Origin of the sequence: Metallosphaera sp. D4-4, assembly GCF_046245145.1 — an archaeon.
Taxonomy (GTDB): Archaea; Thermoproteota; Thermoprotei_A; order Sulfolobales; family Sulfolobaceae; genus Metallosphaera; species Metallosphaera sedula.
The window spans coordinates 832,710-888,478 of the sequence record NZ_CP176412.1; the positions used below are offsets into that span (position 1 = coordinate 832,710).

The following is a 55,769-nucleotide window of genomic DNA, read 5'->3' on the forward strand; positions in this document are numbered from 1 at the left end:
TCCCTGATTAACTTCTCGTCGAAGCCTTTCTTCTACCCTCTCTACACGGTGGAGGGAACTATTCCACCTCCAGAGAGAAAACTTCCATGGCTCTCAGGTTTCAGGGGATCTAGACCGGTTAGGGTAGGAAACGGGGCGTCAACTCAGGTTCAGCTCGACGTCGAGGGATTTTTCATGGCAACGCTCTACAAGTACTTTGAGAAGACGGGAGATAGGGTATACATTTACGATGCGCTCGAGAGGATTTCCTATCTAGCTGACTGGGAGGCAGAGAACTGGAGAATGAAGGACTCAGGGATATGGGAAGATAGGGGAGAGCCTCAGCACTACATTCACTCCAAGGTGATGATGTGGGTTGCCATGGACAGGGCAGGGAAGATCATGAATGTCCTAGGCATGCAGGATCGATGGAAGGACACTAGGGAAGAGCTGAGGTCCTGGATTCTCGAACAGTCAGGAGAGTACTTTCCTAGATATCCAGGAAGTGACCAGGTTGACGCCTCGATCCTCTCGGCACCCCTCTACGATTTCGTTGACGTTAATGATAAGGTATTTCTAAATACCCTTCGCAGGGTAGAGAGGGATCTTGTTAAGGATGGATTCGTCAAGAGATATGTTTCGGACTTCATGGGAGAGGCGAAACATCCCTTCCTCCTCACCACGCTTTGGCTGGCAAGGGTTTACATAAGGTTAGGCGAAACAGGGAAGGCCAGGGATATCCTGGAGAGGTTAGACAGGGTCTCCGGTAGCCTTCACCTCCTAGGAGAGCATCTGGACACCTCCACCCTAGAGTTCACCGGTAACTTCCCCCAGGTTTTCGTTCATGCACAGGTTGTTTCGGCACTCAAGGAACTGGAACGATTTCAGTGAACTTTTCAGTTTCAGTTAAAAGAACATTATACTAAACTTTAAAAACTTTAAACTCTATTAACTTGCATGGTCGTCAGAACAGGGGAACAATACCTTCAATCCATAAGTAACAGGTCGAAGGTAGAGATTTACGTAATGGGTAGGGAAGTTAAGGACGTGACTAAGCATCCCTTCCTTAAGCCTTCTGTAATGTCCTTTAAGGCTACGTTTGACGCAGCTTGGGAAGAGGACACAAAGGAGTTGGGCAGGGCATGGAGCCCCTACCTTGAGGAGGAGATAAATAGGTTTAATCACATTCATAGATCACCTGATGATCTTGCTGCGAAGGTTAAGTTGCTGAGAAAGTTGAGCCATAAAACAGGTGCATGTTTCCAGAGATGCGTTGGTTGGGATTCCCTGAACACGCTTCACATTGTGACCACAATGATGGCCAAGAAGGGCAAAACCGAGGTGAGGGATAGATTTGTGGAATATCTCAAGTACGTTCAGAAGAATGACCTTGCCCTTGCTGGGGCCATGACCGACGCGAAGGGTGTCAGGAACCTGAAACCAAGTCAGCAACCCAACAAGAACGCTTACCTCAGGATAACCGAGGTCACAAAGGATGGAATTTACGTGTCAGGTGCCAAGGCTAACATTACGGGAGTAGCGGCCACAGAAGAGATGGTCGTGCTACCCACTAGGGCAATGGGCCCGGAGGACAAGGATTACGCAGTTGCGTTCGCAATCCCGACAGATACCGAAGGGGTCAAGATAGTCGTGGGTAGGCAGCTGAATGATGCGAGGAGAATGGAGGAGGGTGAGATAGACGGACTTCCCTACTTCTACAATCACGAGGGTCTAGTAATATTCGATAACGTGTTCGTCCCCATGAACAGGGTTTTCTTGGCAGGTGAGTGGGAGTACACGGGAACCCTGGTTGAGATATTCTCTGCCTATCACAGGCAGGGTTACGGTGGATGTAAGGCCGGACTCGGAGACGTGATCATAGGGGCAAGTGCAGATCTAGCAAAGCAGATTGGAGTTGATAGGGCGTCCCACGTTCAGGATAAGCTCACTGAGATGATCTTCCTTACCGAGACCATGTACTCAGCTGGAATCGCTGCCAGCCTTAATGCCGTGAAAATGTGTGATAACTGCTGGTGGGTTAACCCCATGCACGCTAATGTCACGAAACACCTGGTTGCTAGGTTCCCATCCCAGATTGCACAGCTTTCCATAGACCTAGCAGGAGGAATTGTGGGAACAGCCCCCAGTGAATGGGACCTAAAGAACCCCAAACTCAAGGAGTACATATCCAGGTACCTCCAGGGAGCTGAGGACTTCACGGCCGAGGATAGGTTGAGGATGGTCAGGCTCGTGGAGAACGTGAGCATGGGTGTGGCTTTCCAGATAGAGTCCGTTCACGGAGCAGGAAGTCCCGCAGCGCAGAGAATAATGTTCTCCAGGTTGTATGATCTGAACTTTGCCCAGGAAGTAGCGAAGAAGCTGGCAGGGAGAAAGAGCGAAGTGAAGTTCACGAGTAAGGCCGAGCCCTGGAGAGAGAGTCAGTCTGAGGCAGAGGCTAAGGAGGCCGGTCTCAAGAGTTAAGATATCCTCTCTGGATGAGAGTATACGTTAAAGCTTTTTCCCCTCACGAAACCTATCAGTGTTGCACCCGCATTATCTGCTATCCTTACTGCGTAGCTAGTGGGGGCAGATATTCCGCTTATTACAGGTATCCCGGCCATAATTGCCTTGCTCACGATCTCATATCCAAGTCTTCCACTAACCTGGAGAACACTGGAGTTAGCCGGTAATTTTCTCTCCATGAGTAGTTTCCCCACAACCTTGTCCACAGCGTTATGCCTTCCCACGTCCTCATAGAGGTACTGTAGTTCCCCCTCCCTAGTAAAGAGCCCAGCAGCGTGGAGACCACCTGTCACGTTAAAGGCACTCTGTCTCTCCCTCAATTTCTCGGGTAACGAAAGGATCACATCCCTGCTCACAGTAGCGTTAGTGGATAGGATGTCCAAGGTGTAGAGGAGAGCTCTCCCGCATATCCCACAGCTCGAGTTAACCACTATCTGGCGGGACTCAAGTTTCTTCACGTCCCTTAGGTACACCTCTACCCTGTTTAGTTCCTGCTTTACCTTCACTACATCTTCTATGGAATCAATAACTCCCTCGGAGTAGAGAAATCCCAGACTAAGCTCTTGGTCATTCCCAGGTGTTCTCATAACTATTGCGAAGGTTTTACATCCACCATTACAGACAACTATCTCCAGGGGTTCCTCAACTGCCACGAAGTCCTCGTCTATCTCCGTATGTCCGTCTTTCACCTTAACTAGGTTAACCTTGCTTACTTGCACTTCCTATCGCCTTAAGTATCTTCAGCACTAGCAATAGCCCTCTCTTAACGTCTGGGTCGTTAAACTCCTTCAATATCTGGGTGAGAGACACGTCCTGCACCTCCTCATCGCCGTTAAGCGCAGCGTATATCACGTTCAGTGTCTTGATTAGCCCAGTGTTCTGTTCCGTCAGTGTGGAGAGCGTGACGTCTAGGTTTTCCGCCAGTCCGGTCAGGAAGGGGAGGATCCCAGACCTGTTGAGAGCGTTCACTAGCCTCAGGAACTGCTCTAAGGCCTCTCCGCTCTCCACGAGCTGAGCCATTACTCTGTCAAGAGTTTGAACTCCTCTCTCATCCATTTCTTGGTCACCTCAATCCCGATCTGTCTCTTCCTCTCCTGTACGTGAAACCTCCAGTTATCCCTTGGTAACGGAGTTCCCTCACCGCTGGATATCTTCTCGATCACGACGGGCGTATCCTTATAGCCTGGAGTTCCGGAAGCCTTATCAAACTCTTGGCCTGTCAAGTTGTTCACACCCTTTGAGGGTTCTGAGGCAAAGAGGGGAATAAACACTTCCTCTCCTGACACCCTCTCGCTGACTAGTGCCCTTGCCTTGATCTCCCCTCCAAACTTTGACTTAACGAGTACTAGATCTCCGTTTTTGATGGAGTACCTCTCAGCCAGTTCCTTGGATATTTCCACGAATGTTTCTGGGAACTTTCTCCTGAGACCTTCAACCCTTCCAGTCATTGTACCACCGTGAAAATGCTCAAGTACCCTCCCAGTGTTTACCACTATGGAGTGTACCTCATCCTTCAGCGGTCTTGGTTTCCACTCCAGCGGGTAGAGGATTGCCTTTCCATCAGGAGTGGCGAAGGAATTCACGTAAAGCAAGGGGGTATCAGTTCCATCTTCGTTCACTGGCCAGACCAGGCTGTTGAAACCCTCGAGCCTCGAGTAGGAAACGCCAGCAAATATTGGGGTCAGCCTAGCGATCTCGTCCATGATCTCCGAGGGATGATGGTAGTTCCAATTGGCTCCCATGGCGTTAGCTATCATTTGGATTATTTCCCAGTCTGGCTTTGATTCACCTAATGGATCCATGGCCTTGTAGATCCGCTGTATCCTCCTCTCTGTGTTGACGAAAGTCCCGTCCTTTTCAAGACTCGCCGCAGCTGGAAGTATGACGTCAGCTAACTTCGCTGTCTCTGTCATGAACATGTCCTGAACCACAAGAAAGTCCACGTTCTCCAACGCCTTTCTAGTAAGAGGAGTTCCACAGTCAACCATCACGGTATCCTCTCCCACGACGTAAAGGGCGTGGATCTTTCCCTCTAGGACCCCTTCTATCATCTGGGGTATCTGCAGGCCAGGTTTTCTGTTAAGGGTCGTTCTCCACGAGTCCTCGAACTTGGACATAACGCTTTCCTCCATCTTTTGGTATCCTACCATGTAGTTGGGCAGACAACCGAAATCGCTGACTCCTTGAACGTTGTTGTGCCCCCTCATGGGGAAAGCTCCAGTTCCTGGGCGTCCGTAATTTCCGGTTAATAGGAGGAGGTCGGATATGATGGTGGAAGTGTCAGCCCCACCTAAGTGCTGAGTTACACCCATCCCCCACAACACTGCTACGCCCTTTGCTTGATGTATCATTTCAGCTAGTTTGATTATCTGTTCCCTGGGCACTCCAGACACGCTCTCAACGTAGTCCAGTGTGAAGCCTTTGATGGTCTCCTTGAACTCCTCAAAACCATTAACTCTCTTGAGGAACTCGTGATCCACCCAATCCTGGTCTATGATGTACTTCGCTACCCCTGCCAAGACCGCTGCATCTGTACCGGGCTTGGGCCTGATGAAGAGGTTAGCTCTCTCTGCCATCTCATGTTTCCTGACGTCAATAACGGCAATCTTGGCTCCCCTGATCTTTTGAGCCCTCTTAACCTTACTTCCCACAACGGGGTGACTTTCCGTGGTGTTGTGCCCCACTATGAGGATTAGATCAGCGTTCTCAATGTCCCTTATGGTCCCTGAATCACCACCTATTCCAACGGTCCTCCAAAGACCCACTGTAGCCGGAGATTGGCAATACCTAGAGGAGTTATCTACGTTGTTTGTGCCCACAACTGCCCTAGCTAGCTTCTGAAGGAGGTAAGCCTCCTCATTGGTCATTTTATCTGAGGCAATGAAGCCCAGGGAATCTGGGCCATACCTCTCCTTGATTTCCTTAAACTTCCTCGCAATAAGCTGCATTGCCTCATCCCAGCTGGCCTCCCTGAAGTGATCTCCCTCCCTAATTAGTGGTTTAGTTATCCTATCTGGGCTATTGACGAAATCCCACCCAAACTTACCCTTGACGCAAGTCAGGATCCCGTTCGCTGGCGACTCAGGTTTGGGCTCCACCTTCAGGATCTTCCTTCCCTTAGTCCAGACCTCGAAGGAGCAACCAACTCCGCAGTAAGTGCACACAGTCTTGGTCTTCTTAATCTGTGATTGTCTCGCCTTGGATTCCAGTTCGCTCACTGTCATGAGCAAGCTAAAGTTATCCTCAACTTTCCCAACCGCCTCTATTGTCTTCTTCTTGAGCTCTGGGTTTATCCATGTAAAGAGTCCAGCCTCCCCCAACATTCCCTTCTCCATGAGGGCATTAACGGGACAGACTGTGACGCAGGTTCCACAGTTAACGCAGGAGGAATTTCCGATGGGATTACCCTGATCCCACACTACCCTTGGCGGATTCAGATTCCAGTCGATCCATATTACCTCATTTACAGCAAAGTCTTGGCACGCTTCGACGCATCTTCCGCAAAGGATACACTGTGCAGGGTCATAAACGTAAAAGGGCCCACTATCATCCAGGGAGTAGGGTTTTTCGACGTACTTTTGATGGAAGACCTTCTCCTTGATCACGGCCTCGTGAAGGACACAATCTCCGTTATTGTTCTCGCAAACTGTGCAGTATAGCTTGTGATATCGCAGTATCCTGGATATGGCCTCCTTTCTAGCCCTTTTGGACTTATCGTCGTTAGTCGTTATTGTCATTCCGTCCTCAACCCTGGTGGAACAGGCCCTCATTAACTTACCATTTACCCTGACCAGACAAGTGTCACAGCTCTCTATGGGCACTAGACCCTCGTTGAGGCAGACGTGGGGTACGTAAATGTTGTTCCTTTTCAGAACGTCAATGATAGTCTCCCCAGGGTTAGCGGAATATACTTTATCATTTATCCTCACCGTGAGAGACATGACCTCCTTTTCTTGGGTACATTTAAAAGCATATCTCTATATTGTTGTTTAACTTTATATACATTTTAAATACTTTAGATAAATGCGATGTAGTATGTATCATCTGAATTTCTCTTGATAGATTATATATTTGTTTCACAAAATTTCGTCTAAGGGAGTGACGCGAAACACATCACGCCACACAGATCGCGTGGACCTCTCTAAGGGAGTCGGCCTTACTTCTCATGTAATGATAGAGCCAGACCTGGAGGGCAACCATACCCTGGAGGACGTCCCTCGCCCTTATCCCGTCTGAACATCCTCTTAACGGATATCACGATCTCGACCCTCCACCTCCTGCCGTAATTCCTTTTCCTATTCCAATCGCGTGACTCCCCATACTCTACGATCGTGTTCCTCCTTGGGTTCGCTCTATTGGGGTTGGCCGACCTCTTCGAGATCGCGACCTCAGGGACAAGGTCGTAGATCGCGTTTAAGCCTAGCTGTCGTAAAACTTCGCGATTTCCACGCCCTCCCCTCGAATTTCCTTGATCGCCTTGTCACGGAATCAGGCTCGGAGCTCTCGACCTCAGCCTTCACTACTCATGGACTTTGCATCAGTATGATGACCTTCAGGAACTTCCCCCTCCTCTACACTTGCCCTTATGTACCTCCCTGCTCCACTCATTCCCGTCCCTTCGCTCACTAGCTCAATCTCGTCCTTGACCTTCTCGAAGTCCAGTTTCATCTTCCTCAACCTCAGGCTGTCTTGTAATCTAGGTAGACCCGTATTATCCCTATCTCGTGGAGCACCCTCAATATCCCCTCTCCCCTATACGTGAACGCGTAAAGGAAGTCGAGGAACTCGTTAAACTTACTGGCGCCCTATAAGGCCTAGTCTTCGCCGTCCTGTCCTCCTCAAGAAGCTCGTACCAGTGTTCAAACATGTGAAGGGAACATCATCTCGTACTTGATCACGAGGTTCTCGTCGTACTTCGCCCAATCCCTGGCGTATCTCCTTTTCTTGGAGGACATAACTATCGTCGGTATTACGAATTTTAAGGTTAACCCTCCAGAAACTCCACAAACTATTTCAACTAGTATTCTGAAATCCCTTAATTTTTGCGTGGGATTTTGACTCCACTCCTTATCATTATTTCAAATATACATGGTAACACCACCATATATCTCCTCGAGAAAAGATTCTGCCCCCTTTATCTCGTCCACAATGTCCACGAGGTCTTCCTTCTTTATATTATACATGGCAGCTGCCACAGGGCACGCGTATATTTTAAACTCGTTGGGATAGTCGGTTTTCAGCTGTTTTAGAAATGAATACCAATCCTTAAGTTGGCCGTTCTCGACCGCTGCCTTAACGTTTTTTAAGTATAATTCTGCGTAAGGCAAGTATATTCCTGGCCTAATGGTGGTATCGATGTCCAGTGAGTTAAGTTTAGGGAGTAAATCCTTCCTGAACGCGACAAGACCTTCGTTGACTAGGTGAAGTCTTACTTCCCAACCTGCCGCAAGGGCGGCTCCCCCATATATTACAATACAACAAATTCTATTTGATGCCCCTGAGGCGAAAACCAATCCCAACTTCCTCTTTTCTGACATGGGTATTCATTATTATCAAGAAAATAACGTTAATTAAGATTTCTTCATGGTTCTCTTTATATGCTCGTAAAACCTCGTGATAGAAGAATAAAATCTAGGCTAGGGAAGATATCTGACTTGCTCTCAATCTTGCCTCACGAACTTTCTGATTTAACAGTCAGAGATTTGGTGCGTGGAGTATATGAAAATTAACGTCATTCTCTAGATCAGAACTATCCGTATAATTGGCGCTAAGTAGTTAAATACTACACTCACTAAATGCGATAAGAAAATAACAGCTGATGATTCGAATTAAATGAACCAGACATCCCCACCCTTTCGGATGGGGATTTCCCCCTTAATCACCATCAAGGTTAAATGATGGATAGCTCCTAGAAAGACTTTTGTATCCAAGAAATTTATTTTTAATACAACGTTGAAAGAATCGAAAGACAAGGGCAAGGTGAGCCTATCATTTTCAAGTATTAGGATATTTCCAACACCAGAAATGGAACAAAAACTCGTCAAGACAATGAAGACCGAAGCGAAGGTATAGATCCAGCATACATGTCACAGACCTGTTCCAGGTGTGGGTATAAGGTAAAACTTGGCTTATCTGATAGGGTATTTCACTGTCCTAGTTGTGGTCTTGTTATTGACCGTGACCACAACGCGTCCCTGAACATCTTGAAACGTGGGATTGGGACTGCCCCTCTGCCTGTGGAGGGGGAACCTCTACTGTTCACCTTTCGCGACGTGGTGCACAGTAAGTTCCCCCAGGGAAGCAGGAAATCCTCACCGCGAGGTGGGGATGCTCCGTCCGTTAGGGCGGAGTGGTTCACTTTTATTCGTTGAAGGGATCTCTTCATCAAACACGTTCCATCCATTCAAGTTCTATTTTAATTATTTTTATAAAAAAGTTTTTAGCTTATCTTAATCTGTAATCTATATGGACTTCATTTGGAATCAAATTCCTGAAGAGGTCAGATTTGGTATAAGGTATTTATCAGCCATTTTTATCCCAAGAAGTCCATGAGCCGGTGGAGTGTTATTAAACCTCTGTCCATGAAATTCGTGGATAACGTGGGGGTTACTCACCATAGCAGCACCAGGAGGAGCTTGATCACTTCGAATTCTTTGAGAGTTATTTTAGAGATGAGCCACTCTCCGAAGTAGAACTACCAACATCTTCCAGTGGAAGTTTTCCGATGAGTAAGTCACTTGTTCATCGAGAAACGTCTCGTCAGTCCTTCTCATGCAAAACCAAAGATCTGATCGAAGTCAGAGTTTAGTTATTCTCACCTTGACGGAAGAACCTATCATCATGTAGGCTACTCAGTTCATCTATTTACCAGTTCAATCAGGTTATCGAAAGTCCAGCTAAACCTTGAGAGTAATTCCCTGGCTACCTTCTCACTCTCGTAGGGGTAAAACGTGGCTAGTATTGCCCTTTTTCTTGGTAAATCCCCCGAGTAATCCTTGACATTGAAGTAAATGTTACTCTCTCTAGAGAGCGGAGATATCTCTTCCCTAGGATCCAGGATCACCAGCTTCACGTCAAGCCCGTCATTCAATTCCTCAAGTTCTTCAAGCGACAGCGTCTTAGTGTAAAGGTAGAGGTTGAGCTTCTTCCTTTTGACGTATTCTACGGTTCTCTTGGCCTCCTTCAAGGAGTATCCGTGGTTTGCAGGGTTCAACACCACACCAACAATCCCCTTCCTGATCTGCCTCTCCAGTTCCACCTCGACTGGAACCCTGCACCTGGGATTGTAAATACCCAACTGTCTGTATCCCTTCTTTCCCCTCGACCAAAGATACTGTTGATAGAAACCGTCTACACAGCACTGACAACTTAGCCTGTATGACGGGTTAAGAAGAACCAGATCCAACCCTAGATCTCTCTCGTATCCCCTAATCCCAACATGTTGAATGTCCACGATCATGAAAAACACTACACATGGGGATGGGATCCTCCCTTCTCCTCCCCGGTACACATCTTATAGAACTCGTCCGACTCCAGCCTTTTGAGTACGTATATCCCCTTTCTCTCTGTCATGAAGAATAGTGATCCGTCGTCTTCAACGCTCTGTAAAAACGTTTTATTGTCGTCATCATACAAGGTCATTGAGATCTCCTTTATTAGTGCGTTTAGGTCGTTGACGTTAGAAAAGGAGACGTGGGTATTCGAGTCCACAACGTACATCATAGCGTCTAACCCAATGTTCTTGGAGATCAGGTAAAGAAGCAGGTCAGTTGTCTTTTTGCTCGAGACAATCACAAACCTCCTGTCAGTCATTTCCCTGCAAATAGCGTCCTTTTTACCGTCTTTGGCATATTTATAAGCTAAGAACACAAGAATGTCCGTTCTCATCAATGGAATCTCGCATCCTAACTAAATAAGGTTTCCGTGGCGTAAATTATCATTTAAAATCTCTCTAGAAATTCAGGTTGTAGGTGCAGGAGGTATAACCTTCAGAGCTTCCTTCACGTGAGATGTTGGATTCATTTGTGACGAATAAATTAACCTGATCTTTCCCTCAGGATCAATCACGAAGGTAACCCTACCTGGAATGAGGAGCCCCTTAGCCCCGTATAGTTCCCTTATTTTATCCCCTTCATCACTGATCAATGTGAAGGGAAGACCATACTTCTCCTTGAACCTTACATGTGACTCTGGGGAATCTCCGCTAACCCCCAGGACCACGGCCCCCCTCTTTAATATCTCATCCCAGTTTTCCTTGAAACTAAGGGCCTCTGCCCTACATCCAGGTGTATCATCCTTTGGATAGAAATAGAGCACAACGTATTTTCCTCTAAAATCTGAGAGCCTTACTTTATCTCCTCCCTCGCTTACTCCCTCAAAATCTGGAGCTTGGTCTCCTACCTTCAATTTCATAGCACAAAATTCGAAAGCTAGTTTATAATGATTTGTTCAACCCTGTTACTTGAGTTTATTTTTTAATGAGTAAACTCAAAATAAACTCAATAATTTATCAAACTTGTATGACTTTTAATTTAATAAAAAGTATCTTAGGAGGACGATTTTAATATTTGTAAATGTATTAATTGAGCAATTACTGGAAAATTTTATAAAAGAAATATCTGTAATTTTGGACTAGGATAAACATGGCTCTACCTCTATTACCTATAGCTATAGGATTTTTCGGTCTTGGCACGGGCTATTTTGTTTATGGAGGATGGGAAGTGACAAACTTTCCTAGCAGTTCGGAATCACTGAACAAGGGTCTTGGACAGTGGGGACTATGGATGCCTGGTTTCATGCAATTCCTTACTGGAATAATATTGTGGACTTACATAACTGTTTTCCATGTATCAACGACTAACGCGATTTACATGGCAGCTGTAGCGTTTACAGCTTATGGAGTTCATTGGTTCGCCATGGGATTAAACAAGCATTTCGGAGGAGATACGAGAATAGATGGCTACATGGCCATAGCTTTCCTGTGGCTTTCCATAATTGGTGCATTAGTATTCTATAATGTTGGTGATTTTCCTGTAGGCATACTTTTCACCCTTCTGACGCTGGTGTACATCTCCGATATACCTGCAAGTCTAACAGGTTCCAGATCATGGATCAGAATTAAGGGGGCGTTCCATCTAATAACTGCAGTGTGGTTAATGTATCTAACTTTCGCTGCAATAACCACTTTTGCCTTGGGATGGACGCTTCCCCTTTAGTCTAAAAAGATTTTTTATACTCTAACTTTTCTCAACCAGCTGTAAATTGCCCCGACTATCATCCAGCCGGCGAATGTTCCAACTCCAATGAGAACGAATGAATTGACTGCAGTTGTAACTATGTTGGCAAATATTACGAATCCTAGGATCGCGTTTATGATCACTGTTAGAAGAACGTTCCACACGTTAAGTTTGCTAAACTTTCTCAAGATGAAGAGCAGGCTAATGTTTGCAGTAAATATGGCAATCAGGAAACCGAACGTTGTGGTGATACCAACTGATAAGAAAACGTTAGCGGGTCCTATCACTGCTGAGAAGATGAGAGTGTATAGAAGCGAGAAGGCAAGGGAGAAGAGGATGGCTACATGGGGAGTTTTGTTGTTATCATGAATTCCTTCCAATCTCTTGTCCAGAACTCCGTCCCTTGCCATGGCGTAGACCACCCTGGATACTGTGTTGAAGAAAGTTACAGAGTCTGTTAGTCCGCTGTTTATGAGCAGAATCGTTAGGATAACTGCCAGGACGAAACCTCCATATCTCATTCCCAGGACGATGCCTGGAACAAGTTGGCTAAAGAAGGATGACATGTCGTTGACCCCCCAACCCACAGTGAAGGCTTCGCTGGCCATAAGGTAGGTAATCCCCACGAGCAAGGCACTGGTGAACACGCCCTTAGTTATGGTGTTCTTGGGGTCCACAGCCTCCTCTCCTAGGACTGAGGTAGTCTCATATCCCGCGAAGGCCAGGAATACGAAAGCCATGCCTACTCCGACATTGAAGGCAGATGGCGGCGGGGCGTACTTGAGAGTAAAGGTGGCAGGATCTGGTGGCACCTTAGTGAAGATTAAGAGGGAAGTCCCCAGAATGAATGCTATTTCAAGGATGCTCATGGTGAGCGTAAATTTGAGGGACGGTCTTATTCCAAGGTAGGAGAGAATTCCTCCGAATAATGCAACGGCCACGACTAGGGGAGCCCATATCCATCCCGGAGTGTTAATTCCAAGTACCTGTAATGCACCTGGCAGAAACACGCCAATAGAAAGGTAGATAAAAACTAGAGCCGTAAGAGCGTAGAGAACGTAAGCCCAACCTACAAAATAACCAACTTTCCTTCCCAAACCTTCTGAGATAAATGCGTAAATCCCTCCAGCACTTTGAACGTATCTACTTGTAATGGATAACCTGGTGGCGTCCAGGAGCACTGCTACCGTTGCTAAAAGTACGGCCAACGGGAGAGAACCGTAGGCGTAGGCTGCAGCCCCGGTTAGCGTCACTAGGCTGGCCATGGCCGGGGCCGCTCCACCTACTCCTTGAGCCACTACTTCTCTATATGAAACAGATCCCTTTGCAAGTTCTTTCTTGCTCATTTACACCTAAGAAATCTGTGTAGTATTTAAGCATTTTAGGGTCGAAATGAACAAAATTTAGATGGACAAGGTTCTGCGTAGCACTATAAGGCAGGTTTAAATCCAAGATTAAAACCCGTCTTAGAAGAATTTCAGGTATAAACGTGCCAGAAATTCTCGAGAAGAAATATGAGGAGGCGTTGAGCTCATCGAGTGCCCCCTGTTTGCTTAACCTCCACTGGGATCGGATTCTTCACCAGGAAGAGTGCAGGGCACTTTCTCTCAGCCCTTTCTAAAACCTTGGAAAGATCCTTATCACTGATCACCTCAAGTACCAGTTTCTTTATTATTGGACCTTCCCTATCCGTGACCACAGGGGCGAGATCATAGTATATATGTCCCTTTACGTTGAGCCTCTCCATCACTATTCCAGCCTGTGAGGCTTCTATGGCCAGAGTTGAGGCGAAGCATGCCATGACTCCGAATAGAACGTAGCTTAAGGGCGTTCCATGAACTCCCTGTCCGCCAAGGATCTTGGGTTCGTCAGCCGTGACTATGATCTTTGTAGTTTCGGTCCTCATTTCCGCAACAAACATGGGGGAGCCATCTAGTCTGAACTCTCCCTCTATATGCCTCTCCATGGGAATTGATCCTTCCTTGGATGCCCTTTCCCTCAAGGTCTGGAGAGCATCCTGGTCTATGTTGTTGATTCTCATGTCACTCCTCCATTGCTATTACCCTGGCCATTGCCCCGCTTCCCCTTCCTACCTTGATTGGGAGCGCGACGATAAGGTACTCCTTTCCAAGTTCTAGCTGATCTAGATTGGCTAGGTCCTCTATTACCACGATACCACTACTGAGTAGCTTCTTGTGAACCCTAAAATCCGTGTGATCATAGGGCTCAATTCCCAGGGTGTCTATGCCCACAAGTTTAACACCATGGGATATGATGAACTCCGCCCCATCTAGGGAGAGTCCAGGAAACTCATAGAGGAATTCCCTTGTAAAGGCCCTCTTTTTATCCCATCCAGTTCTGATTAGTATAGTCTTTCCGTCATACTCAGGCTTCCATACTTCCTTCAGCGCCTCTGCCGTGATCTCCTTTCCCCTGGTCTTGGGTGAAATACAGTATCCCTTGTTTACTAGGATGTTGAGGTCAATCTTGTCTACCGTAACTCCATACTCGTCGAAGTGATAGGGAGCGTCTATGTGAGTTCCAGTGTGGGTGGCAAAGGATATGGTCTCGACGTTATATCCGTCTCTGCTCATTATGCCCACCGGTTTTATCTCCACCATTGGATTGGTGGGCCAGATGGGCATGTAAGGCTGGAGGGTTACAGATAGGTCATAAATTTTCTTGGAACTCATGATATTATATGGTTTACAGATCCTAAAAAGCAAAACGCGAGAGACTCAAGTTGAGATTTGTTAGGTTGAAGATAGGGTATCACTAGAACCTCAGGAATCAAGTCACTTACCTTGATCAACTAGGATCCAAGGATTCTACTGTTTAGCCATAACATTCACTCCTAAAGCTCTATTTGAAAACAATTCAGAGTCATGAGAAAGGAGGATATTAAGCCAAACAGTACTTATTTAGAGATCATGTTTCTTGTGATTCAAAATTACCCTATCGAGGGATTAGGTACGCTGAAGCAAGTCCTAGATTCCAAGGGAATAAGCACCCTGACGGTGAACGCTGAAAACCTAACGGGAAAGGAAGAATTCGATGGGCTCATCGTCCTCGGAGGACCCATGGGCGTGTACGAGATGGAGAAATATCCGCATCTAAGGAAAGAGGTTGACCTCATCCAAAAGGCGATAACAGAGGATAAGAGGGTCCTCGGAATCTGTTTAGGGGCGCAACTCCTCTCCTACGCGCTTGGGGGTGAGGTCGTCAAGGGAGCCTTCGGTCCCGAACTGGGTATAGGTAAGGTCAAGTTCATGGGGAAGCTAACAGACCTAGGCGAGATTGAGGTATTTCAGTGGCACGGCGATACGTTCTCTCTCTCCGAAGGATCTGAGCTTTTGGCCTACAGTGAGAAGTATTTTCAAGCATTCTCATTCGGTCACGCCCTTGGCCTTCAATTTCATGTAGAGGTAAACGGAAAAATAGTAGAGAAATGGATTAGAGAATACGGTGGTAATCCTGATTGGGTGAGGGAGGTCGAGATCAGGCAAAACAGTTTCCTAAGAACCGCTAGCCACCTGGTGGAGTGGTGGCTGAGATGAGATCTATCCCCCTTGACCCGTTTGACCCCCTTAACATTTTTTAGTTAGTTTAGCCAGTTAAACTATAGTGAAACTGGATTGACTCTTAGGGTAGAGGTGGGAAAGAAGGGTTACATGATAATTCCCAAGAACGTCAGAGACCTGCTCGGTATCAATGAAGGTGACTTCCTGGAACTTAGGGTGGAGAACGGCAAGATAGTCCTGGAAAAGGAAAGGAAAGTTGATCCGGAGGAAGTAGAGAGGAAGTTCGAGGAACATAAGAGGAGGATTGCCTACGCAAGAAAGTCTAGCCTTGGAGATTTGAAAGGCGTTGTGTTAGAGGAGGAGTTTGACGATTGATATTCTTGGACGCGAACTTCTTGGTGTACCTGAACCTGGGAGTTGACGCAGTCAAGAGTTTCTACCTCAGGTTACTTTCCAACGAAAGTATGAGCGTCGATCCGCTTGTCTTAGACGAGGTGATCCATGTCTCAAGGAAGAAGTACAGCGTGAATTTCAGTGATACCTTGGAATTTCTGGACGAGCTAGTCTTACCTTATGTAGTGGTGTTTCCGATCTCCTTGAGGGAGTACCAGGTTAGCAAGGAGCTTATCACGAAGTATTCTCTCCATCCCTCAGACGCGTTTCACGTGGCAGTAATGTTCAACAACTCCATAAAGAAGATTCTCACTGAGGACTCCGACTTCGAGAAAATCAAGGAAATAGAGAGGATCTGGATTAAGTGAGATTCAGGACTTTCACGACATTGATTTAATACTTTGTACTCGACTTATTCCTAGTCTTGAGGGTTCTTGCAGTAGTGGACTTCGGTCTCGTGGAACATAGTGGTGGGTACAAGAGAAACCTGGAAATTATGAGGAGGTTACCCTCCTACCTCGAGGTGGACATAGTTCCCTCATTAAGGAACGTGAGGCTCGCCCTGAATGGTTATAGGGATGAACTAATCTCCTTGCTAAAGGACTTGAAGGCTGATATTTCCCTTGATGCGTTAAGAGAAGCCAACTCGCAAGAGGAGTTCCTTAAGCTCCTCAGACCAGGTAAATACGATCTTGCACTGGTATATAGTAACTCTGGTGAAAACGTGGAGTTGGCCTCGACCCTGACCAATTCTCCCATAGGCGTTCAACTGCAACTGGAACCATTCTACAGGGATCTCTCCACCCTCTTCAGGATCAAGTTCAGGGGGTCAACAGGGAGAGCCATCATCAGGTTTCAGAGGGCAGTTCAAGAGTCAAAGGAGGAAGAGAGGGCCTGGTTATCCTTGATAAGGGCAGGAAAATTGAACTTCGCCATTTCCGTGAGCAGGATACCGTTAATCTACTCAGGCCTAGATCAGATGATTCCATATGACGTCACGACCCCAGGGAATGCAATAGATCCAGAGATAGGTAGGGTGAGGAGGGAGAAGGAGGATTATGCAGTCTACTTCACTAGATTAATTCCCGAGAAGGGGCTCTTTGATGTCCCTCTAATCTGGAAGAGAGTAAACGAACACAAGGACATCAGGCTTTACGTGATGGGGCAGTTTCTCAGCGAAGATGACCAGGAAGAGTTTACTAGACTTGTCCGCAGACTTAACGTTAACGTGGAGTACCTAGGCTTCAGGAGTGGGGAAGATTTGTACAAGGTCGTAGCTGGGGCACAGTTTACGCTTTATCCCTCCCATTACGACAGCTTTTCCCTCGTAGTATTGGAATCGTTGGCCCTGAACACTCCTGTAATCGCTTATGATACACCCGCAATCAGGGAGATATATCACGGTGTTAAAGGCGTCCACACCGTGGAGGAGGATAACGTAAATGGTATGGCCTCCCTATGCCTGAAGCAGGAGAGAAGCCAGGTTAACGTCCCACAAATGTATTCCTCCTGGGATAAGGTAATCCTCGCTGAGCTCACCTCAATTAATAGAATGGCCAGGGCTTTCTCTATTAGTGGAATTTTCTAGATCTCGCGATGACATGGGGTGAAAGGAGATTGTTGATAGCCACATCGCACTTTTGAAAGAAATCTTTTTAATATGGATAGCCTATCCAACCCCCATGGATTTCAAGCTGAAGGTTGGAGCATTCTACGCCTTAAACTTGACCATACTTGGAATCCTCTTCCTGGAACTTGTAAAATTTTCACAGGAGGCGAGATCATCTTCTATCTCGTTCTTCTCCCTGGGTATACTGGCCTTCTTCCTTGGATTGAGGCATGCTGTTGACGCGGACCATTTGGCAGCAATAGACAACTCGGTCAGGAAACTAACCCAGGAGGGGAAGAACTCGCTCTTGGTTGGAACCTTTTTCTCACTTGGTCACTCCAGCGTGGTGTTTCTCTTGTCGTTTGGACTTGTGCTGAGCACGCGACTTGTGGAGGGAAGCATTCCAAGCCTTGAGAAACTCGGTTCCTTCCTCGGAACCGCGATCAGCGGAGGGGTTCTCTACCTGTTGGGATTCCTGAACTTCTTCGTTGCTCTCGAGATATACCAACTGTACAGGGGTGTCATGAGGGGAGAGGTAGACGAGGAGAGGGTGGATAACGTGCTACAGAAGAGAGGGTTAATGGGGAGGTATTTCAGAAGGCTATTCTCGCTCATTAAGAATCAGTATTACCTCTATCCCATAGGTTTCCTGTTCGGGTTAGGGTTTGATACGGCCTCAGAGACCGCACTCCTTGCCATCACCGCAACTTCATCTGGGCTCTTCAGTGGAGTATCCACGTGGTACGCCCTCCTATTCCCAGCCCTATTCGCTGGAGGTATGACTCTCATAGACTCGACCGACGGATTCTTCATGAATGGGGCGTACAGGTGGGCCTTCTCCGGAGATCCACTTAGGAAAATCTGGTACAACCTCACCATGACAGTGATCTCAGTTATGGTGGCGTTCGTGATTGGATCCCTGGAGTTGCTGGGTCTCCTTCAGTCAGAGCTCGGACTTCAGGGCGGAATCTGGAGTTGGATAGCCTGGGTGAATGGAGGTACCGAGTGGGGCTATGTGGGGGTCTTCATAGTCTCAGTTTTCGTGGTAGTCTGGAGCCTCTCCGCGACGATTTACAGGGTGAGGGTGAGCAGATTCTCTAGGTCAATGAGCAGGTAAATCCTTTATTCCTGATGTCAAGTTTAGAGTGAAGTTGAAAGTCCTGGTTATAGCTCCTCACCCTGACGACGAAACTTTGTGCTGTGGAGGTTCCATTATACGTCATGTAATTAGGGGAGATCAAGTTCATGTCGTTGTGGTCACGGATGGGAGATATGGAGCCCCTAAAGAAGACCTCAGGGGGAGTAAAGAGCTCGTCGAGATGAGAATACGTGAGTTGTATGGCGCAGTGAAGAGGCTAGGGCTTACATCCAATGACGTAACCTTCCTGGGATTCGAAGACGCGCATGTGAAATATAGGGTTAAGGAGGTGACGGATGCCCTTAGGGACGTGGTGAGGGACTGGAACGCTTCGCTACTGTACTCTCCGCTTCCCTATGATGGTCACCCTGATCATTTAACCGTGGGGAAAATTGTGATGGGGTTTAACGTCATGTCAAGGTTCTATCTTATCTGGACTCCCATGGGAACCAGAAAAGTAGGATTGCTCCCACTGAGAAGGTGGAAGAGGGTGAAGGTGAACATTGAGAAATACAGGGAGAGAAAGATCGAGGCCTTAAACGAGTACAGGTCTCAACTTGGGGGGCTTGATAAGATCCTGGAAAGGTTGACTGGGAAATATGAGACTTTCTACATCAGAGATACTCCCACTCCTCGAATGAAGTAAAGACCCCTGAACGAGTAGGGCGAAGAAAGAAGGCCTACCCTCCTAACCCCCTTCTTAAATTAATAGTTTCTCCACGTTCCGCCCACAACCCACACAGGCTCCTCCACAATCTCAAGCGCAACAGGATCGGTCTTTAACTCCTCCAGTATCCTCTCGTTTACCTCAACTCCTATGCCCGGTCTATCTGGTACCTTAACTCTTCCCATCTCAACTGGAGTTCCGTTATTCACGAGGTCCCTCTTCCATTGTGGGAACCAATCATAGAAGTTCTCCAGCAGGAGTAGGTTAGGAATAACCGATGCCAGCTGAATTGAGACCGCGTTCTGTATTGAACCGAAGGCATTATGGAAGGCCACTTCAACGTCGAAGGCCTCAGCTAGCGAGGCCACCTTTCTGGCAACCGTAACTCCACCGATGTTGGTCAAGTCTGGTTGCAGGATGTCCACTAGCCCCTCCCTCAAGTAAACTAGGGTTTCCTTCAAGCTCACTAGTCTCTCTCCCATTGCCACCCTTAGGTTAGAGTGCCTTTTGTATTTCCTATATCCCTCCAGATCCTCGTGGTGAACTGGCTCCTCAGCGAACAATGGTCTATACTTCTCTAACCTCTTCGCAATCTCAATGGCCGAGTTTGCGTTGAACCTCCCGTGATGTTCAATCAAGATCTCGACCTCGTCCCCAACCGCTTCTCTGATTGCCTTCACCCTTTCCTCGGCCTGTCTCAATCCATGTTCATCAATCCAATCGTAGTATGGTCCAAAGGGATCAAACTTCATGGCCCTATACCCCCTCTTAACCACGTTCTTTGCCTCCCTGGCGAAGTCCTCTGGTGTCACGCAGTCCTTGTACCACCCATTGGCGTAAACGGGTACATGATCCCTGAACTTTCCGCCCAGTAGCCTGTGAATCGGTGCTCCCAGCTCCTTTCCCACCAGGTCCCAGAGCGCAATATCTATCGCGCTGGTTGCCGTTGCGGACTCGAAGGATCTGCTGAGGTAGAAGTCCTGCTTGTACCATTCGTGGTAATTCCTTTCTACTCTTTCGACCTCCTTTCCAAGATAGCCCTTGCTAACCTGTTGGATTGCACTAAACACGGGCTTAACCCTCAACGTGGGCACGGCCTCACCATAACCTATCATTCCGTCGCTTGTGGTCACTTTCACTACGATCATGGTAGAGGCCCAGGTTGCAGATCCCTTCTCCTTGGAGGAGAGAACAAAAGGTGTAATTTCTTGGATTTTCATAAAAATAGTACCTTGTTATCCATAATATACTTTCCACTACCTTAGCTCCTTAATAATAAGACTTTAAATCTTCTTAGCAGAATAATTTTCATGTTTTTAGAAGAAAGGGGGTTGGTCCCTTGAATAGGAACCTTAAGGCAATAAAGTGGTTCATAAATGCCCAACTTCTCGGGAAATGGTATAGCGTTGCTTACGCTACCTTCAAGGTTACTTCCCACTGCAATCTAAGGTGTACCTTCTGTAATCCGTCGTACTACTCTGGGACCCTGCAGGAGGTAGGCACGGAACAGCTAAAGAAGGTTATCGATAATCTTAGGTCCACCGTGGTTGTTCTGTCCTTTGAGGGTGGAGAGCCAACCACTAGGCCCGATATCCTCGAGCTTCTGGAGTACGCCCACGATGGATCCTTTTACGTCATGTTAACGACGAACGGATACAAGTTGAATGATCCGGACTTTCTCTCAAAGTTGGCTGATAGGATAGACTTCCTTCACTACTCCATTGACGAATACCATTGGAACGTGAAGGCCTTCGATACGCTATGTAAGTTTAGGGAATACGGTCTAAAGGTTAACGTTCAGACAGTAGTTACAAGGTATAACATAGACAAGCTCGAGGATAAGGTGAGAAAGGTTAGGGAGTGCGGTTATAAGATCCTCCTCATGCCCGCAGTTGACTACCCTGACTCTAGGGTTAAGCTAGCCCCCGACAGGGAAAAATATTTCGAGGTACTGTCCTATCTAAAGAGGAAGTATGGTTCAACTCTAAATAACTCCTGGGGATTTATACGTGCAGTGGGAGGTGAGCTCCCCAAGAAGCTGACGAGTTATGCCATAACGGTTTACCCGAACGGCGATCTGCCTTATCCGGATGATGTTAACGGCGAGATAATAGGCAACCTAACTAGGAACAGGCTAGAGGACCTCCTCGCCTCAAGAAGGGCTGAGGAGCTCAGGAGGAAGATGCTAGAGGACGTGGCCAGGTACGAATACCTTCATCTCCAGACAGCGTCATTTAACAGCCTGAGGGACCTTGCAGAGTACGTGAAGGAAATGGGTAAGTGGGCATTCACTGGAAGAGCGTGATTGAGACAAGGGTTAAAATGGAGCCAGAACCATTTCTATTATGAAGGCAATTGTTGTAAGGCCACCTAATGAGGGTGTCGAGGTTAAGGACGTCACATTGAGTGAACCCAGGGATGGGAAGATAGTTGTCAGGACTAGACTCAGCGGTCTGTGTGGAACAGATAGGGGTCTAGTCACGGGAAGGCTTACCTTCGCAAGGCCTCCACCGGGATATGATTTCCTTATCCTGGGTCACGAGACTCTTGGTGAAGTGGTAAAGGGGAATGGAGAGTTCAGCCCCGGGGACCTAGTTGTTCCAGTGGTCAGGAGGGGTTGCGGATCCTGCCTAAACTGTATGCTGGGAAGGCAGGACTTCTGTGAAACCGGAAGATTCACGGAGATCGGGATAAGGGGAGCTCACGGTACCATGAGGGAGGAGTTCCTGGAGGACCCCAAATACCTAGTTAAGGTTCCAAGGGAACTAGGAGACGAGGGAGTTCTACTGGAGCCTCTCTCAAATGTCGTGAAGGCCCTCACCGAGATGGAATATCTCCAGAGGAGGTCGTGGTGGAGGTGCGACGATTCCACCTACTCGTGCAGAACAGCTGTGGTACTGGGGAGTGGACCCATAGGTCTCCTGTTCTCCATGGCCCTGAGGAGTATGGGCTTCCGCGTGATTGTGGCGAACAAGAGGCCCCCATCCCAGGTTGAGAGCGAAATAACTCGAGATATAGGGGCAACCTTCCTCAACACCTCTGAGCATGAGGACCTTGAGCCAGATCTCCTTGTGGACACCTCTGGGCATCCCTCAGCCGTCGTCCCCTTACTTCCTAGAATCAGGAAGAACGGTGCGGTGATCCTCTTTGGAACAACTGGGCTAGAGAGATATGAGCTAACTGCAGAGGAGATAACCACGTTGGTTGAGAACAACATCCTGATCTTTGGGAGCGTGAATGCCTCAAAGGCCGATTTCCAGGCTGGAGTTAACCTTCTAGTGGAATGGAAGGCCAGGTATCCAGGCGTCCTCCAAAAGATGATCACCAAGAGGGTCAGCGTGGAAGAGGCTCCCCAAGTCCTGAAGGAAAAGGTCCCGGGGGAGATAAAGACGATCATAGACTGGACTGCTCGTGAGAGTTAATGGAGAGAACCGAGTTACTGTACATAGTGTCAGGTCTCCTCTTTCTCACAATTTTTGGAGTGTATCTCACGTTAAAGGATTTGGCGGTTGGTTTAATCCTCACTGTGATCTCCGCAGTGTGGGCTCTTTTCATCTACGTCTTCATGGTAAAGTTCTGGAAGGAGTCAGAGTGAGTGACACTGTTCCACGAACGCCACCACGGTGGACATCTCCTCAGCGCTTGCCTCCGGTCTGCTCAAGTTATGTCCGGCTCTCCTATTCACGAAGAGGTAAACCCTGTTACCCATCTCCCTAGACTTGGCAACGTATTTCAAGGCGTGCATTGGATGGACCCTATCGTCATTAAGCCCTGTGTACACTAGGGTTGGAGGTAGCCCTTTCTTCAGGTTGTGGTAGGGACTGTAGGAAAGGAGGAACTCGGAGTCCTTTTCAGGATCACCGTACTCTGGTACCCAATACATACCAGCGAGGTACTTGTGAAATTTCAACATATCAAGGACAGGGTAACCTATGACTCCACAGTCCACCAGGGACGTGTAGAGGTTAAGGGTAGCTCCCACCAAAAGCCCACCGTTACTTCCACCCATGGCTATTGTTCTTCCTCCCATCATCTTCACAGTCTGTAGGAACTCCGAGAAATCCTTGAATACGTTCATCTTGTTCCTGAGCATCCCCGCCTTGTGCCACTCCTCCCCGTTCTCAAAGCCTCCCCTGAGGTTTGTGACTAGGACGGAGTAACCAGAGTCCATAAGTTCGAGGAATAGAGGATTGTAACTGGGAAGGAGCGGGATCGCGAACCCACCGTAACCGTAAACCACAACTCCCCTATTACCTCCCTTGCTCAGGAGGAACCCGTGCAGGAGGACATCTCCCTGGACGTAAATCTCCTTGACCGTGAGCCTCTCCTCCCTCCCCCTTCTCAGTACCTCGACTCTCTGATCCTCGATCCTTGAGATGACGTATGACGTGTCAAATGATGTCTCCAGGACGTAGATCTGATCGCCAACCACGTCGAAGGTAAGGATGTGGTCCGTCGTGTAGTTCCAGGTCTCTCTCCCCTCCTCTGAGTACTTCACTAGAGACGTCTTGTAATTCCTGATCTCGAGGGTCAGAACCCCGTCGTCCATAACCTTCATGTCCAGTGTGGGTCTTGAAATCTTGAATAACTCCACACCATCACGCATGAGAGAGTTTCCTTTCACGTAATATATCCTTCCTCCCTTCATGTCGTAGGATGTGATATCGCCTTCATCCACCTTTTCAAAGTCTCGATAGAGTACCTTCTTGCTCCAACCTATTCCCCTAACCAGGAGAAGGTTATCTCCCTCAGCCTTAACTGAGATCCACTCACCCCTTCCAGGGTAAAAGGGGAGCATCTCCTCCCCACAGAACAACCTTTCCACTGCAGGAGGAACTCCATCAGGTGAGCTCTCGGTCCTATACTCCCTAACGTAACATAGCTTACCCCTTAAGAAGAAAAACTGGTTAACGAGACCATCAACCCTTCTCACTACCTTACCCTGCTCATCTACTAGGATGGAGTAACCCTGATCAGATCCTCCTATCCCTACCCCTATTCTCACTAGGTCTGAGTTCCATACCCTCTCTAGGGAATTGAAGACGTCTTGCTCTCTCTCACTCCTGATGACGTTCCCGTTGACCTCAGCGTGGACTCCACTCTTGGACCTAACTAACATGGCCACTCCCTTTTCTGTACCTATCAACGTGATGGGTCTTTCCTCGGTGAGCCTCTCGAGAATGGGCTGATAGTGAAGTTTCGCCCTCTCCTGAAGGAAAGAGGAGTTCCTCGTTTCCTCCTCTATGAACGCCTTAGTTCTAGGATCTTCTAGGTTTTCAAGGTATTCAAAGGGATCCATAAACCAGATAGTGGCACAGGATAATTTGGTTAATCCGGTTTCTCTCCCTTCACTATGACGGTTATTTTATCCCCCAGACTAGATAGATCACCACCGCTCTCTAGGTCCCCATTCCTAAATCTCAACTCAACCCTTCTAGAACCATCTGAGATGAGGACAAATACCTGCGAATTCACGCTCCACAGCATGGCCTGTTCCAGGACCTCATCCAGCTGATCCTTTCCAATTTGTGTGGAGAGAAGAGTCCTCATGTTCAAGAGGAGTTTTGCGTTACTCGGTGCTTCGCGTTCCTCTTTTCTTTCCACCTGTGCGGACTCCAGATCCCTCTTAAATATCTCTACGCCCCGCCTATAGAACTCCTCGGTCTGCCTCTTGGCAACCCTCTCGAAGGGACCCTTGTAGAAGAAGGTTAATCTAACCACGGTTCTGTCCCTGGTGGGAAGAATGATGAAGCGGAGATACGAGTTAATCTTCACTAGACCCTCTGTCTTCTTTATGAGATAGGTTATTTCATCCCTCGATTGTTGCATGGTGACCCTAAGTGTGACCGTAATCATCCAGGAAACTTGAAGCTCCCATCCGTTCTCAGTCTCCTTGAGGCTTTTGAAGCTCGGGACGTACTTCATGAGATTACGTGGGTCGGATAGGTAATCCTTAACTACGTTGCTCGGCCTGGTCGTTTCAAATTCGTATGTGACTTCCACATTTTTATAATTATGATTTTTAGCTAATAAATGAGGGACGATGGAATTATGGCTGAAATTCGAGGCCTATTCCAGCATGATCCTAGATGTCCTTTCTCATCACTACATGTATTCCCATACACCCTTTCCCTTGTAGTTGTAGACCACAGTTTTGTAGGCAGTTACGTATTCTATGGTGTACCCTATTCCCTCCCTTCCTAGTCCCGAGTCCTTTCTTCCTCCAAAGGGGAAGTAACCTATCCCATGCCTTGGAAAGTCATTTATGTAGACTGCTCCCACTTCAAGTAATCTTATGGCCTTTCTGATCTTATTGATGTCCTCTCCAAATACCGAGGCATCAAGCCCATATCTCCTGGAGTTGCTCAGGGAGATAGCTTCATCCACGTTGTTCACCTTAACTAGAACTGCAACCGAGAGGAAGACTTCCTTCTGATAGAGGTATAGGTTCTTCACGATCTCCTTTGAGGCCTCGATCAAAGTGGGTTCAATGTAGTTCTCCTTCAGCCTTTTGCCCCCAAACAGAACCCTGGCTCCTTTCTCCTGTGCGTCCTTGACGGAGAACTCTAGTTCATCCACCGTTCCCCTGTCTATGATTGGTCCCATGTTCACGTCCTCCCTGGGATCGCCAACCTTTATCTTGGAAAGCTCATCGAGAAGCGTCTGCTTGAGTTTGTCATAAACGCCAGGTTCAGAGAAAATGAACTTTATTGAATCGCATCTTTGTCCGCTGTAGGAGGTGATGGAGGTAACGAGCTTCTGTCCAGTGGAGACAGGATCAGCGTCATCTAGGACAATGGCCGAGTCACCGCCTCCGAGCTCCATCACGTACTGTTTAACGCCTCCAGTCCTAATTACCCTCTCTCCTGTCTCCGTGCTTCCAGTGAACGAGATAACTCCGATCCTTCTGTCCGAGACCACCTTGTCCATGTCCTTTCCAGGTATGGTCAGTATTCCCAATGCATGCCTGGGAAATCCCGCAAGTTCCGCAATTCTCGCGAAGAGGATAGCAGGCACTGGAGTTTTACTAGCTGGTTTGATTAGGATGGCGTTCCCTGCCACTGTGGAGTAAACGAACTTGTTCACCACGTCGAAAAGCGGGTAGTTGAAAGGAGTAATTGCAAGAACGACTCCCAGGGGTTCCCTCCTCACAATGGCCTCCGTCTCCAGGCTCTCACTACTCCAGTCGCCTGGAACGTACTCCCCATAGAGTTTCCTCACGTCCAGGTCTGCCCTGATAAGTCGCTCTATGGACGCATTCACTTCACCGTTGGCAGCTGCCCTAGTCTTTCCGTTGCCTATCACGAGGACTTCAACCAGATCATTCCTGAATTTGTCCAGGAGCGTGGCCATATCATGAAATATTTTCAATCTCTTTTCCCCTGGAAGGTCACGAATTTCCCATCTTCCCTTCTCTGAGATCTTGGAGAGCGCACTGTCTACCATCTCATAGGGAAGTCTGGGAACCCTGGCGAAGGTGGTGAGGTCTATGGGGGATATAACATCTTCGAGCTCCCTCGCTGACACCCAGTCACCGGTGAGATAAGTCTTGAAGACCGTCGTGTTAGATTCCGAGCTAGTTATCTCCTTAAATTCTGGGGACAATTCCTTGAGATTCATAAATAAAATGCACGCATTACCTTTTATCCATTTCCTTGAGGAAGGTCTCAATCTCGGACAAACCCGGCAGGTTTTCCTGGTCCCCCCTTATCATTACGTTGAGAGTTGAACTCACGATGGCGTAATCCAACGCCTTCTCCATACTGAACCCTGACATAACTAGGGATAGGAAGGTTCCTCCCAACGCATCGCCTGCTCCAGTAACGTCCTCTACTGGGACCGAATAACCTGGCGAAAAGTACTTTCCTCCGTCGTGATAAAGGGATGCCCCCCTTGGCCCCTGCTTCATCACGACTACCTCGGCGTATTCCCTTAGGATGGCAGAGGCCCTATCAGGGTCTGACTCACCCACTAGAATCCTGGAGTCATCAACGTCGGTTATCAGGTACTTTACAGGATAGTCCTTAAGAAGCTTCATTATTGTCGTTCTCGCTTCCTCTGGAGTCCATAGTTTCAACCTAATGTTGGTATCGAATGATCTGTTCCCGTTAAGTGAGAAAGCCTTGAACACCGAATCTCTCGCTGAGCTAGAAATGGCCAAGGTTATCCCAGTGGAATGTACTAGGTCACCGCCTCTCACAAGGTTCTCATCCACATCCTCCGGCGATATTCTGCTTCCAGCACTTCCCTTTCTATAGTAGATTGACTCGCTATGAAGCGGAACCGGATAATCCCTCTGTACGAAAAATATACCCGTGGGATTATCGTCCAGCTTGACGTGATCGACGTTAACTCCCTTTCCTCTCAGCCATTCTATCGCGTTGTGACCGAACTCGTCGCGTCCAACCCTTCCTATGTACACGCAATTGTTCCCTAGCCTGATAAATGCCACGCAATAGTTGGCCTCGCTTCCGGCCACATGCTTCTCGAAGTAGTTCACGTGTCTAAGCGGTCCCGAGGTGACCGCATTGAGCTGTATGAGAATTTCTCCCAGGGTTACCATAGTTTTCAAGCTTTAACACCGAGGCCCTTGATGAAGTTCTCTACCTCTTTCTTGAGCTCCCTTTCCTCGCCTTCCTCAAGGGGAAATATGGGCGGTCTTGGTCTCCCAACCGAATATTCCTGCGTCATTTCAGTTAGGACGTAAAGTGCACCAAGTTGTCCATATTTCCTTGCTAGCTCCACAATGGAGGTAATCAGTCTCTGGTGAACCAAGGCCTTCTTCACGTCTCCCTGCGAGATTGCCCTCTTCATCTCAACGAAAACTGTGGGAAGACAGTTGGACATTGAGGCTACCGTCCCATCGAGTGATAATAAGGAGTAAAATGCTAGGGTATCAGAACCGTTGTACACCTTCATCTTAGGGAAAGTTGTTTTGAATTTCATGGAATGTGCCAGGTCCTGGTTAGTATCCTTTACCCCTGCTAACTCAAGGCCAAACTTGGAAAGGAGTTCAGCTGATATATCATAACCTGTGGCCAACGGGTAATTGTAAAGATACACTGGATGGGAGGAATGGGAGGCAATAGTCTGAAAATATTTGGTTAACCATTTCTCTGGAAGCCTCGGGAAATAGTAGGGGGAGTAAGACGCTATAGCCCTTACACCGTAATCAGAGGAGAACTTCACTAGTTCCAGCACATTGTTTAAGTTGAGCTCTCCCACCTGGAATATAACCCTGTCAGCCACGTCTGAAAGAGTCCTCAGGGTTTCCTTCTTCTCCTCCTTCGAGAGGGCTGGTCCTAACCCTGTCGTGCCGTTCAAGAAGATTAGATCTATCCCCTTCTCAAGAAGATTGGTAGCGTGGGTCTTCAAGGCTTCCTTGTTGATGGTCCCGTCTGAATTGAAAGGTGTTAGGATAGGAACAACAACTTCCATAGAAATTAAATTGAAGTCTTAAATAAAAACCTACGCATTCAAGTGCTGAGGCGATCTTCATACTATCTAGTAAAATTATTTTATGGTAAGGGAAATCATCTATATGTGTCTATCTCCAGGACGTTCACCATCCTACGAAAGATGACGCCGAGGCTTTTGAGGTACAGGGATTTCAGGAGAAGGATCCTGAAGGGAGAAACCATCCCCAGGGAGGAGCTCGAGGAGGAGGCCAAGAGGTTCGTGGATACCATGATAGAGCTAGGCCCGACCTTCATAAAACTGGGTCAAGTGCTCTCGGTTCGCGCTGACGTCCTTCCCCAGGAGTATATGAGGGAGTTGCAGAGGCTTCAGGACGAGGTACCCCCAGCACCCTTTGAAGAGGTAAAGGAAACGATTTTCAGGGAGGCTGGAGACGTGATAAGGGAAGTTGACCCGACTCCCTTGGCTGCAGCAAGTCTTGGACAGGTTCACAGGGGGGTGAGTAAGGATGGAAGGGAGATTGCGATCAAGGTGAACAGGCCTGGAGTTGAGGAAATTCTGAAGTCAGATATCTCCGTGATAAGGACCTTTCTCCCCCTAACTAGGTTGATTCTGGACTCCAGCCTAGTGGAAACCCTCAAGCTCATCTTCAGGCAGTTCTCCACAAGGATATTTGAGGAACTCAACTACGAGAGGGAGGCCTTCTACACTGAGAAAATTAGGGAAGAACTTGAGGGATTCAGGGTAAGGATACCCAACACCATAAAGGCGACCAGGCATGTCCTTGTTATGGAGTACATTCCTGGGTTTAAGATCACATCACAAGAGGCCCTTAACAAGTTCGACAGGAAGGCCCTAGCCTGGAGGGTGTTCAAGGTATTTGTTTATCCCGTGTTGAAGGGGGAGTACTTTCACGCAGACCCTCACCCTGGAAACATAGCAGTGGACGACGACGGGAACATAATCCTTTACGACTTTGGAATGGCGGGTTATATTGACAGGGAGACCAGGATAAAGTTGATTCGTATGTACGTAACTATCAGCAGGGGCGACCCTCTCATGCTGGTCAATGTCTTAGATCAGTTAGGTGCAGTTCAACCCTACGCTGATCGGAAGGTCCTAGCTAAGGGTTTCGAGCTAATGATAAAGGAGATGAAGGGGGTCCCTGTGGACCAATTGGAACTCGAGGACTTTAACAGGTTAGCCAGCGAGGCATTCTTTAAGTTTCCCCTCAGGTTACCGGAGAAGATAGCCCTTTACTTCAGAATGTCGTCTGTCCTCGAGGGTACATGCAGAATGATTGATCCTGAATTCGACTTCCTCCCTAACCTGGTTAGAGTAGTGGAGGAGGAAGGGCTAATGCGCGTAGCCCTGGTGGACGAGGTAATGGATTACGTAAACTATTTCTCAACGGGGATCAAGGAGAGGATGTTAAAACAGCCAAGCCTGTCCAGGAAAAGGGAGAGAAAATGGATTGGTATACCCGTGGTGGCTGCCTCGATCCCAGCCTACTTCTTCCTAGGTGACGTAGTTTCCCTCTTGATAGCCCTTTTAGGGATAACGGTCACTCTATCTTTACCTTAGCTGCGCCCTCTATGGGAATCTTCAACGTGAGGACGCCGTTCTCATATTTCCCTGTTACCTCAGCGTCCTTGGGAACCTTTACTGGCAACTTGATTTCCCTCATCATCCTTGAGGGTCTTTGCGCCACGTGTTTTATTCCAGCCTGCTCCACGTCCCTCTTTCCCTCAATTCTGAGAACTCCGTCAGACGAGAGCCTTATGCTAATGCTGGACTTGTCAAAACCCGGCATGTCCACAATAACTACTAGGGTGTTACCCTGCTCGTACACGTCTACTGGTGGGAGCACCTTCTCATAAAATTCCTTGGTCAGGTCATTCAACTGCTTACCAAGTTCACGTAAAAGGATCTCCATGTCATTACTTACGACGCGGTGGGTAAAAAATTATTGCTTAGTAGAATAGGAAAAATAAACACTTCCTATCTCTTTCTGAATATTCTCAACAGTCTCAGGAGAAGAAACAGAAGTTTCCACTTCATAAACTAGAATGCGGAATCGTCATTATTAACCCTTGTTTTAGAAGAGTCTCAGAACTCTCAAACTGCAAGGACAGACATCATCACGTATACCAGAGAGAGCAAGGGTATGACAACCAAGCTTCCTGTCTCTCCAAGGAATGAGAGAGAAAGCGAGGTTAGGATTACAGAGGTACCTCCAGCTAAAACCGCTGAAAGCTGGTAGGCCAACCCGGTCATCATCACTCTCTCCTCTGCTCTATAGAGTTCAGCTAGGTAAGCTCCCTGAGGTGCGTAGCTTAGGGCATCCCCAAGGCCAAAAACCAGAAATGATGCCAAGACCAGCACACCACTTCTTAACATAGCGGAAATGCTCAACATGGCAGAGGACAACAACATTGTCAGCATCCCAATCCTTATCACCGTCCTTCTCCCCATGAGATCTGATGCTATCCCCATGGGTATCATTAGGAACATCTCCTCCACAGAAACAAAAAGGATCGGAAGTGTTCCTAGGTCAAGGCCAGCTTTCAAGAGAAAGGGGATCGAGAACGATGTGAACAAGTAGAAGTTCGAGCTTTCCCCCGCCTTAATCATGATCCCTTTGATCAGGGACCTGAGACCACTTAGCTGAGCACCAATTATCCTTCCCCTCGTCTCAGGCAATCGGAATGTCACTGGTATCAAAAGCGCGGAAATCAAGGACGGTACAAGGAGGGAGAGGGGCGAAATTGCCACCGTGAGCGACAGGATTAGTCCAATGGGTACGGACAACTGCACCAGGCTTGTCCAACCACCTCTCATGTTTTCCACGCTTTCTGCCATTAGGACCGAGGCGCTCCCCCACTCTCCGCCAAGGGCAAGACCTATGAGGACTGGCGAAATCACCTCTAGCGGAGATCTCAGCGATATGAGGAGGTCACCCACGAAGAGGAAGAGGAATACTAGGGAGAGCGAGAATCTCTTTCCCCAGCTATCCCCCACCCTCCCTAGGAGGAAGGCTCCCAACGGTCTCCCAACAAAGGCTGAAAAGTAGAAGAGGGCAGACAAAATCAGGGAGTGAAAGGGTGAATTTGACGCTGAAAGGATGCCTACAGAGAAGAAGGAGTACCATGAGATCACAGTTCCCAGGAGCGCCACTAGAGGAATCCTTAAGTCCATGAATTCACCGTGAGAAGTCCATGCACACGAAGGGTTCACGTCCCCTGTACTCCGTCTCCACCACAAACACCGAACCACCTAGTTCCTCGCCAGCCCTAGATGAGGAGGTCACGAAAAGCTGGTTAAGTTCAGGCCCACCAAAGGCAACCGAGGTCACTATCTTTACAGGCATCTGGATCTCCAAGACTGGCCTCCTTGAGAAGGGCTCCCACACGGTTACCAGTCCTCCTCCATAATGGGCTACCCAAATTAGGCCGGAGGAGTCCATGGTCATTCCGTCAGGAACTCCCGGGTAATCGGAGGTATCCACAGCCGCTCCAAGACTTTCAAGTTCGTCATCTCTAACCCTGAAGGCGTAAACCCTCTTCCTGGGACTATCCACGAGGTAGTATACGTTCTTGAACCAGTCCATTCCGTTGGATATTATTAGATGATCTACGAGGGGAGTAAACTTGCCGTTAAATCGGTAAAGGATCCCCAGGTCCCTCTCCTCCTTGAGGTCCATGGTCCCCACCCAGAACTCTCCTTGAGGACCACATTTTCCGTCGTTGAACCTAACTCCTTCCGCGGTGATGCTGGAGATGGGAGTGAATTCCCCTGAGAACCTGTAGAGGGTTAACCCTGCGGACGTGATCAGTGTCCCAGGTTCGCGAGTTAAGCCCAGTGAAGAGATCATTTGGGGTGCATCTATGACGGTATCCTTTCCATCCCTTGTTACGTGAAGTTTTCCTCCCTCAATATCGACCCAGTAAAGAGTCCCCGTCCTAGGATCCCACAGCGGTCCCTCTCCTAACCTTGCGTTGCTCCTAACGTAAATAGACGGCTCCATCAGGTCTTCAATGATTTAAGAATTAAAAAAGCCTCGCTTACGAGATAATGAAGACTGTGTCTAAAGGTCCTAGAGGCGTTCGCTGGGATATTCCTTTGCGTCATAGTTAGATCAAAGTACGAGGCACGCGTTATCTCCAACTCACGAATCCATGTCAAGAACGTGATCAAGGGTACCGACGTCTCAACAATGCCTCTGCCACCAAGTCCTTTTTAGGCAGTTGTGATTCTATCACCCTATGGATTATTCCTCGGCCTTTGCGACAGCTCTGGAAAGGCCAGATCTATACTGGTCGCCCTTTGCCTCAGCACTAAGATGGTTTAAGCCCTGGAATTCAGTCCTGGAGGACGGGAAGTGGTTCATGAACGGGGAGACCAACATTGCCCATAACGTCCTTTCACATGAGGGTACGGCGCTAATCTGGTATGGCGAAGACGAGAGGAGAGAGATCACGTACTCAGAATTGGCCAGGCTGACAGAGAGGGTGGTCAACGTCATGAAGGACAAGGGAGTGACTCGGGGCGATAGGGTCGCAATCTACATGCCAAACCTTCCTGAAACCATTGCCTCACTCCTCGCCTGCGCCAAGATGGGAGTCGTGTACTCTGTTATCTTTGCAGGTCTTGGGGAGCAGGCAGTCAAGGCCAGGATTCAGGACCTCTCACCCAAGCTTGTGCTCACCACGAGGTACACCCAGAGAAGGGGGCAAAGGATTCCTCTCCTTGGGGGTGATGTGACACTAGAAAGGAACCTTGCTCCGTGGGAAGGTGACTTCACTCTCCCTGAGAGGATTGAGGCAAACGATCCCCTCATGATAATGTACACCTCCGGTACAACGGGTAGGCCTAAGGGGATAGTTCTACCCCACGGCTCCTGGATGGTGGGTCACTACACCGTGTTCGACATCGTGTTTTCCCTGAGACCTAGCGACGTGGTATTTACGTCAGCTGACGTGGGGTGGATAACGTTTTCCAGGATCATGTACGGCACTCTTCTTCATGGCGGAACACTAGTTTTCATGGAGGGAGCTCCAGACTACCCTAGGGATAGGGTTAGGAGGATCATGGAGAGAGAGAACCCCAGGGTATTCTTCACATCCCCAACGCTTCTACGCTTGTTGAGGAGTATGGACTTATTCCTGCCTCGCGTTGAGTACATTGCCACTGCCGGTGAGATAATGGATGACCCTTCCTGGGACTACGCCATGAGGTTCGCCGATAAGGTCACAGATATTTACGGCCAATCTGAGACAGGGTATGTGGTGGGGACTCCATTTTCCCTGGGAGTTGAGTCAAGGAAGGGATACGCCGGAGTTCCATTCCCTGGGGCACTTATAGAGACTGTTGACGAGAATGGGAATAGGGTTGAGGGCGAGGTCGGCCACGTAGTCCTGAAGACTCCCTTCCCCACTAAGTTCATTGGGGTCTGGAGGAATGAAGAGAAGTTCAAGGAGTATCAGAGGTATGGCGGACATGATACTGGAGACCTAGCAATCGTGGAAGGCGGATACGTCAAGATTGTGGGCAGGAGTGATGACATGATAAAGGTCGCAGGTCATAGGATCACCAGCGGAGAGGTGGAGGACGTGGTTTCAAAGATTCCAGGGGTTAAGGATGCGTCAGCGGTGGGAGTTCCAGATCCCGTCAAGGGGGAGAAGCTCGTCCTCTTTATCGTGGGAGACGCAGATCCCGAGAGAGTTAAGGCGGAGGTTAGATCCAAACTTGGGCCAATATACGTGGTGGACAGGGTGGTGAGGGTGCCTAGGCTTCCTAAGTCCAGGAGCGGGAAAGTTGTAAGGAGGATTTTGAGGGACCTAGTCACGGGAAGGGATGTGGATCCCACGATACTTGAGGATCCAGAGGTGGTGAACGAGCTAAGGAGAAGCTTAGGCTCCTGATCTCACGGTCTCCAGCACTTTAGTTCCCTTGGCCTGCGACAGGCAGAAGTCAACCTGATCCGGGAATCCTTTAGGCGGGACCATCAACTTTACGCAGTGTATCCTCGTGGTCTCCCTCTCCTCTTCCTTGAAGCTATCTGACCCACACTGGCAGATTCCCCTGGGCTCGAAATAGGCCTTACCACATGAGTTGCACACGTAGACCATCACGGCTCATCACCCACTACTGTGACTGTGGCAGAGTTACCGAAACCAGCCATGCTCAAGGTTAACCCAGTCCTTGCGTCCTTTACCTGCCTCTCGCCTGCCTCTCCCCTGATTTGATGGAACGCCTCCACCAGTTGAGCAACTCCGCTGGCGCCTATGGGATGACCCTTAGAGTTGAGCCCACCACTCGTGTTAATGGGCATCTCACCGCGAATCTCGGTCTTCCCCTCCAGGTAAGATCTCCACCCCTCTCCCCTCTTGAGGAGACCCAACGCCTCTGCCTCCACAATCTCCAGGATAGTGGCCATGTCGTGAAGCTCGGCAAAGTCCACGCGATCCACCTTGCTAGCTCTCATGGCCAACTCGCCTGCACTTCTCACTGACCTCATCTCTAGGAGGTCCTCCCTATCGGTTATGTGGGAGGAGTCGGAACCCATGGCTATTCCCCTGATGTAAACTGGTCTACCAGTGAAACTGAGTGCATCCTCATCTCTTACCAGGAGGAGGGAGGCTGAACCATCACTGATAGGGCAGAACTCGTACTGAGTCAGTGGATCAGCCACGACGGGAGATGAGAGGACCTCGCTCAATGATACTTCCTTCCTAATGTGGGCGAAGGGATTTTTGGCCCCATTTCTGTGGTTTTTCACTGCGACTTCAGCTATGGCTTCCCTTCTCGCGTTATACCTCGCCATGTACTCCTTCGTCATAATGGAAGCCAAGGAGGGTACAGAGATCCCCACCGATCTCTCCCTAGGAGGTAGAAGGGAGGAGATAACTGAGGTCACCTCTCTTGTCCTCATTGTGGACATCTTCTCGACACCTATCACGAGGACAGCCCTGGCCGTCCCTGAGTCAAGAAGGCTCTTTCCCACCAGAACGGCGGTCCCTCCACTTCCGCTCGTGTTATCTATCCTGACAGAGGGAACGTGTTCCAGCGAAAGGTATGTAGAGATGAGGTTGTTCAATCCAGAGACTCCATTAAATTCCCCTGAGTAAGAGTTTGATACAATCACGAAATCCACGACATCCCTGTACTTTCTCACAAGTGGGAGAGAGGACTCCTTAGCCAGGTCAAAGATGCTCTCCTTTCTTTTTCCGAAGGGCGTAATCCACGCATCTACTACGGCAACCATCCCGTGGATACAGTGGGCTATGTTTAAATTTTTAACTTGAAACTTAAATGTAACACCTTCTATTATATTCTTAATGATGATTAAATAAAGTATTCTATATTGATATCCAACATTCTATCGCGATTTGTGACCTCGAAACGTTGTTTTCTAGTTGTTGTAAATTTGGCCTTGATTGACACTACTACTTAAAAATTACTTGATATACTTATACTTTATTACTTGTATTAATCTATATACTAGTATGTATAAAAATCTCAGATATATTTAAATAACATGAAGTCCAATATGAGGAAAGTGATACCCTTGTTACCGAGAGTTAATTATAAAAAGTCAGTTAGGGGGATAGCTAAATCCGTTGTAATAGGGATAGTAATTGTAATAATAGTTATAAGTGCAGTGGCAGTTATAGAGTTGACAAGCCATAGGACAACGCCCCCAAGTGTAACTAACACCTCAACTACCACAACGACTCCTCCCCCTGTTACTGGGAACGTGACCATAACCTATTTCGACGACCTCTCTCAGTCAGAGGCTTCGGTAATGCAGAACGTAATTATTCCGCAGTTCGAAAAGGAATATCCCAACATTCATATTAACTATGTTGATGAAGGTGCAACAGACATCGTGAAGAGCGTTGAGGAGCTAGAGTTAAGCGGTAACGTTGGACCTGTAATAATTGGAGAGGATAACCTGGTTATTGGGGAGCTTCTGAACGGGAACTATCTAATGAACCTCACGCCATACACGAGCGAAATACTTCAGAACGTCTCCCTCATACCCTCAATGGTGAGCCTCGTAAAGTATGAGCAAAGTGTTTACCACGGGGAGTTCTTCATACCGTTGAGGGGTAACATACCCCTAGTGTGGTATAACGCAACGCTGTTCCAGGAAATGGGAATAACTCCGCCTCAGAACTGGTCTCAGCTAATGCAGGTAGCCTCTGAGATAAAGGCTAAGACCGGCGTGGCCCCAATCATGTTCCAGGGTCACGGCGGAGCCAGCACCTACACGGAGCTTTACCAATGGATGGTACAGGCTGGAGGAAATCCATTCCTCTTCAACGACTCCGGTGATGTGTTAGCCTTCGAATATCTCTATAACCTCTCCAACTACTTCACTCCGGGTTACGTCCACGGGTACTGGGGTAGCTATAAGGGGTTATTGAGTGGCGAGTATTACATGATTGATTATCAATGGCCCTACATCTATAGCACCATGGCTAGTGAAGGCGTAAACATGAGTCACATAGGTTTCTATCCAGGTCCCACGGGACCTGCTAACGGGGACCATCTGGTGGGCGGAGATGTCCTGGCCATACCTAAGGGAGCAACTGACATTCCTGCACTAATAGATTTCGCGAGGTTCCTCCTATCGACGCAGGTTCAAAGGGACTTCATCATATACTTGTCCTGGCCGGCAGTAAATCAGCAGGCCTACAACAACTTGCCAAGCAATATTAGCACATTGTACAAGGCAGAGGAGGAGGCCATGAGCAACGCGTTCTTCAGGGAACCTGTTCCATGGATAACTGTATGGGGACAGATCGCTGACAAGGTATTTGACACGATTATTGTGGATCATGCACCCTACTCCCAGATACCTAGCATCCTAAGCCAGGCGAATCAGGAGATGTATAACTACCTAGTTCAGAACTACAACACCACTGTGGCTCAGCAATACGAACAGGGAGTCTACGGTCCATTGTACGGGTGAAAAACTTGAGGTTAACCCCTTTTTTACTGGTCCTGCCTGCGGTGGGGTATATTGTTGCTTTCTCTTTTTTTCCCACTATTGACGCCGTTTATCTAAGTTTTCAGGATCCCCATGGGGGATTATCGCTTCATAATTACCAGGAGCTGGCCTACTTTAATGTAGGGGGAGCAGTCTTAGACACAGTTCTCGTCACTGTGGGTGCGCTTCTAATTCAGCTGGCCTTGGGTTTTCTAGTGGCATCTGTGTTAAGCAGGGAATTCCTCGGAAAGAGGGCACTCTCCACAATGACGATCATTCCCATGGGTGTGGCCACAGTGGTCGCAGCCATAACCTTTAGTTTCATTTTCCAAACCAGTGGCGGTTACGCCAACACAGTGTTGCATTCCTTATTCGGGATCAATGTTAACTGGTATCAGACTTCCCTATCATCCCTCCTTGTCGTCATGCTCGCTGATAGCTGGAAGAACACTCCCATAGTGTCCCTGATTCTCCTTGCTGGAATGTCCTCGATCCCAAGGGAGTTATATTACTCCGCAGCCATAGACGGCGCTGGTCCGGTGAGAAGGTTCATTCACATCACGTTACCAAATCTAAGGGGCTTCATAGGTGTAGCCCTCATCCTTAGAGGGGTTCAGGAGTTCAACATCTTCGCTCTTCCCCTAATCTTAATAGGAGACCATCCTCCCCTACTTACCACCTTGGTGTATAACCTCTACACGACCACCTTTCCTGAAGTGGGCCTAGCCCTTGCTGCGGCGACCATTCTCCTGGGTTTTATCCTGGTCTTCATGGGTGTTGTGATAAAATTGACAGGAGGTAGATCCTCATGAAGTGGTCCTACATAGGTGCAATTGTGGTGGGCGCGTATTTCCTGTTCCCACTCTATGTCCTTTTCCTGTTGGCCTTCAATTCGCCAACCTTCACTATATTGGCAAGGTATCCCGCTCTCCTCCCCATCTCATTAACGTTGAATAACTTGGTTGTGTCCCTGCAGGGTTCAGCGTTCATAGACCCCTTGGTAAAGAGCCTGGAAACTGCCACCCTGGTTGGGGTGATTACCCTAGTACTCGCAGTTCCAGCAGGTTACGGTCTCAGCAGGCTTCCTAGAGCTATTGCCTATCCCATCCTAGTTCTCCTTCTTGTGACTAACATGATGCCAGCTATCGTTATTGGGATTCCCATAGCAGTGGAGTTCATTAAGCTACATCTCTTTGAGAGCGTTGAGGGGCTTGCCCTAGCGCAGACCCTGATTACCCTTCCACTGGCAACTTTCATCCTTCAAGGAACTTTCTCCTCAATACCGTCAGACCTAGAGAATCAAGCCAGGGTCGATGGTGCGGGCCTACTGAGAAGGTTATTCTCGATCCTGTTGCCCATAGCCGCTCCTGGAATAGCAGCTGCCTTCCTAATATCCTGGATGTTCTCCTGGGACGAGTTCACATATGCCATACTATTGATTCCGTATCATTCTACGCTTCCAGTCACCATATACTCTGACGTAACTAGGGGTAACCTGCTTGCAGGCGTAGCGTTTTCCCTGGTCTTCACGATTCCCGTAATAGTATTAACTTTCGCGTTACAAAAGTATCTAAGAGGAGAATATTTGGCAGGGGGGATAAAGGCATGACCGTAGAGCTAGTTGAGCTTGTGAAGGTTTACGGGACCAAGAGAGTCCTAGACGGTGTGACGGAGAAGATAGAGAGTGGGGAATTCTTCGTGATTCTTGGTCCCAGCGGAGAGGGGAAGTCCACTCTCCTTAGGATCATGGCAGGAATAGAGAAGCCCGACAAGGGTAAGATACTCGTGGATGGAGTAGACGTAACTAACAAGCCTCCAGAGAAAAGGAACGTGGCAATGGTCTTTCAAAATTACGCACTCTATCCCAACATGACTGTGAGGGATAACATAGCCTTCCCGCTTAAGATGAAGGGAATGAAAAAAGAGGAGATACAGGAGAAGGTTGAGAAGGTCGCAGGCCTTCTGGGAATATCGGAAATTCTTGACAAGAAGGTTACGAAGATAAGTGGAGGTCAACAGCAGAGGGTGGCCATAGCTAGGGCAATTGTGAGGAACCCGTCTTACTACCTTCTGGATGAGCCCCTCAGTAACTTGGACGCTAGGATGAGAACTGTGGCCAGAGGTGAGCTCAAAAGAATTCAGAAGGAGTTGAAGGGTACGTTCATTTACGTGACACATGATCAGAAGGAGGCTCTCAGTTTGGCTGATAGGGTTGCAGTTCTTCATGCAGGGAAGTTTGAACAGGTAAGTAAACCCAAGGACTTGTATGACTATCCCAGAACTAAGTGGGTTGCCGAATTCATAGGAGACTTCCCCATGAATTTCGTTCCAGGGGAAATACTGGGAGAGAAGGCCGAGGAAGTAGGGTTCAGACCAGAGTGGGTCAATGTGGGGAAGGGGGAGCTAACATGTTCCGTGGAGTCAGTGGAGGCAGTGGGAGATTCCAGGTACCTCATCTGCGTTTTCAAGGGGTATGGCATAACGATCCTCTCCGAGGAATACTATGACGTGGGCGATGAGGTCAAGTTTGAGATAACGCAGTATAGACAGTTTAAGGATGGACAGCTGGTAGAAGAATAAAAATCAATTTTTCTTTTCATCTTTCTCTTTTTCAGTCATTTCCAGGATCCTTACCCAAGTCATGAAACAATCCTCAATGATCTTCCCCTTTTCCTCTTCCATGTTCTCACCCCAGAACCCTGGTGAAGAATCTGACGGTTCTATCCCATGCATCCTTCGCAGCAGCCTCGTTGTAAACTTGGCCACCCTCAGTGGCAAAGGCGTGATATGTTCCAGGGTATATCTTCATGTCCAGTTCCTTCTTGTACTGGATCATGGCTCTCACCATGTCAGGGACTCCCTGGTTTATGGCAGAGTCCTCACCTGCGTAATGAGCTAGAACGGGCCCCTTGATCTTGGCTATGTCCTCGAGCGTTCTGGGATTTCTTCCGTAATACACGACTGTGGCATCAAGGGGGACCTGAGTGGAGAGCTGGAAAGCTAGACCTCCTCCCATACAGAACCCTATGGCGCCAAACTTGGGGAGGCCGAGCGACTTGAGGTAATGAAACGCATGTTCTAGGTCCTTTAACATTCTGTCCTCCGTCGAGGCCCTATTGACCACAAGGTCTTGGTAGATCCTCTTCTCCTGTTCTGTTAGTCCCTCAACAATCTTGGCTAAGGCCTCCCTATCCCCCCTCTTCTCTGGTGGTAGGGAGAAAAACCTTCGCATGACGCTGGAAATGGTCCTCTCGTTGAAGATGTCGGAATCCCTGGAGTACAGGTTAGGTGCAAGGGCAGTGAAGCCCAGACCTGCGAGACGCCTAGCAACGTTCCTCAAATACTCCGTGATGCCCCAGATCTCTGAGATTACAATGATTCCGGCCTTGTTTCCTCCTGTGACGAGGAAACCCTCTACCTCTTTCCCATCAAAACTAGGATACTTAATTACTTTTTCTTCCATACCAAGTTTAGACATCTAATAGTAAAAAACCTAACTTTCATGCCCCTTGAAGGATAGCCTGCCGAGTTCAAGGATGGCCCTTATGGTCCCCACGGTGTTGTTGATGTTGATGGTCGAGAACTCCAGGGACTTCTTTCCCTTACTTTCCTTGAGGTCCCTGAAGAACCACTCTATGGACGAGAATATCCTATCTATCATGAATCTCACGATCCTCCCAGTAACTCCTTTGCCCCCAGCCAGCCTTGGAGCGAGTTTTCTCGTAACCTTCATGTTGTAAGTCCACGCAATGTAGAGGAGATCCCAGTACTTGGAGGGTAACTTCTCAAGTGCAGGGAAGGGATTGTCCTTTATCCTAGTGGTTGAGATGGGAATCACGGGTAGCGGGAAGATCCAAGCCGTGAAGTCGTGGTCTATTATCTTCTGAACCAGGTCAATGCTTTCCTGAACGTCGTCGTCTGTCTCCTCCTTGTAACCTATGGTCATGGTGTAGCACGGGAAGATGTAGTTGTCGTTCATGATAGCTGTGGCGTCCATGATAACGTCTCCCCACTCCCTTGGCGTCCAAGGGAAGGCCTTTGCTGGCATGTACTTTTCCAGGATCTTGAGGCTTCCGCTCTCTAGTCCAACTACAGGCATTACCGACCTATCGAAGTCATAACCTGCGATGTCTGCCATGGCCTGGACAGTCCTCGGACTAGACTTAACGGCTGGTGCAGAGATATGGGGCCAGAATATTCCGTCCACACCCATGCCTTTCACCTCTGTGAAGAGCTTCACGATGGCCTCGTGGTTCACCCTCAGCTTCGAGGATCCGTAAAGGAGAATGTCATCTGTGATGAGATCTATGTTCCTTATACCTCCCTGAAGGTTGACATCAACCTCCTTCTTGATGGTATCTAGGGGGATTGTTCTGAAGGTCTCAGGAGTGATGGAACAGAAACTGCAACCTCTGGGACATCCCCTAGTCACCTGTACTTCTCCCCATCTAGTTGGCCCCAGGATTGGAGGAATCTCTTCGACCTTGGGGTCTCTTCCCTTCACCAGGGGAGGCACGCTCTCACCCCTGAGCATGGACTTCACCAGGGGAGGTAGGGTGACCTCTGCTTCCCCGAGCAGGAGGACATCCAACCACTCGGGTCTATCGCGGGCCAATTCCCACGCTCCGGGTCCACCGGCAATGACCTTGAAATTATACTTTCTCTTTAACCTGGAGATCTTGTCTCCGAGTTCATCGAAGAACTGTTCCAGCCACGATTTCCCTCCACCAAAGAGAAGGGCCAACTTGAAGGTTACGGGATCCAGACCTCTAGGGTCATGGACCGATATTCCCACGATCTTGGTGTTGTGCGAGACCGCCTTCTCCAGCCTCTCAGGTTGGACAATCCCCACATCAGTTATCCCGCTGGAAACCAGGCTGGCCTCAATCTTCCTCAGCGCATATGGGGCGTAAAGGGCCCTCCCCTCCTTATCCACATCCTTGATCGGGGGAGTGAAGAACCTATCCATGAAGAATCGTGGAACTAGCCTCGCCGGCATGCACGCCACGTATCCCAGGACGCTGGATGGCCCAAACCTGGTGAAGGATCCTCGATCCGAGGTTAGGATCACGCTCCATCCAGCCATGAGTATACATGGGACGCTTAAGAATTTAAAGATTAATTAAATGATGTTCAGTTGATCAATTAGTTTCTGAGATGTAGTAAAAATCTCTTGAGATATTCTAATTAATGGATGAAACGGATTAAAATTATATTTAATACAAGGTTTAGCTTATAATATTCACACGACCTTTAGTAGGTTTCGGGCGGAAACGTAGGAGTCCTCACATGCCTTAGCGTCTATGGGGGCGTAGTTAGCTGAACTATGTTTAGAATCCAAGTCACTGTATGTTAAATTTAAATAGTAGAGTGACACGTTCTTGTATCCATTGCCGTAATCGTAAAAGTGGTCTGCTAATGTCCTGTACACATAAATCTTTGTCAGATATTCCCTAAGATCTGGTTGATTTAGTAATTTTGTTTTATTAATCATATCTTTTATAAACTCCCCTTCATAAAAACCCTTAGGGGGATTTTCACCTCGTTTTTTCATCCACGCTTCGAACACAATAAAAAAGAAAGCACTGACTGCCCTACGGTAACCAGCGGGGTTGTTGCTCTGTTGACATAGATTGGTATATATAAAATCTGTAATTTCCATAAAAATTCCACTCCGTGCGAACTCTTATCTTCGGAATAGAGCTCTTTCGCATATAACGTTGAGGTATTTAGCCTCAGGGTAACGGAACACGATCCTCAAGGCCTCATCCCACTCGTCCTCCCCACAGTCAATGATGACGTCTATGAATGTGGGTTCGTCATCGACGCCTGCGAGTCCCACAGCTTTGACCCTTCCCGTGAACCTGTCCGCCAGATGCACGAAGGCCTTCAGCATATCCACAATCTCCGAGTTAGAGGAACCTAACTTGATCCCGAATCTTATCAGGGCCTTGAATAGTTTCGAGTATTTTAGAATTAATTCCAGGTTTTTATCACTAAAAAGAGATGAGGGTATGATGAGCCTCGTCTCCCTCTCCTCCTCGTTGTAGGACAACAACAAATCCAGGAATTTGTTATCATCCACTAACTGAATCAATACCAAGTCGTTAGCATGTACGAACCAGACCGTCATCTGAGTGAGCTCTGAGGATTCGGACTCCTTGTTAACAGGCATTCGAGTATCGGTTACGGAGAGACTCATCGTCATCACCCTAGGTATGCTCAATCAACTTCTCGTAAATGGTCTCAATATCCCTCAGAAATTGCTCGATCTCCCCCTTAATCTGCACGTCTCTCAGGACACCGTTTATAATGATCTGGCTTGCCTCCTCCGGGTTAATCCCAACTTGGATTTCTCTCCAGGGCTTTTCTCTGATGTTGCCCGATCTTGGACACTCACCGGATATGATCACGGAATAATAGCGTGGAGAGTTAATGGTCTTCAGGGAGTTTATGGGAGTGTCTAAACATCTCAACTGTCCATTGAGAACCAAGTTGATGTCGATCTCACGCATGTACACCGGTATTTCCATAACTTCAGCCTGTTTCTCTAAAATTGATAAGTTGTTATTTATTTGTTGCCTATCATTGAATTCCATGAAAAGTGCCCCTCTAACCTTGTCGCTGTAGACAAAATTCGTTAGACGAATGGAATTACCGCCCGGTGCACTCATCAGAGTACTGGGAATGCCTTGAGTTAAGGACAATATTGGTTTCCCGGGGGTGGCTTTGGGTACGATCCCCTGAACACTCTCAATCACTTTCACAATATCCTTATTTCCGATCTCCCTCTCAAGCAGGACGAACAGCATTATTTTGGAGCTTATTACCTTTTGCCATAGACTCGCTGTCTGAGCACTCATTGAAATAACTAAATGTCTTTGAAAATAAGCTTTACTACAGCAAAATCTCGCGGGGTAACTCACTAGTAACTGTTGAGATTGAACGAGGTGTCCATGGGAGAGGCATGGTCTTACTGGCCCGGGTCTAGGTAGAGGAATTGGACAACCATGTTGATTGGGGAAGCCCCTAGAGAGCTTACTAGGAAAGGAAAGAGAGCTATCATGGCCCCAAATCGAGTGAGATCTCCATTCCCGATGAAGGCCCTGGCAACCGTCACTGGGGTAGCCCAACACAGGCGAGCACCGTGGAGGCCCCACCACGAAGTAGAGCCTATTTACTTGAAATACAAGATTTATTCATGATAATCTCAACAGAAAGGTTACCCGAGGAGTGTCATACCCTCCTTGACAAGTTTGGGGTCAAGGACTCCAACTTAACCGACTCGGATCTGAGGGAAGGGGAAGTGCTAATGACTTGGCCCTCGAAGGTCGCTGGCCTCCTGGAGAAGATGCCGAAGCTCCGCGTTCTCCAGACCTTCTCTGCCGGAGTTGACGACCTCCCCTTCGAGAAACTTGTAAACGTCACGGTGATGTCCAACGCTGGGGCCTACTCCGAGTCCGTTGCTGAACACGCGTGGGCCCTTGCCCTAGCCCTGGCAAAGAGGGTGAACGTGAGAAAAAAGGTCGAGACTTACTCCGTGATGGGAGGGACCGCCGTGATTCTAGGGGCAGGGGGAATAGGGTCTGAGATCGCCAGGATCGCCAAGTTCGGGTTCTCGATGAAGGTGGTGGGGGTGTCCAGGTCCTTCAAGAGACCGGAGTTCTTCGACGTTAAGCTCCACCCAACCCAGTTGAGGGAGGCCATCCCGCAGGGAGACGTGGTGTTTGATGCCCTACCCCTGAACAAGGAGACCAGGGGACTCCTAAACTATGAGTTGTTGAGGCTGATGAAGCAGAGGGCAATACTCGTGAACATGGGGAGAGGGGAAACCATAGTGGAGGAGGACATCATCAGGATTCTCAAGGAGAGACCTGACCTTAGGTTTGGGACAGACGTGTTCTGGAGGAGGAACGGGAGGGAGAACTTCGACAGTCCGCTGTGGGAACTGGAGAACTTCGCTGGGACATATCACACCGCGGGGGCATCGGCTAGCGGGGAGATCCTGAGGAGGGCGATGATAAGTGCCTGTGCTAACCTGGAAAGGTATCTCTCCAGGGAGGAGGCGAACAACCTGGTGAGGATCTCGGACTACTTGTAGACCTGACTCTAACCCTTAATAACTGACCAGGAGGATTTATCCTATGAAAGTTGCCGTTTACTGTGGAGCCAAGAGCTGGATCGACATTTGTGACAAGGTTCCAGGGAACTTGACGAAGCTAAACTACGAGAACGTGCTATCGTGGCTTAACGGGGCAGGCGAAGGGGACTACCTCATCTTTGGGACTGACGTGATACCCTATACCATCTTTAACTACCCAGAGACCAACCTCGCGAATACCCCGCTTTTCGCGTTTCTAAGGAGGGGTGGAAGGGTTATTTGGATTGGCGACGTCCCTTTAATGTTTAGGGAGAAGCAGGGAAAGATTGAGAGCCCAGGGATTGTACAGGTAGGAGTATCAACTACGTATGCACCCTCACCATATAACTTGCCTGCCCCCCTTCCCTATCCAGCGAATTTTGAGGATAAACCATATTCATTCAATATAAAACCCTCAATAGTAGGAAGCTACTTGAGTTATGAACAGCGCGAGTCATGGAGGCCTGTTCAACTCTCAGGCAATATTATTCCCCTTAGTTTCACTCTAGAGGACCTAGTTCCATCTTGGATATTGCCCCTTGAGAAGGGATTCTTCGTTAGGCTATTTGACGGGAAAACCGTTGATCCTTCCTACGTTTTTTCGTTTCCAGGCAAATTTGAGTCACTCCATGATAAATATTTGTTTGGAATTTCGTACAGGATACATAAAAATCTTAAGTTAACACTCCCGAAGGCATCCTTGTACGTGATCGTAGGAGATAACAACGTGGGAAAGACCTCAATTCTCGAGGCGATAGCTCTACTCGACTCACGGAACATTGGTATGATCATATCCCACAGAGAGACTGAGACGGACTTCAGAATTGAGGCTTACCTACCATACATATACGTGAAGGCTATTAGAGGTGTAGTATCTCTTCAAAGCAATCTCTCAGCTCTACTGATCTATCCCAGGTTCAGTGGAACTGAGGATCTTCTCAACACGTTGAAAGAAAATGAGAGAGTGGAATTCCAGATGCGAATGACTGAGGCGTTGAGGAAATTCCTGCGGGATATTGTATATGTTTACGTGAGTACTAAGGAAAACAACAAGGATAAAAGGGAGGTGAGAGTCCTCCTAAAGCTACCCAAGATAAACGATGACCAGGAGGTGGACCTCCCTGAAAACTATCAGGACAGGAAGCTCTCGGAGCTTGGCGAAGGATACAGGGAATTAATCAACTTCATGGCTCTTTACGTCCTCAGGAAGCCCGATATCGTGCTTATTGACGACCTCGAAGCCTTTGCCTTACACCCAGACCTGCTAAAGCAATTCATTGAGGTCCTTTTAAACCTTGGCAAACCGGTTTTCATAACCACTCAAAGTATGGATGTCATGTATTACGTGAATGAGGTAGCCAAGAGCAGGAACAGGGAGGACGTATACTATATTCTGCTTGGAAGAGGTTCAGCTTACAGGGTTAAGACCAGGAAAGAATATGAGGAACTTGAATTTGTAGACATTAGGAGGCTAGCAAAGGGCGTCACAGATGAATCTGGATGATAGGGAGTGTAACTCAGCAGGCATTCTCGTGAGTTTTAGTGATGGTAAGCATGATTACGAGTATTTTTATAATGTTCTTGAACAATTCAAGAGGAAATATTGCAATAAATGTGTTTCACTTCTCAGCCCCCATGAAACTATAGATATGATCAGCAGGTTAAGTGGAAATAAGGGTAGACCAAATAGACCAACTGGTTTACCTATGGCCATACCTCTGATTAAGGAGATACTATCAGATAATATACATCCTAAATTAATCCCTGTCATTCACATTGATAGAGAACATCTAAGGGACTATAATGGTCGTGAATACGAAAGAATCTGTAAAAGTGCAGGATCTATTGGACTAAATTGCGAGTTCAAGGAATATCTGGTTCAGGACAAGATTTTAGTCTTTAACTTCAAACTAAACGACCGAGACAAGAAAGTCTATTTTGTGCTCGTGGGAAATTATCTATGTCTAGAGGACGAGATACTTGCAAGCTTGGGTCAGGACCTAGAGGAACCATCAAGGAAAGAAACCTGTGATAAATACTATAATATCTATAAACAAAAGCGAAGGGAAATCGAAGAAAGGCGAGCTGAAATTAATGAAAAACTATTTGAAAAGTTATTCGCCCCAATATTCGATGACCTAGACTAGTCCCCAACGAAAATATCTCACTCCCCCTGATCCAGCCTTTTAAACATCTCCCACACTAGTTGGGAACACGTCTTCACATTGCTGAGAGTAGGTCTAAGGTTCCACTCCAACTCCCCATGTGCCAGAAGGTTCCTCACATTGATTGAAAGCCTCAAGGCTATACTCTCCCTCTGGTCCACTAACCTCTCCGCCCAGTTCAGGAGGAGACCCTGGGAGAAGGGGAAGACCTCACCCTTTACCCTAACCTTATACTTGCTCCATCCCTTTCTCCTAATGTAAAGCTTCACTTTCCTGTAATCTAGCCCCTTAACCTTGACCTTGGTTTTCCCATACTTCAGCGTTACCTTCTCCCCCATCCAGGTCGAGTAAAGGCTTCTCAACCCCATTTCGAGGATCAAGTAGCTCTCCAGGGTTGCAAGGTCATTCATTCCGCAATTAATCAGTTTCACGGCATAGTCCTGTGCCTTAACCACTTTCTCAGGTAGATCCCCATGAATCTCCCCATCCCCCAGGATTAGATAGGGGATATTTGCCAGGTAAACCCCTATCACATCCCTCTTCCCTGAGACCTCTACAACTTCGTCCCTTATCCTCACCTTTCCGCCTCTATACTCAAGGTTCTGAAGGGCGTCCTCAAGTATCTCGTCATCCCCCTTCTTCCTGTACTGGAAGAACTCGTTAGTCACCTGAATTAGACTTTTCACGGATCAATTTTTTCTTCTAGTTTATTTAAACTCAAGTATGCCAGGAGGAAGAGGAAGGATTGGAGTTATAGTTCCTGCGAACAACGCTTCCATTGAATACGACCTATGGAAGATGAGCCCTGAAGGCGTTACGGTCCACTCTACCAGAACCAGACCCACGAAGGGATGCGAACCCACAGACGTCGAGGAGTTCAAGAAGGAACTAAGGCATGCCCACGACCTTTTGCGCGAAGTATCTGACGTGATAATATACGGTAGAACCTACGGTACCCACAAGCATGCGTCAGTCATAAGGGAGGTAGCGGACTTCGTCATTCCTGAGGAGGCCGTAGAGAAAATTTTACGAAAACTTGGGGTCAAGAAGATTTGGATCGCCACGCCCTACGTGAAGCAAAGGACCCTGGAGGAAGTTGATTACTGGAGGTCTAAGGGGTTTCAGGTAACGGGATACGATGGACTTAACAAGATCAGGGGAGTTGATATCTCAAACACGAATACCTTCACCGTGTACAGGCTCGTCAAGAAGCATCTAGACAACGTAATTCAGGCAGATGCCGTGTACATTGCCTGTACCGCCCTGGCAACCTATGAGGTTCTAGGATACCTTCACGAGGATCTAGGTATGCCAATAATTTCCGAGAATTCAGGGGCAATGATGGAAGCCCTGGACAGGCTCAAGATATCTAGTAGGGTACCGGGAATGTAGAGAATTTCATCATGCCAAAAATTTGAGATCCTGAAAGAATCTCTAGATAGAAAAAGTAAAAACACTTCACAACAGTTTATGCTCGTACTTGGTTACTGGACTTATCATCTTCACTTTCCAGGTTATTCCCATCTGACTGGCAACGTTTGCAAGGTCCTGCATGCTTGGCACGTCCCACTCGCAAACTGCTGTCTTGTTAGCCTCATCCACGTTCAACTTCTCGAGCTTAAATCCCTTCGGAAGCTTCTTTCCCTTCGCCATGTCCACTAACCCGTTGAAAAACTTCAGGGCCTGATCCTTCTGCGTATCATCCCATTCATGTATCACGTAAACCTTTGCCATAGATATAATATCAAATCTATAAAATATAAGATTTTCCATCATTAACTTAATGTTTTCAATCGCCTTTACGAAAAGATTAAATAGTTAATAGTTAGTACTTTAATTATGCAGTACAAATGGGTAGCCTTAAGCAATACGACTTTGGGAGTCCTAATGGCGACGATAAACGGCACGATTACGATCATCTCGCTTCCTGCCATATTCAGGGGGATAGGGATAAACCCACTGGCCCCCTCATCTTTCCAGTACCTTCTCTGGATCCTGATGGGCTACAACGTTGTGACCGCGACGCTCCTCCTCTCCTTTGGAAGGTTGTCTGACATGTACGGGAGGGTTAGGTTGTACAACCTCGGCTTCCTAGTTTTCACCGTAGGCTCGATCCTTCTCTCCTTAACCTTTGGAAGTGGGGATATAGCAGGCCTCGAGCTCGTGATATTCAGGATAATTCAGGGAATTGGTGGAGCGTTCTTGATGGCGAACAGTGCGGCAATCCTCACGGACGTTTTCCCCGTGAACGAAAGAGGTAGGGCACTTGGAATAAACCAGGTAGCTGCGCTGGCAGGGTCGTTAATTGGGCTTATCCTAGGAGGAATTCTCTCGGTAATAAACTGGAGATATGTCTTCCTCGTGAGCGTTCCAGTAGGGGTATTTGGAACGGCGTGGAGTTACCTGAAGCTCAAGGAGACCAGTGCAAGGAACAGAGAGGGGATAGATTGGGTCGGTAATGCGGTGTTTGGCCTTGGGTTAATCCTTGTACTGATCGCGATGACCTATGCCCTCATGCCCTATGGCTCAGCGCAGACCGGGTGGGGGAATCCCTTCGTCATAGTCTCCATGGTTGCAGGGCTGGGACTTCTGGCCTCTTTTCCCTTTATTGAGACTAAGGTCAAGTACCCCATGTTCAGAATGGAACTCTTCAGGAATAGGATGTTCGCTGCGGCCAACTTTGCAGGATTTCTGAGGTCCATAGGCTACGGAGGTCTCATGATCATGATAGTGATCTTTCTCCAGGGGATATGGCTCCCGCTTCACGGATACTCCTACTCTGAGACTCCGTTCTGGGCAGGGATATACACGATCCCCCTCATGATCGGTTTCGTGAGTGCGGGACCAGTGAGCGGTTGGCTCTCAGACAGGTATGGATCAAGGGGGCTGGCTACTGCGGGAATGGTTCTGGTCGGCGTAGGTTTCTTAGCCCTGACCACGCTACCCTACAACTTCAGCTATCCTGTTTTCGGCGCAATCATCTTCATGATGGGAGTCGGGAATGGGATGTTCGCTTCCCCAAACACTTCCTCGATCATGAGTAGCGTCCCGGCAAAGCACAGGGGAGCTGCGTCAGGGATGAGGTCAACGCTTCAGAACACTGGACAAACGGTGAGTATTGCCATATTCTTCACGATCGTGATCCTTTCCCTGAGCTCGTCGTTGGGGCCGTCATTGGCTCACGCCCTAGCTCAGGCAGGCGCTCCTCAGCTTTCGCCCTACGTACAAAGGGTTCCAGTGACCGGGGCCTTGTTCGCGGCCTTCCTTGGATATGACCCTGTAAAGGCTCTACTCGCAACCTTACCCCCCTCAGTTGCCTCTCAGATTCCTAGCAGTGCAATCACGATCATGGAGCAGAGGACCTGGTTCCCAAGCGCAATTGCTCCCAGCTTCATGTTAGCCTTGAGGGAGACGTTCTACTTTGGGGCTGCGCTCTCATTCATAGCAGCAGTAGCCTCAGCCCTGAGGGGAAAAGCTAAAATCCCGGAGGAGGTTGTCCAATATGATGCAGAGAAAACTAGACGTTGAAGTACTCGTGAGGATCTCCAGGGTCTACCGAGCGGTGAAGAGAGAGTTCAACAGGAGGCTTGAATCGCACGGACTTAACTATATAGACTTCCTGATCCTCATGACCGTGAAGGAGTCCCCGAAGTCCATGGTCTACCTAGCTAAGGAGGTGCTGATGACGCAGGCTGGGATCACGGCAGCCATTGACAGACTAGAGGAGAAGGGGTTAGTTAAAAGGGAGAGGGACAGGGAGGATAGGAGGATCATTAACGTGCAAATCACAGAAAGTGGAGTTAGGGCAACTGAGGAGGCAATGCAGGTCTATGAGGAGATGGCCTCAGAGCTCATGAAGGATCTGGGCATAGAGGAGAAGGAGAAGCTAATTGCTTTACTGGACATTCTGCAGGAGAAGATCCTGCGCCAGGAGAAAATGGCCCAGCAGGGATCATGATGTTGTGGATTTAGGTGTGGATCTCCGTGATATCGAGGGAATTCCGAGCGATTCTGCTTGTCATGTCCTCAACTTATAACTTAAGCCGCATTAAAGCTACGCTGGGTTTATTCTGTTTTGGCTCAGATTTCACAGATATCCATGCACAAGATATACAAGATTGCGTAATTAAGGTCTAACCGCTTTCCTTCTACCAATTTGAAAATTTTGCTAGTCGATGAGGTTCCCAATGCGTCCATCTGACATAACTCCGTCACTTCGATCTGAATCATCCCACGTTAGCCCGAAAGGTATTTCGCTCTAAACTTACCTAACTAAATAATTTATTTTCCAAAAATCTAAAATAAATGTAAAATTTAAAGTGGATCGAGATCAATTTATATTGAGTGGAATGGAGATTCAGATCTTATTCTACTTCTCTTTGATATATATTGTAATTATGATGCTTATTGATTTTTGGATATTTGGTCATATTTTAAGGAAAGAGTTTGTGAACCTGAGGGGTCTTCTCTTCCTTATCTCCTTAACACTAATAATGTCGAGCGAAAGCCTGTCCATTGCTTACATCGTCGTGTTACATAATTCATTTCTCGTGGAACCGATATCCCTGGGCATCGCATTTCTACCCATGATTCTGTCCTTCTTCGTGAAATCTGAAACGGTGAGCGTGAGGAGAAACCTGAAGCTTTCAGCAATTCTCTCGGTTGCTCTACTGGTAGATGAAGTTTCCATGGGGTATCTTTATGGTTCCTTCTCTCCTCAACCAAATCCAATCCTGACGGCAGTAGATAATCCAGCGTTCGGTCTCATGATGTTGGGAGATGGGATTTACTTCATGGCAATCTCCAGAACTAAGAGCGTGGTGGATTGGTCATTAACCACGTTCGCCTTGTCCATGGCGTTCATGCCGTCCCTGTACCGCGTTGCAGGGGTGGAATTGGTAACCTCCTTAATGTCCTCCCTCATCATGATAGTGAATATTGTCATGCTTTACGTCATAGAAATGAGACAGACGACCTTGAGGGGACAATTGGTCTCCATATCCCTCGCATTATTTGATTTTGTTATGATGCTTGGGCTTTCGTTTTTTGCTGGATTTAACGACCTCTACGTGATCACTTTGGCCATGCTCATGTCCATGGTTTGGTACTTCTTCCTAATCTTCTTTAACGTCCCTTCCTCGAGGATACAGATGAAGCTAAGGTATCCATTCCTTTTTCTAGTTCTGGTAAACTTGGCTGAGCTAGCCATGGGCTTTGGGGAGAGCGTGTTGGGTTTCAATCTCACCAACGCGATCTTTTCTAGTTCCGTGATGCATCACGACATGTCCATGTCGCACTCGGGGACGGCCATGAGATCGCCCTTCACCAACCCCTTCTGGTGGTTATTCCCCATTAATCCATTGACGATGACAGAGATGTATCTTCGCAAGGGTTTCTTGATATCCCTCTTCATGACCCCTTTCATGCTTGTAATGGGCACGACGATGTCACCGTTCTACGTGATCATGATGGGGGCGGAGATGTCATTCCTTGTATATCAAAGGTACAAGAGGGTTAAGAGCAGATACCTAAGGAACTGGACGCTCGCAATACTGGTTGGAGTTCCCATTTTCGTTGTATTGATCCCCTACTACACCAATTTTTACGTGTTCGGAATGAGCGGTATGATATTCCCCGTTACGTTGACAACGTTTTCCCTTTCCCTGGGTGTTATAGTGGTAGCGTCTATCCTATTCGGTAGGGGAAGTTACTGCAATCTAGTGTGCATGTCTGCCCATATGTTCTCCAACATATTTTACGAACAGTTTCAGGCCAAGACGTCCTCCAAGATCTGGGAGTATGCGAGATGGATCCTGATGATCCCCATGTTTCTGTTCTTCGGACTCTACGTTATGCAGGAGTTACATGGTGTTAATTTTCCGCTTGATCCCCTGAACCTCTACGGAATGTTCACCCTAAACTATGTGTGGTGGTTCTTCTATTTCCTGACCCCCATATTCGGGACCTATTCGTGCGCAAGGCAGGGATGGTGTGGTTTTGGAACCTTCACTGGAATTTTCAACAAGATATTATTCAAGATAAGAGCCAAGAACCTAGAGACGTGCAGGACTTGTTCCACAAAGAGTTGCGATTCCTCATGTCCACTAAAAATCCCCGTAAGCCAGGACATCATTAGGCAGGGCTACATCAACAGGGTAAGTTGCGTGGGATGTGCGAGATGTGTCGAGGCCTGCCCACACGAGAACCTTGAAGTAAGAAACATCCTCTCCTTGCTTAAGTAAAAAACTCAGGAGAAGTACATCATGGGATCTTCGTATTTCCTTTTCTTCAATGAGTTGTAGTACTCTGGATACTCTATCTTAAGGAAGTCCTCAGGCATCTTTGCCATGTCGTAGGGAACTTCTTTCCTTCCAAGGAGCTTAATCATCTTATCACCAATTTAATCTAATACTGTAATGTTTAAAAAGTTACTGTGCCTCTTTAAGTATGCTTAGACCAAACTCGGAAGATAAAGTATTCTAGGATTCAGTAGAAAATATTTAGATAAATGAAAAATGGATGTTTAAAGGTTTACCACGTTCTCCATGAAGGCGTCCATCTTTCTGAGGACGTCGAGGTTGGTTATGCCGAATCTCTTCCCTATCTCGCTGGGTAACTCGTATACCACGAATGTCTTGTTGCCGGAACTCCAGATCGCGAGCCTCAGGGGTAGCTCATAGGCTATGTCCCTGTTCTCCTGCATGAGGAGTGTCCCGACCCTGGGGTTGCCGAATATGAGGACCTTCGTTGGCTCCAGTTTGAGGCCTACCTTCTCTGCATTGAGTGCGTGGTCAATTTCGGCAAAGATTTCAGCGCCGAGGCTCTTGATCTTCTCCTTGATCCTGGAGAGTACTTGATCCATGGGAACGGGGAACTCTTTCCTGATCATCGGGACCAGATATGGGGTTCTCTTTTATGTCTTTACCCAAGTTAGGCATCCAGGGGTTTCCTCAACTTCACGAGGATGTTGTACACGAACCCCGAGAGTTGATATACCCACAGACCCACGGATATGTATGCGAACATCAGGGCAATGAGCGAAACGCCAGGAATTCCGGTCACTCTTGCCGTGAAGTAAGTTCCAAGGTCGTACACCGCTATGGGAAACACCGCACTCCAGAACTGGAAGTCATACTTGAGGAAGGATATGTGTTTCGCGACGTGCTTCCAGGCAAAGAGGAGAAAGAGTAGGGGCATCCACCAGGTGCCATAGGCCCACACCAACACTCCAGTACCAAGGAGGAATGACCTCAGCTCTAGGAGAATTGGGAAGGAGGGACTGGCATGAAGGATGAGAAGGGAGGACGAGAGGGAGGCCAGTGCTGGAAACCCTCCGTTGATCCAGTAAGCTGGTATCACGTCTCCCGCCTTCACCCTAGATAGAAAGAGCCTAGATGAGATCAATACCGTGATGACTAGGTAGGTTACCCATCCCACAAAGTACGTGATTAAGCCAGGGTAGATTAACTGAGTGACTTTAGTTGACAGATCAAGGGATAGTACCGAGAGTGTGAGGGTGGACACGGGAAGAAGTAACCAGAGACCGTTAACGTCCTGAATTCCACCTTTCTCCTCTCTCACCGTCAGTGTGAAGAGAAAGTAGTACTGAAGGAGTATCCAGAGAACCAGGCTAGCTCCCCACAGTACAAGGGATATGCTCTCCATGTGGAGGACCAGGACTAAGTCGTCACCAACCACGTCCGTACCGGCAATGGCCGTGAGGTAACCAAGTCCCCTACCCAGATCCAGGAGATCCCCCCTCACCCTATCCCTGTAACTGATTATCCTGACGAGGTTAAGGAGGACTAGGGAGGTGTATAAGATCAGGTTCAGAACCGCAACTAGAACCGCGACTGAGGTCAGACCGTACACCTTGAGGATGATGGAAACGACGCCGGTCGCCATTACACTGCCGAAATAGGAAGGTGAGAGGACAGAGATCTCAAAAAGTATCCTTTTGAGCATGGGAACTGCTATTACACT

Annotated in this window: 58 protein-coding genes and 1 pseudogene (1 of these 59 only partly in view); 26 read left to right on the forward strand and 33 right to left on the reverse strand. The window is 48.0% G+C overall.

The window, feature by feature from the left end; all coding sequences use genetic code 11:
• Positions 1–870, forward strand: partial view of an alpha,alpha-trehalase TreH1 gene (treH1, locus tag ACI49J_RS04735; RefSeq protein ID WP_240253060.1) — the 3' portion only. Its footprint begins 828 nt before the window's first position; only the last 870 of its 1,698 coding nucleotides appear in the window; the start codon falls outside the window, past its left edge; its stop codon occupies positions 868–870.
• A gap of 66 nt (positions 871–936) precedes the next feature.
• Positions 937–2,460, forward strand: coding sequence for a 4-hydroxyphenylacetate 3-hydroxylase family protein (locus ACI49J_RS04740; protein WP_240253064.1), 1,524 nt, complete (start codon positions 937–939; stop codon positions 2,458–2,460).
• Here ACI49J_RS04740 and fdhD read toward each other — a convergent pair.
• The 5 genes from fdhD to ACI49J_RS04765 all read right to left on the reverse strand — a co-directional run bounded on the left by fdhD (position 2,457) and on the right by ACI49J_RS04765 (position 8,039).
• Positions 2,457–3,221 carry a formate dehydrogenase accessory sulfurtransferase FdhD gene (gene fdhD / locus ACI49J_RS04745; protein ID WP_012021265.1) on the reverse strand — a complete coding sequence of 255 codons (765 nt, stop codon included), beginning with the start codon at positions 3,219–3,221 and terminating at the stop codon, positions 2,457–2,459. The genes ACI49J_RS04740 and fdhD overlap by 4 nt on opposite strands.
• On the reverse strand, positions 3,202–3,558 hold the full coding sequence (locus ACI49J_RS04750; RefSeq protein ID WP_240253065.1) for a DUF1641 domain-containing protein: 357 nt from the start codon (positions 3,556–3,558) through the stop codon (positions 3,202–3,204). Before ACI49J_RS04750 ends, fdhD begins: the two co-directional genes overlap by 20 nt.
• Entirely contained in the window at positions 3,522–6,443 is a 2,922-nt protein-coding gene (gene fdhF, locus ACI49J_RS04755; protein WP_240253067.1) for a formate dehydrogenase subunit alpha, read from the reverse strand. Before fdhF ends, ACI49J_RS04750 begins: the two co-directional genes overlap by 37 nt.
• 568 nt (positions 6,444–7,011) lie before the next feature.
• Entirely contained in the window at positions 7,012–7,170 is a 159-nt protein-coding gene (locus tag ACI49J_RS04760; RefSeq protein WP_240253069.1) for a hypothetical protein, read from the reverse strand.
• A gap of 410 nt (positions 7,171–7,580) precedes the next feature.
• Complete coding sequence (locus ACI49J_RS04765) at positions 7,581–8,039, reverse strand: DsrE/DsrF/DrsH-like family protein (RefSeq protein ID WP_240253073.1); 459 nt, start codon at positions 8,037–8,039, stop codon at positions 7,581–7,583.
• A 531-nt stretch (positions 8,040–8,570) separates the two neighbouring features.
• On the opposite strand from ACI49J_RS04765, the pseudogene ACI49J_RS04770 reads away from it, so the two are divergent.
• Positions 8,571–8,873: pseudogene (locus ACI49J_RS04770) on the forward strand (zinc ribbon domain-containing protein); the annotation flags it as partial.
• Between the two features lie 485 nt (positions 8,874–9,358).
• Here ACI49J_RS04770 and ACI49J_RS04775 read toward each other — a convergent pair.
• The 3 genes from ACI49J_RS04775 to ACI49J_RS04785 all read right to left on the reverse strand — a co-directional run bounded on the left by ACI49J_RS04775 (position 9,359) and on the right by ACI49J_RS04785 (position 10,914).
• Entirely contained in the window at positions 9,359–9,961 is a 603-nt protein-coding gene (locus ACI49J_RS04775) for a hypothetical protein (RefSeq protein WP_318551975.1), read from the reverse strand.
• 8 nt (positions 9,962–9,969) lie between these two features.
• Positions 9,970–10,389 (reverse strand): hypothetical protein, encoded by a 420-nt coding sequence (locus ACI49J_RS04780; RefSeq protein ID WP_240253077.1) that lies wholly within the window; start codon positions 10,387–10,389, stop codon positions 9,970–9,972.
• A gap of 72 nt (positions 10,390–10,461) precedes the next feature.
• A complete protein-coding gene (locus tag ACI49J_RS04785; protein WP_240253079.1) occupies positions 10,462–10,914 on the reverse strand; it encodes a peroxiredoxin in 453 nt (150 codons plus the stop codon).
• A gap of 230 nt (positions 10,915–11,144) precedes the next feature.
• Between ACI49J_RS04785 and ACI49J_RS04790 the strand changes: the two genes are divergently transcribed.
• Positions 11,145–11,717, forward strand: a complete 573-nt coding sequence (locus tag ACI49J_RS04790; protein WP_240253081.1) for a hypothetical protein — start codon at positions 11,145–11,147, stop codon at positions 11,715–11,717.
• 14 nt (positions 11,718–11,731) lie between these two features.
• Here ACI49J_RS04790 and ACI49J_RS04795 read toward each other — a convergent pair whose 3' ends face one another.
• The 3 genes from ACI49J_RS04795 to ACI49J_RS04805 all read right to left on the reverse strand — a co-directional run bounded on the left by ACI49J_RS04795 (position 11,732) and on the right by ACI49J_RS04805 (position 14,431).
• Positions 11,732–13,084, reverse strand: a complete 1,353-nt coding sequence (locus ACI49J_RS04795) for an APC family permease (protein WP_240253083.1) — start codon at positions 13,082–13,084, stop codon at positions 11,732–11,734.
• A 185-nt stretch (positions 13,085–13,269) separates the two neighbouring features.
• Positions 13,270–13,779: an OsmC family protein gene (locus ACI49J_RS04800; protein ID WP_240253085.1), complete on the reverse strand. Its 510-nt coding sequence runs from the start codon at positions 13,777–13,779 to the stop codon at positions 13,270–13,272.
• A 1-nt stretch (position 13,780) separates the two neighbouring features.
• Positions 13,781–14,431, reverse strand: coding sequence for a cyclase family protein (locus ACI49J_RS04805; protein ID WP_240253088.1), 651 nt, complete (start codon positions 14,429–14,431; stop codon positions 13,781–13,783).
• A gap of 237 nt (positions 14,432–14,668) precedes the next feature.
• Here ACI49J_RS04805 and ACI49J_RS04810 point away from each other — a divergent pair, with 237 nt between their 5' ends.
• From ACI49J_RS04810 to ACI49J_RS04835, 6 genes are all read left to right on the forward strand, one after another.
• Complete coding sequence (locus ACI49J_RS04810; protein ID WP_240253091.1) at positions 14,669–15,295, forward strand: type 1 glutamine amidotransferase; 627 nt, start codon at positions 14,669–14,671, stop codon at positions 15,293–15,295.
• A 78-nt stretch (positions 15,296–15,373) separates the two neighbouring features.
• Complete coding sequence (locus tag ACI49J_RS04815) at positions 15,374–15,634, forward strand: AbrB/MazE/SpoVT family DNA-binding domain-containing protein (RefSeq protein ID WP_240253093.1); 261 nt, start codon at positions 15,374–15,376, stop codon at positions 15,632–15,634.
• Positions 15,631–16,020: a type II toxin-antitoxin system VapC family toxin gene (locus ACI49J_RS04820; RefSeq protein WP_240253094.1), complete on the forward strand. Its 390-nt coding sequence runs from the start codon at positions 15,631–15,633 to the stop codon at positions 16,018–16,020. Before ACI49J_RS04815 ends, ACI49J_RS04820 begins: the two co-directional genes overlap by 4 nt.
• A gap of 56 nt (positions 16,021–16,076) precedes the next feature.
• Positions 16,077–17,240 (forward strand): glycosyltransferase family 4 protein, encoded by a 1,164-nt coding sequence (locus tag ACI49J_RS04825; RefSeq protein ID WP_240253097.1) that lies wholly within the window; start codon positions 16,077–16,079, stop codon positions 17,238–17,240.
• A 94-nt stretch (positions 17,241–17,334) separates the two neighbouring features.
• A complete protein-coding gene (locus ACI49J_RS04830) occupies positions 17,335–18,378 on the forward strand; it encodes a HoxN/HupN/NixA family nickel/cobalt transporter (RefSeq protein WP_240253100.1) in 1,044 nt (347 codons plus the stop codon).
• Positions 18,379–18,412: 34 nt separating this feature from the next.
• Positions 18,413–19,045 carry a PIG-L deacetylase family protein gene (locus tag ACI49J_RS04835; protein WP_240253102.1) on the forward strand — a complete coding sequence of 211 codons (633 nt, stop codon included), beginning with the start codon at positions 18,413–18,415 and terminating at the stop codon, positions 19,043–19,045.
• A 59-nt stretch (positions 19,046–19,104) separates the two neighbouring features.
• Here ACI49J_RS04835 and ACI49J_RS04840 read toward each other — a convergent pair whose 3' ends face one another.
• Positions 19,105–20,286 (reverse strand): mandelate racemase/muconate lactonizing enzyme family protein, encoded by a 1,182-nt coding sequence (locus ACI49J_RS04840; RefSeq protein WP_240253108.1) that lies wholly within the window; start codon positions 20,284–20,286, stop codon positions 19,105–19,107.
• Between the two features lie 119 nt (positions 20,287–20,405).
• Between ACI49J_RS04840 and ACI49J_RS04845 the strand changes: the two genes are divergently transcribed.
• The 3 genes from ACI49J_RS04845 to ACI49J_RS04855 are packed head-to-tail and all read left to right on the forward strand — an operon-like array spanning position 20,406 to position 22,661.
• Positions 20,406–21,371: a radical SAM/SPASM domain-containing protein gene (locus ACI49J_RS04845; RefSeq protein WP_240253112.1), complete on the forward strand. Its 966-nt coding sequence runs from the start codon at positions 20,406–20,408 to the stop codon at positions 21,369–21,371.
• Between the two features lie 40 nt (positions 21,372–21,411).
• The gene (locus ACI49J_RS04850; RefSeq protein WP_240253115.1) at positions 21,412–22,488 is read left to right on the forward strand and encodes a glucose 1-dehydrogenase; all 1,077 of its coding nucleotides are present in this window, start codon (positions 21,412–21,414) and stop codon (positions 22,486–22,488) included.
• Positions 22,488–22,661, forward strand: a complete 174-nt coding sequence (locus ACI49J_RS04855) for a hypothetical protein (RefSeq protein ID WP_240253119.1) — start codon at positions 22,488–22,490, stop codon at positions 22,659–22,661. Before ACI49J_RS04850 ends, ACI49J_RS04855 begins: the two co-directional genes overlap by 1 nt.
• Here ACI49J_RS04855 and ACI49J_RS04860 read toward each other — a convergent pair.
• The 5 genes from ACI49J_RS04860 to ACI49J_RS04880 form a co-directional block, all read right to left on the reverse strand.
• Positions 22,653–24,365 carry a prolyl oligopeptidase family serine peptidase gene (locus ACI49J_RS04860; RefSeq protein ID WP_240253120.1) on the reverse strand — a complete coding sequence of 571 codons (1,713 nt, stop codon included), beginning with the start codon at positions 24,363–24,365 and terminating at the stop codon, positions 22,653–22,655. The two genes, ACI49J_RS04855 and ACI49J_RS04860, sit on opposite strands and share 9 nt — an antisense overlap.
• A gap of 29 nt (positions 24,366–24,394) precedes the next feature.
• Positions 24,395–25,069: an SRPBCC family protein gene (locus ACI49J_RS04865; RefSeq protein ID WP_240253121.1), complete on the reverse strand. Its 675-nt coding sequence runs from the start codon at positions 25,067–25,069 to the stop codon at positions 24,395–24,397.
• A 102-nt stretch (positions 25,070–25,171) separates the two neighbouring features.
• Positions 25,172–26,686, reverse strand: coding sequence for an NADP-dependent glyceraldehyde-3-phosphate dehydrogenase (gapN, locus tag ACI49J_RS04870; RefSeq protein ID WP_240253127.1), 1,515 nt, complete (start codon positions 26,684–26,686; stop codon positions 25,172–25,174).
• Between the two features lie 16 nt (positions 26,687–26,702).
• Complete coding sequence (kdgK, locus tag ACI49J_RS04875; protein ID WP_240253492.1) at positions 26,703–27,629, reverse strand: bifunctional 2-dehydro-3-deoxygluconokinase/2-dehydro-3-deoxygalactonokinase; 927 nt, start codon at positions 27,627–27,629, stop codon at positions 26,703–26,705.
• Between the two features lie 5 nt (positions 27,630–27,634).
• Positions 27,635–28,504 carry a bifunctional 2-dehydro-3-deoxy-phosphogluconate/2-dehydro-3-deoxy-6-phosphogalactonate aldolase gene (locus ACI49J_RS04880; RefSeq protein WP_240253132.1) on the reverse strand — a complete coding sequence of 290 codons (870 nt, stop codon included), beginning with the start codon at positions 28,502–28,504 and terminating at the stop codon, positions 27,635–27,637.
• Between the two features lie 105 nt (positions 28,505–28,609).
• On the opposite strand from ACI49J_RS04880, the gene ACI49J_RS04885 reads away from it, so the two are divergent.
• Positions 28,610–30,067, forward strand: a complete 1,458-nt coding sequence (locus tag ACI49J_RS04885) for an AarF/ABC1/UbiB kinase family protein (RefSeq protein WP_240253136.1) — start codon at positions 28,610–28,612, stop codon at positions 30,065–30,067.
• Here ACI49J_RS04885 and hsp14 read toward each other — a convergent pair.
• The 3 genes from hsp14 to ACI49J_RS04900 form a co-directional block, all read right to left on the reverse strand.
• Positions 30,048–30,419, reverse strand: a complete 372-nt coding sequence (hsp14, locus tag ACI49J_RS04890; protein ID WP_240253139.1) for an archaeal heat shock protein Hsp14 — start codon at positions 30,417–30,419, stop codon at positions 30,048–30,050. The two genes, ACI49J_RS04885 and hsp14, sit on opposite strands and share 20 nt — an antisense overlap.
• Before the next feature lie 182 nt (positions 30,420–30,601).
• The gene (locus tag ACI49J_RS04895; protein ID WP_240253141.1) at positions 30,602–31,681 is read right to left on the reverse strand and encodes an MFS transporter; all 1,080 of its coding nucleotides are present in this window, start codon (positions 31,679–31,681) and stop codon (positions 30,602–30,604) included.
• Positions 31,682–31,685: 4 nt separating this feature from the next.
• The gene (locus tag ACI49J_RS04900; protein ID WP_240253143.1) at positions 31,686–32,510 is read right to left on the reverse strand and encodes an SMP-30/gluconolactonase/LRE family protein; all 825 of its coding nucleotides are present in this window, start codon (positions 32,508–32,510) and stop codon (positions 31,686–31,688) included.
• A gap of 238 nt (positions 32,511–32,748) precedes the next feature.
• Here ACI49J_RS04900 and ACI49J_RS04905 point away from each other — a divergent pair, with 238 nt between their 5' ends.
• On the forward strand, positions 32,749–34,407 hold the full coding sequence (locus ACI49J_RS04905; protein WP_240253144.1) for an AMP-binding protein: 1,659 nt from the start codon (positions 32,749–32,751) through the stop codon (positions 34,405–34,407).
• Here ACI49J_RS04905 and ACI49J_RS04910 read toward each other — a convergent pair.
• The gene (locus ACI49J_RS04910) at positions 34,396–34,614 is read right to left on the reverse strand and encodes a zinc ribbon domain-containing protein (protein WP_240253494.1); all 219 of its coding nucleotides are present in this window, start codon (positions 34,612–34,614) and stop codon (positions 34,396–34,398) included. The two genes, ACI49J_RS04905 and ACI49J_RS04910, sit on opposite strands and share 12 nt — an antisense overlap.
• Entirely contained in the window at positions 34,614–35,750 is a 1,137-nt protein-coding gene (locus ACI49J_RS04915; protein ID WP_240253145.1) for a thiolase family protein, read from the reverse strand. Before ACI49J_RS04915 ends, ACI49J_RS04910 begins: the two co-directional genes overlap by 1 nt.
• A gap of 273 nt (positions 35,751–36,023) precedes the next feature.
• Between ACI49J_RS04915 and ACI49J_RS04920 the strand changes: the two genes are divergently transcribed.
• The 4 genes from ACI49J_RS04920 to ACI49J_RS04935 are packed head-to-tail and all read left to right on the forward strand — an operon-like array spanning position 36,024 to position 40,061.
• A complete protein-coding gene (locus ACI49J_RS04920) occupies positions 36,024–37,463 on the forward strand; it encodes an ABC transporter substrate-binding protein (RefSeq protein WP_240253146.1) in 1,440 nt (479 codons plus the stop codon).
• A gap of 5 nt (positions 37,464–37,468) precedes the next feature.
• The gene (locus ACI49J_RS04925; protein ID WP_275691868.1) at positions 37,469–38,293 is read left to right on the forward strand and encodes a carbohydrate ABC transporter permease; all 825 of its coding nucleotides are present in this window, start codon (positions 37,469–37,471) and stop codon (positions 38,291–38,293) included.
• Positions 38,290–39,090, forward strand: coding sequence for a carbohydrate ABC transporter permease (locus tag ACI49J_RS04930; protein ID WP_240253148.1), 801 nt, complete (start codon positions 38,290–38,292; stop codon positions 39,088–39,090). Before ACI49J_RS04925 ends, ACI49J_RS04930 begins: the two co-directional genes overlap by 4 nt.
• Complete coding sequence (locus tag ACI49J_RS04935; protein ID WP_240253149.1) at positions 39,087–40,061, forward strand: ABC transporter ATP-binding protein; 975 nt, start codon at positions 39,087–39,089, stop codon at positions 40,059–40,061. Before ACI49J_RS04930 ends, ACI49J_RS04935 begins: the two co-directional genes overlap by 4 nt.
• 106 nt (positions 40,062–40,167) lie before the next feature.
• Here ACI49J_RS04935 and ACI49J_RS04940 read toward each other — a convergent pair whose 3' ends face one another.
• The 6 genes from ACI49J_RS04940 to ACI49J_RS04965 all read right to left on the reverse strand — a co-directional run bounded on the left by ACI49J_RS04940 (position 40,168) and on the right by ACI49J_RS04965 (position 44,601).
• On the reverse strand, positions 40,168–40,944 hold the full coding sequence (locus ACI49J_RS04940; RefSeq protein WP_240253150.1) for a dienelactone hydrolase family protein: 777 nt from the start codon (positions 40,942–40,944) through the stop codon (positions 40,168–40,170).
• A gap of 30 nt (positions 40,945–40,974) precedes the next feature.
• Positions 40,975–42,567, reverse strand: coding sequence for a radical SAM protein (locus ACI49J_RS04945; RefSeq protein ID WP_240253152.1), 1,593 nt, complete (start codon positions 42,565–42,567; stop codon positions 40,975–40,977).
• Between the two features lie 156 nt (positions 42,568–42,723).
• Positions 42,724–42,975, reverse strand: coding sequence for a hypothetical protein (locus tag ACI49J_RS04950; RefSeq protein ID WP_240253160.1), 252 nt, complete (start codon positions 42,973–42,975; stop codon positions 42,724–42,726).
• A gap of 192 nt (positions 42,976–43,167) precedes the next feature.
• On the reverse strand, positions 43,168–43,683 hold the full coding sequence (locus ACI49J_RS04955; protein ID WP_240253162.1) for a hypothetical protein: 516 nt from the start codon (positions 43,681–43,683) through the stop codon (positions 43,168–43,170).
• A gap of 10 nt (positions 43,684–43,693) precedes the next feature.
• Positions 43,694–44,344: a hypothetical protein gene (locus tag ACI49J_RS04960; protein WP_240253164.1), complete on the reverse strand. Its 651-nt coding sequence runs from the start codon at positions 44,342–44,344 to the stop codon at positions 43,694–43,696.
• Between the two features lie 110 nt (positions 44,345–44,454).
• Positions 44,455–44,601 carry a hypothetical protein gene (locus ACI49J_RS04965; RefSeq protein WP_240253167.1) on the reverse strand — a complete coding sequence of 49 codons (147 nt, stop codon included), beginning with the start codon at positions 44,599–44,601 and terminating at the stop codon, positions 44,455–44,457.
• 81 nt (positions 44,602–44,682) lie between these two features.
• Between ACI49J_RS04965 and ACI49J_RS04970 the strand changes: the two genes are divergently transcribed.
• From ACI49J_RS04970 to ACI49J_RS04980, 3 genes are read left to right on the forward strand one after another with little or no spacing between them, the layout of a single operon-like run.
• Complete coding sequence (locus ACI49J_RS04970) at positions 44,683–45,582, forward strand: 2-hydroxyacid dehydrogenase (protein ID WP_240253169.1); 900 nt, start codon at positions 44,683–44,685, stop codon at positions 45,580–45,582.
• Between the two features lie 43 nt (positions 45,583–45,625).
• Positions 45,626–47,125: an ATP-dependent endonuclease gene (locus tag ACI49J_RS04975; protein ID WP_240253172.1), complete on the forward strand. Its 1,500-nt coding sequence runs from the start codon at positions 45,626–45,628 to the stop codon at positions 47,123–47,125.
• Positions 47,112–47,768 (forward strand): hypothetical protein, encoded by a 657-nt coding sequence (locus tag ACI49J_RS04980; RefSeq protein ID WP_240253173.1) that lies wholly within the window; start codon positions 47,112–47,114, stop codon positions 47,766–47,768. The genes ACI49J_RS04975 and ACI49J_RS04980 overlap by 14 nt, the downstream gene beginning before the upstream one ends.
• 17 nt (positions 47,769–47,785) lie before the next feature.
• On the opposite strand, the gene ACI49J_RS04985 is transcribed toward ACI49J_RS04980, so the two are convergent.
• Positions 47,786–48,472, reverse strand: a complete 687-nt coding sequence (locus ACI49J_RS04985; RefSeq protein ID WP_240253174.1) for a hypothetical protein — start codon at positions 48,470–48,472, stop codon at positions 47,786–47,788.
• A gap of 37 nt (positions 48,473–48,509) precedes the next feature.
• On the opposite strand from ACI49J_RS04985, the gene ACI49J_RS04990 reads away from it, so the two are divergent.
• On the forward strand, positions 48,510–49,178 hold the full coding sequence (locus tag ACI49J_RS04990) for an arylmalonate decarboxylase (RefSeq protein ID WP_240253175.1): 669 nt from the start codon (positions 48,510–48,512) through the stop codon (positions 49,176–49,178).
• 66 nt (positions 49,179–49,244) lie between these two features.
• On the opposite strand, the gene ACI49J_RS04995 is transcribed toward ACI49J_RS04990, so the two are convergent.
• A complete protein-coding gene (locus ACI49J_RS04995; RefSeq protein ID WP_240253176.1) occupies positions 49,245–49,520 on the reverse strand; it encodes a hypothetical protein in 276 nt (91 codons plus the stop codon).
• A 105-nt stretch (positions 49,521–49,625) separates the two neighbouring features.
• Here ACI49J_RS04995 and ACI49J_RS05000 point away from each other — a divergent pair, with 105 nt between their 5' ends.
• The 3 genes from ACI49J_RS05000 to ACI49J_RS05010 all read left to right on the forward strand — a co-directional run bounded on the left by ACI49J_RS05000 (position 49,626) and on the right by ACI49J_RS05010 (position 54,028).
• On the forward strand, positions 49,626–51,314 hold the full coding sequence (locus ACI49J_RS05000; protein WP_240253177.1) for an MFS transporter: 1,689 nt from the start codon (positions 49,626–49,628) through the stop codon (positions 51,312–51,314).
• Entirely contained in the window at positions 51,289–51,744 is a 456-nt protein-coding gene (locus ACI49J_RS05005; protein WP_342780703.1) for a MarR family transcriptional regulator, read from the forward strand. The genes ACI49J_RS05000 and ACI49J_RS05005 overlap by 26 nt, the downstream gene beginning before the upstream one ends.
• Positions 51,745–52,135: 391 nt before the next feature.
• A complete protein-coding gene (locus ACI49J_RS05010; RefSeq protein ID WP_240253183.1) occupies positions 52,136–54,028 on the forward strand; it encodes a 4Fe-4S ferredoxin in 1,893 nt (630 codons plus the stop codon).
• A 5-nt stretch (positions 54,029–54,033) separates the two neighbouring features.
• Here the strand turns inward: ACI49J_RS05010 and ACI49J_RS05015 are convergent, their stop codons facing one another.
• From ACI49J_RS05015 to ACI49J_RS05025, 3 genes are all read right to left on the reverse strand, one after another.
• A complete protein-coding gene (locus tag ACI49J_RS05015) occupies positions 54,034–54,174 on the reverse strand; it encodes a hypothetical protein (RefSeq protein WP_012021220.1) in 141 nt (46 codons plus the stop codon).
• A gap of 135 nt (positions 54,175–54,309) precedes the next feature.
• The gene (locus tag ACI49J_RS05020) at positions 54,310–54,675 is read right to left on the reverse strand and encodes a DUF302 domain-containing protein (RefSeq protein ID WP_240253191.1); all 366 of its coding nucleotides are present in this window, start codon (positions 54,673–54,675) and stop codon (positions 54,310–54,312) included.
• A gap of 41 nt (positions 54,676–54,716) precedes the next feature.
• Positions 54,717–55,751: a tellurite resistance/C4-dicarboxylate transporter family protein gene (locus tag ACI49J_RS05025; RefSeq protein ID WP_240253193.1), complete on the reverse strand. Its 1,035-nt coding sequence runs from the start codon at positions 55,749–55,751 to the stop codon at positions 54,717–54,719.
• Positions 55,752–55,769: the final 18 nt, after the last annotated feature.

What these genes read in the sequence shown, in the direction of transcription:
- ACI49J_RS04970 (WP_240253169.1), top strand. Translation starts at nt 44,683, where the DNA reads ATGATAATCTCAACAGAAAGGTTACCCGAGGAGTGTCATACCCTCCTT.
- ACI49J_RS04900 (WP_240253143.1), bottom strand. Translation starts at nt 32,510, where the DNA reads ATGGAGCCGTCTATTTACGTTAGGAGCAACGCAAGGTTAGGAGAGGGA.
- ACI49J_RS04880 (WP_240253132.1), bottom strand. Translation starts at nt 28,504, where the DNA reads ATGGAAGTTGTTGTTCCTATCCTAACACCTTTCAATTCAGACGGGACC.
- ACI49J_RS04940 (WP_240253150.1), bottom strand. Translation starts at nt 40,944, where the DNA reads ATGGAAGAAAAAGTAATTAAGTATCCTAGTTTTGATGGGAAAGAGGTA.
- gapN (WP_240253127.1), bottom strand. Translation starts at nt 26,686, where the DNA reads ATGAATCTCAAGGAATTGTCCCCAGAATTTAAGGAGATAACTAGCTCG.
- ACI49J_RS04805 (WP_240253088.1), bottom strand. Translation starts at nt 14,431, where the DNA reads ATGAGTTCCAAGAAAATTTATGACCTATCTGTAACCCTCCAGCCTTAC.
- ACI49J_RS04800 (WP_240253085.1), bottom strand. Translation starts at nt 13,779, where the DNA reads ATGAGAATCAACAACATAGACCAGGATGCTCTCCAGACCTTGAGGGAA.
- ACI49J_RS04935 (WP_240253149.1), top strand. Translation starts at nt 39,087, where the DNA reads ATGACCGTAGAGCTAGTTGAGCTTGTGAAGGTTTACGGGACCAAGAGA.
- ACI49J_RS04990 (WP_240253175.1), top strand. Translation starts at nt 48,510, where the DNA reads ATGCCAGGAGGAAGAGGAAGGATTGGAGTTATAGTTCCTGCGAACAAC.
- ACI49J_RS04950 (WP_240253160.1), bottom strand. Translation starts at nt 42,975, where the DNA reads ATGATTAATAAAACAAAATTACTAAATCAACCAGATCTTAGGGAATAT.
- ACI49J_RS04920 (WP_240253146.1), top strand. Translation starts at nt 36,024, where the DNA reads ATGAAGTCCAATATGAGGAAAGTGATACCCTTGTTACCGAGAGTTAAT.
- ACI49J_RS04810 (WP_240253091.1), top strand. Translation starts at nt 14,669, where the DNA reads ATGTTTCTTGTGATTCAAAATTACCCTATCGAGGGATTAGGTACGCTG.
- ACI49J_RS04860 (WP_240253120.1), bottom strand. Translation starts at nt 24,365, where the DNA reads ATGGATCCCTTTGAATACCTTGAAAACCTAGAAGATCCTAGAACTAAG.
- ACI49J_RS05010 (WP_240253183.1), top strand. Translation starts at nt 52,136, where the DNA reads ATGGAGATTCAGATCTTATTCTACTTCTCTTTGATATATATTGTAATT.
- ACI49J_RS04740 (WP_240253064.1), top strand. Translation starts at nt 937, where the DNA reads ATGGTCGTCAGAACAGGGGAACAATACCTTCAATCCATAAGTAACAGG.
- ACI49J_RS04975 (WP_240253172.1), top strand. Translation starts at nt 45,626, where the DNA reads ATGAAAGTTGCCGTTTACTGTGGAGCCAAGAGCTGGATCGACATTTGT.
- kdgK (WP_240253492.1), bottom strand. Translation starts at nt 27,629, where the DNA reads ATGGTAACCCTGGGAGAAATTCTCATACAGCTCAATGCGGTCACCTCG.
- ACI49J_RS04980 (WP_240253173.1), top strand. Translation starts at nt 47,112, where the DNA reads ATGAATCTGGATGATAGGGAGTGTAACTCAGCAGGCATTCTCGTGAGT.
- ACI49J_RS04995 (WP_240253176.1), bottom strand. Translation starts at nt 49,520, where the DNA reads ATGGCAAAGGTTTACGTGATACATGAATGGGATGATACGCAGAAGGAT.
- ACI49J_RS04795 (WP_240253083.1), bottom strand. Translation starts at nt 13,084, where the DNA reads ATGAGCAAGAAAGAACTTGCAAAGGGATCTGTTTCATATAGAGAAGTA.
- ACI49J_RS04955 (WP_240253162.1), bottom strand. Translation starts at nt 43,683, where the DNA reads ATGAGTCTCTCCGTAACCGATACTCGAATGCCTGTTAACAAGGAGTCC.
- ACI49J_RS04780 (WP_240253077.1), bottom strand. Translation starts at nt 10,389, where the DNA reads ATGAGAACGGACATTCTTGTGTTCTTAGCTTATAAATATGCCAAAGAC.
- ACI49J_RS04945 (WP_240253152.1), bottom strand. Translation starts at nt 42,567, where the DNA reads ATGGCTGGATGGAGCGTGATCCTAACCTCGGATCGAGGATCCTTCACC.
- ACI49J_RS04905 (WP_240253144.1), top strand. Translation starts at nt 32,749, where the DNA reads ATGGATTATTCCTCGGCCTTTGCGACAGCTCTGGAAAGGCCAGATCTA.
- fdhF (WP_240253067.1), bottom strand. Translation starts at nt 6,443, where the DNA reads ATGTCTCTCACGGTGAGGATAAATGATAAAGTATATTCCGCTAACCCT.
- ACI49J_RS04790 (WP_240253081.1), top strand. Translation starts at nt 11,145, where the DNA reads ATGGCTCTACCTCTATTACCTATAGCTATAGGATTTTTCGGTCTTGGC.
- ACI49J_RS04930 (WP_240253148.1), top strand. Translation starts at nt 38,290, where the DNA reads ATGAAGTGGTCCTACATAGGTGCAATTGTGGTGGGCGCGTATTTCCTG.
- ACI49J_RS04960 (WP_240253164.1), bottom strand. Translation starts at nt 44,344, where the DNA reads ATGAGTGCTCAGACAGCGAGTCTATGGCAAAAGGTAATAAGCTCCAAA.
- ACI49J_RS05020 (WP_240253191.1), bottom strand. Translation starts at nt 54,675, where the DNA reads ATGATCAGGAAAGAGTTCCCCGTTCCCATGGATCAAGTACTCTCCAGG.
- ACI49J_RS04785 (WP_240253079.1), bottom strand. Translation starts at nt 10,914, where the DNA reads ATGAAATTGAAGGTAGGAGACCAAGCTCCAGATTTTGAGGGAGTAAGC.
- ACI49J_RS04760 (WP_240253069.1), bottom strand. Translation starts at nt 7,170, where the DNA reads ATGAAACTGGACTTCGAGAAGGTCAAGGACGAGATTGAGCTAGTGAGC.
- ACI49J_RS04765 (WP_240253073.1), bottom strand. Translation starts at nt 8,039, where the DNA reads ATGTCAGAAAAGAGGAAGTTGGGATTGGTTTTCGCCTCAGGGGCATCA.
- ACI49J_RS05015 (WP_012021220.1), bottom strand. Translation starts at nt 54,174, where the DNA reads ATGATTAAGCTCCTTGGAAGGAAAGAAGTTCCCTACGACATGGCAAAG.
- ACI49J_RS04855 (WP_240253119.1), top strand. Translation starts at nt 22,488, where the DNA reads ATGGAGAGAACCGAGTTACTGTACATAGTGTCAGGTCTCCTCTTTCTC.
- ACI49J_RS04910 (WP_240253494.1), bottom strand. Translation starts at nt 34,614, where the DNA reads ATGGTCTACGTGTGCAACTCATGTGGTAAGGCCTATTTCGAGCCCAGG.
- ACI49J_RS04750 (WP_240253065.1), bottom strand. Translation starts at nt 3,558, where the DNA reads ATGGATGAGAGAGGAGTTCAAACTCTTGACAGAGTAATGGCTCAGCTC.
- ACI49J_RS05000 (WP_240253177.1), top strand. Translation starts at nt 49,626, where the DNA reads ATGCAGTACAAATGGGTAGCCTTAAGCAATACGACTTTGGGAGTCCTA.
- ACI49J_RS04915 (WP_240253145.1), bottom strand. Translation starts at nt 35,750, where the DNA reads ATGGTTGCCGTAGTAGATGCGTGGATTACGCCCTTCGGAAAAAGAAAG.
- ACI49J_RS04775 (WP_318551975.1), bottom strand. Translation starts at nt 9,961, where the DNA reads ATGATCGTGGACATTCAACATGTTGGGATTAGGGGATACGAGAGAGAT.
- hsp14 (WP_240253139.1), bottom strand. Translation starts at nt 30,419, where the DNA reads ATGGAGATCCTTTTACGTGAACTTGGTAAGCAGTTGAATGACCTGACC.
- ACI49J_RS04830 (WP_240253100.1), top strand. Translation starts at nt 17,335, where the DNA reads ATGGATTTCAAGCTGAAGGTTGGAGCATTCTACGCCTTAAACTTGACC.
- ACI49J_RS05005 (WP_342780703.1), top strand. Translation starts at nt 51,289, where the DNA reads ATGATGCAGAGAAAACTAGACGTTGAAGTACTCGTGAGGATCTCCAGG.
- ACI49J_RS04850 (WP_240253115.1), top strand. Translation starts at nt 21,412, where the DNA reads ATGAAGGCAATTGTTGTAAGGCCACCTAATGAGGGTGTCGAGGTTAAG.
- ACI49J_RS05025 (WP_240253193.1), bottom strand. Translation starts at nt 55,751, where the DNA reads ATGCTCAAAAGGATACTTTTTGAGATCTCTGTCCTCTCACCTTCCTAT.
- ACI49J_RS04895 (WP_240253141.1), bottom strand. Translation starts at nt 31,681, where the DNA reads ATGGACTTAAGGATTCCTCTAGTGGCGCTCCTGGGAACTGTGATCTCA.
- ACI49J_RS04840 (WP_240253108.1), bottom strand. Translation starts at nt 20,286, where the DNA reads ATGAAAATCCAAGAAATTACACCTTTTGTTCTCTCCTCCAAGGAGAAG.